Origin of the sequence: Actinoplanes sp. GCM10030250 (assembly GCF_042666575.1) — a bacterium.
Taxonomy (GTDB): domain Bacteria; phylum Actinomycetota; class Actinomycetes; order Mycobacteriales; family Micromonosporaceae; genus Actinoplanes.
In genome coordinates this window covers 56,515-110,877 of record NZ_JBHTDO010000029.1, presented here as the reverse complement: position 1 = coordinate 110,877, position 54,363 = coordinate 56,515, and the positions used below count along the sequence as shown (strand labels likewise).

Annotated in this window: 62 protein-coding genes and 1 riboswitch (2 of these 63 cut by a window edge); of the genes, 25 read left to right on the top strand and 37 right to left on the bottom strand. The window is 71.8% G+C overall.

The genetic code is table 11. From position 1 onward, the window contains the following. Positions 1-895: the 5' portion of an NAD-dependent epimerase/dehydratase family protein gene (locus ACFQV6_RS31200; protein WP_378031211.1), read on the bottom strand. 77 nt of this gene lie to the left of the window's left edge; 895 of the gene's 972 nt are visible here — the first part of the coding sequence; the start codon lies at positions 893-895; the stop codon falls past the left edge of the window. A gap of 97 nt (positions 896-992) precedes the next feature. On the opposite strand from ACFQV6_RS31200, the gene ACFQV6_RS31195 reads away from it, so the two are divergent. Continuing rightward, a complete protein-coding gene (locus ACFQV6_RS31195) occupies positions 993-1,862 on the top strand; it encodes a GNAT family N-acetyltransferase (RefSeq protein WP_378031210.1) in 870 nt (289 codons plus the stop codon). A gap of 6 nt (positions 1,863-1,868) precedes the next feature. Here the strand turns inward: ACFQV6_RS31195 and ACFQV6_RS31190 are convergent, their stop codons facing one another. Beyond that, positions 1,869-2,636, bottom strand: coding sequence for a lysophospholipid acyltransferase family protein (locus ACFQV6_RS31190; protein WP_378031209.1), 768 nt, complete (start codon positions 2,634-2,636; stop codon positions 1,869-1,871). A gap of 181 nt (positions 2,637-2,817) precedes the next feature. Continuing rightward, positions 2,818-3,231: a DUF6069 family protein gene (locus tag ACFQV6_RS31185; protein ID WP_378031208.1), complete on the bottom strand. Its 414-nt coding sequence runs from the start codon at positions 3,229-3,231 to the stop codon at positions 2,818-2,820. A 127-nt stretch (positions 3,232-3,358) separates the two neighbouring features. Here ACFQV6_RS31185 and ACFQV6_RS31180 point away from each other — a divergent pair, with 127 nt between their 5' ends. The 3 genes from ACFQV6_RS31180 (at position 3,359) to ACFQV6_RS31170 (ending at position 5,929) form a co-directional block, all read left to right on the top strand. Further along, complete coding sequence (locus tag ACFQV6_RS31180) at positions 3,359-4,600, top strand: histidine kinase (protein WP_378031207.1); 1,242 nt, start codon at positions 3,359-3,361, stop codon at positions 4,598-4,600. Beyond that, positions 4,588-5,271 (top strand): response regulator, encoded by a 684-nt coding sequence (locus ACFQV6_RS31175; RefSeq protein WP_378031206.1) that lies wholly within the window; start codon positions 4,588-4,590, stop codon positions 5,269-5,271. The genes ACFQV6_RS31180 and ACFQV6_RS31175 overlap by 13 nt, the downstream gene beginning before the upstream one ends. A gap of 260 nt (positions 5,272-5,531) precedes the next feature. Next, a riboswitch (guanidine-III (ykkC-III) riboswitch) is annotated at positions 5,532-5,601 on the top strand. Between the two features lie 13 nt (positions 5,602-5,614). Next, a complete protein-coding gene (locus ACFQV6_RS31170) occupies positions 5,615-5,929 on the top strand; it encodes a DMT family transporter (RefSeq protein WP_378031205.1) in 315 nt (104 codons plus the stop codon). A 153-nt stretch (positions 5,930-6,082) separates the two neighbouring features. Here the strand turns inward: ACFQV6_RS31170 and ACFQV6_RS31165 are convergent, their stop codons facing one another. From ACFQV6_RS31165 to ACFQV6_RS31150, 4 genes are all read right to left on the bottom strand, one after another. Next, positions 6,083-6,814 (bottom strand): hypothetical protein, encoded by a 732-nt coding sequence (locus tag ACFQV6_RS31165; protein WP_378031237.1) that lies wholly within the window; start codon positions 6,812-6,814, stop codon positions 6,083-6,085. Positions 6,815-7,006: 192 nt separating this feature from the next. Beyond that, a complete protein-coding gene (locus ACFQV6_RS31160; RefSeq protein ID WP_378031204.1) occupies positions 7,007-7,717 on the bottom strand; it encodes a VOC family protein in 711 nt (236 codons plus the stop codon). Positions 7,718-7,728: 11 nt separating this feature from the next. After that, a complete protein-coding gene (locus tag ACFQV6_RS31155) occupies positions 7,729-8,589 on the bottom strand; it encodes a hypothetical protein (protein WP_378031203.1) in 861 nt (286 codons plus the stop codon). Between the two features lie 25 nt (positions 8,590-8,614). Then, positions 8,615-9,055 (bottom strand): MarR family transcriptional regulator, encoded by a 441-nt coding sequence (locus ACFQV6_RS31150; RefSeq protein WP_378031202.1) that lies wholly within the window; start codon positions 9,053-9,055, stop codon positions 8,615-8,617. A gap of 67 nt (positions 9,056-9,122) precedes the next feature. Here ACFQV6_RS31150 and ACFQV6_RS31145 point away from each other — a divergent pair, with 67 nt between their 5' ends. The 3 genes from ACFQV6_RS31145 to ACFQV6_RS31135 all read left to right on the top strand — a co-directional run bounded on the left by ACFQV6_RS31145 (position 9,123) and on the right by ACFQV6_RS31135 (position 11,314). Next, entirely contained in the window at positions 9,123-9,494 is a 372-nt protein-coding gene (locus ACFQV6_RS31145; protein ID WP_378031201.1) for a 4-oxalocrotonate tautomerase family protein, read from the top strand. A 51-nt stretch (positions 9,495-9,545) separates the two neighbouring features. Continuing rightward, positions 9,546-9,947: a type II toxin-antitoxin system VapC family toxin gene (locus tag ACFQV6_RS31140; protein WP_378031200.1), complete on the top strand. Its 402-nt coding sequence runs from the start codon at positions 9,546-9,548 to the stop codon at positions 9,945-9,947. A gap of 419 nt (positions 9,948-10,366) precedes the next feature. Then, on the top strand, positions 10,367-11,314 hold the full coding sequence (locus tag ACFQV6_RS31135; protein ID WP_378031199.1) for a tyrosine-type recombinase/integrase: 948 nt from the start codon (positions 10,367-10,369) through the stop codon (positions 11,312-11,314). Between the two features lie 25 nt (positions 11,315-11,339). On the opposite strand, the gene ACFQV6_RS31130 is transcribed toward ACFQV6_RS31135, so the two are convergent. Both ACFQV6_RS31130 and ACFQV6_RS31125 read right to left on the bottom strand, forming a co-directional pair. Then, positions 11,340-11,759 (bottom strand): organic hydroperoxide resistance protein, encoded by a 420-nt coding sequence (locus ACFQV6_RS31130; protein WP_378031198.1) that lies wholly within the window; start codon positions 11,757-11,759, stop codon positions 11,340-11,342. Continuing rightward, the gene (locus ACFQV6_RS31125) at positions 11,756-12,205 is read right to left on the bottom strand and encodes a MarR family winged helix-turn-helix transcriptional regulator (RefSeq protein ID WP_378031197.1); all 450 of its coding nucleotides are present in this window, start codon (positions 12,203-12,205) and stop codon (positions 11,756-11,758) included. The genes ACFQV6_RS31130 and ACFQV6_RS31125 overlap by 4 nt, the downstream gene beginning before the upstream one ends. A 79-nt stretch (positions 12,206-12,284) precedes the next feature. On the opposite strand from ACFQV6_RS31125, the gene ACFQV6_RS31120 reads away from it, so the two are divergent. After that, positions 12,285-12,788 (top strand): GNAT family N-acetyltransferase, encoded by a 504-nt coding sequence (locus tag ACFQV6_RS31120; protein WP_378031196.1) that lies wholly within the window; start codon positions 12,285-12,287, stop codon positions 12,786-12,788. Here ACFQV6_RS31120 and ACFQV6_RS31115 read toward each other — a convergent pair. After that, on the bottom strand, positions 12,785-13,558 hold the full coding sequence (locus ACFQV6_RS31115; protein WP_378031195.1) for an endonuclease/exonuclease/phosphatase family protein: 774 nt from the start codon (positions 13,556-13,558) through the stop codon (positions 12,785-12,787). The two genes, ACFQV6_RS31120 and ACFQV6_RS31115, sit on opposite strands and share 4 nt — an antisense overlap. Before the next feature lie 119 nt (positions 13,559-13,677). Between ACFQV6_RS31115 and ACFQV6_RS31110 the strand changes: the two genes are divergently transcribed. Continuing rightward, positions 13,678-14,439, top strand: a complete 762-nt coding sequence (locus ACFQV6_RS31110; protein WP_378031194.1) for a sulfite exporter TauE/SafE family protein — start codon at positions 13,678-13,680, stop codon at positions 14,437-14,439. 126 nt (positions 14,440-14,565) lie between these two features. Next, positions 14,566-15,042 (top strand): heme-degrading domain-containing protein, encoded by a 477-nt coding sequence (locus tag ACFQV6_RS31105; protein WP_378031193.1) that lies wholly within the window; start codon positions 14,566-14,568, stop codon positions 15,040-15,042. 88 nt (positions 15,043-15,130) lie between these two features. On the opposite strand, the gene ACFQV6_RS31100 is transcribed toward ACFQV6_RS31105, so the two are convergent. The 3 genes from ACFQV6_RS31100 to ACFQV6_RS31090 form a co-directional block, all read right to left on the bottom strand. Continuing rightward, positions 15,131-15,847, bottom strand: a complete 717-nt coding sequence (locus tag ACFQV6_RS31100) for a VOC family protein (protein ID WP_378031192.1) — start codon at positions 15,845-15,847, stop codon at positions 15,131-15,133. 146 nt (positions 15,848-15,993) lie between these two features. Beyond that, positions 15,994-16,527, bottom strand: coding sequence for a LuxR family transcriptional regulator (locus ACFQV6_RS31095; protein ID WP_378031191.1), 534 nt, complete (start codon positions 16,525-16,527; stop codon positions 15,994-15,996). Continuing rightward, the gene (locus ACFQV6_RS31090; RefSeq protein ID WP_378031190.1) at positions 16,524-19,205 is read right to left on the bottom strand and encodes a LuxR C-terminal-related transcriptional regulator; all 2,682 of its coding nucleotides are present in this window, start codon (positions 19,203-19,205) and stop codon (positions 16,524-16,526) included. The genes ACFQV6_RS31095 and ACFQV6_RS31090 overlap by 4 nt, the downstream gene beginning before the upstream one ends. 177 nt (positions 19,206-19,382) lie before the next feature. Here ACFQV6_RS31090 and ACFQV6_RS31085 point away from each other — a divergent pair, with 177 nt between their 5' ends. The 5 genes from ACFQV6_RS31085 to ACFQV6_RS31065 all read left to right on the top strand — a co-directional run bounded on the left by ACFQV6_RS31085 (position 19,383) and on the right by ACFQV6_RS31065 (position 24,929). Further along, positions 19,383-20,861, top strand: a complete 1,479-nt coding sequence (locus ACFQV6_RS31085; RefSeq protein ID WP_378031189.1) for a dynamin family protein — start codon at positions 19,383-19,385, stop codon at positions 20,859-20,861. Between the two features lie 113 nt (positions 20,862-20,974). Further along, complete coding sequence (locus tag ACFQV6_RS31080; protein ID WP_378031188.1) at positions 20,975-22,663, top strand: dynamin family protein; 1,689 nt, start codon at positions 20,975-20,977, stop codon at positions 22,661-22,663. After that, a complete protein-coding gene (locus ACFQV6_RS31075) occupies positions 22,660-23,109 on the top strand; it encodes a hypothetical protein (protein WP_378031187.1) in 450 nt (149 codons plus the stop codon). The genes ACFQV6_RS31080 and ACFQV6_RS31075 overlap by 4 nt, the downstream gene beginning before the upstream one ends. A 72-nt stretch (positions 23,110-23,181) precedes the next feature. Then, on the top strand, positions 23,182-24,567 hold the full coding sequence (locus ACFQV6_RS31070; protein ID WP_378031186.1) for an MFS transporter: 1,386 nt from the start codon (positions 23,182-23,184) through the stop codon (positions 24,565-24,567). Then, a complete protein-coding gene (locus ACFQV6_RS31065) occupies positions 24,567-24,929 on the top strand; it encodes a GntR family transcriptional regulator (protein WP_378031185.1) in 363 nt (120 codons plus the stop codon). The genes ACFQV6_RS31070 and ACFQV6_RS31065 overlap by 1 nt, the downstream gene beginning before the upstream one ends. Here ACFQV6_RS31065 and ACFQV6_RS31060 read toward each other — a convergent pair. Then, a complete protein-coding gene (locus ACFQV6_RS31060; RefSeq protein WP_378031184.1) occupies positions 24,901-25,923 on the bottom strand; it encodes a methyltransferase in 1,023 nt (340 codons plus the stop codon). The two genes, ACFQV6_RS31065 and ACFQV6_RS31060, sit on opposite strands and share 29 nt — an antisense overlap. Beyond that, positions 25,916-26,179: a hypothetical protein gene (locus ACFQV6_RS31055; RefSeq protein ID WP_378031183.1), complete on the bottom strand. Its 264-nt coding sequence runs from the start codon at positions 26,177-26,179 to the stop codon at positions 25,916-25,918. Before ACFQV6_RS31055 ends, ACFQV6_RS31060 begins: the two co-directional genes overlap by 8 nt. 99 nt (positions 26,180-26,278) lie before the next feature. Between ACFQV6_RS31055 and ACFQV6_RS31050 the strand changes: the two genes are divergently transcribed. Further along, positions 26,279-26,857 carry an RBBP9/YdeN family alpha/beta hydrolase gene (locus tag ACFQV6_RS31050; protein ID WP_378031182.1) on the top strand — a complete coding sequence of 193 codons (579 nt, stop codon included), beginning with the start codon at positions 26,279-26,281 and terminating at the stop codon, positions 26,855-26,857. Between the two features lie 65 nt (positions 26,858-26,922). Here the strand turns inward: ACFQV6_RS31050 and ACFQV6_RS31045 are convergent, their stop codons facing one another. The 7 genes from ACFQV6_RS31045 to ACFQV6_RS31015 all read right to left on the bottom strand — a co-directional run bounded on the left by ACFQV6_RS31045 (position 26,923) and on the right by ACFQV6_RS31015 (position 33,515). Then, positions 26,923-27,309: a VOC family protein gene (locus tag ACFQV6_RS31045; RefSeq protein ID WP_378031181.1), complete on the bottom strand. Its 387-nt coding sequence runs from the start codon at positions 27,307-27,309 to the stop codon at positions 26,923-26,925. Between the two features lie 157 nt (positions 27,310-27,466). Then, positions 27,467-28,351, bottom strand: coding sequence for an RNA polymerase sigma-70 factor (locus tag ACFQV6_RS31040; protein ID WP_378031180.1), 885 nt, complete (start codon positions 28,349-28,351; stop codon positions 27,467-27,469). A gap of 113 nt (positions 28,352-28,464) precedes the next feature. After that, a complete protein-coding gene (locus tag ACFQV6_RS31035; protein ID WP_378031179.1) occupies positions 28,465-28,938 on the bottom strand; it encodes a carboxymuconolactone decarboxylase family protein in 474 nt (157 codons plus the stop codon). 13 nt (positions 28,939-28,951) lie between these two features. Then, complete coding sequence (locus tag ACFQV6_RS31030) at positions 28,952-29,995, bottom strand: DUF3626 domain-containing protein (RefSeq protein ID WP_378031178.1); 1,044 nt, start codon at positions 29,993-29,995, stop codon at positions 28,952-28,954. 24 nt (positions 29,996-30,019) lie between these two features. Continuing rightward, positions 30,020-30,856: an undecaprenyl-diphosphate phosphatase gene (locus ACFQV6_RS31025; RefSeq protein WP_378031177.1), complete on the bottom strand. Its 837-nt coding sequence runs from the start codon at positions 30,854-30,856 to the stop codon at positions 30,020-30,022. A 58-nt stretch (positions 30,857-30,914) separates the two neighbouring features. Next, positions 30,915-31,856 carry a tyrosine-type recombinase/integrase gene (locus tag ACFQV6_RS31020; protein WP_378031176.1) on the bottom strand — a complete coding sequence of 314 codons (942 nt, stop codon included), beginning with the start codon at positions 31,854-31,856 and terminating at the stop codon, positions 30,915-30,917. Positions 31,857-31,868: 12 nt separating this feature from the next. Further along, entirely contained in the window at positions 31,869-33,515 is a 1,647-nt protein-coding gene (locus tag ACFQV6_RS31015; protein WP_378031175.1) for an ABC-F family ATP-binding cassette domain-containing protein, read from the bottom strand. A gap of 209 nt (positions 33,516-33,724) precedes the next feature. Between ACFQV6_RS31015 and ACFQV6_RS31010 the strand changes: the two genes are divergently transcribed. From ACFQV6_RS31010 to ACFQV6_RS31000, 3 genes are read left to right on the top strand one after another with little or no spacing between them, the layout of a single operon-like run. Continuing rightward, the gene (locus ACFQV6_RS31010; RefSeq protein WP_378031174.1) at positions 33,725-34,879 is read left to right on the top strand and encodes a hypothetical protein; all 1,155 of its coding nucleotides are present in this window, start codon (positions 33,725-33,727) and stop codon (positions 34,877-34,879) included. Further along, positions 34,876-36,000 (top strand): hypothetical protein, encoded by a 1,125-nt coding sequence (locus ACFQV6_RS31005; protein ID WP_378031173.1) that lies wholly within the window; start codon positions 34,876-34,878, stop codon positions 35,998-36,000. The genes ACFQV6_RS31010 and ACFQV6_RS31005 overlap by 4 nt, the downstream gene beginning before the upstream one ends. 13 nt (positions 36,001-36,013) lie before the next feature. Then, positions 36,014-36,349 carry a PadR family transcriptional regulator gene (locus ACFQV6_RS31000; protein ID WP_378031172.1) on the top strand — a complete coding sequence of 112 codons (336 nt, stop codon included), beginning with the start codon at positions 36,014-36,016 and terminating at the stop codon, positions 36,347-36,349. A gap of 267 nt (positions 36,350-36,616) precedes the next feature. Here ACFQV6_RS31000 and ACFQV6_RS30995 read toward each other — a convergent pair whose 3' ends face one another. The 5 genes from ACFQV6_RS30995 to ACFQV6_RS30975 all read right to left on the bottom strand — a co-directional run bounded on the left by ACFQV6_RS30995 (position 36,617) and on the right by ACFQV6_RS30975 (position 41,024). Beyond that, complete coding sequence (locus tag ACFQV6_RS30995) at positions 36,617-37,480, bottom strand: sigma-70 family RNA polymerase sigma factor (protein ID WP_378031171.1); 864 nt, start codon at positions 37,478-37,480, stop codon at positions 36,617-36,619. Positions 37,481-37,605: 125 nt separating this feature from the next. Continuing rightward, on the bottom strand, positions 37,606-38,217 hold the full coding sequence (locus ACFQV6_RS30990; protein ID WP_378031170.1) for a response regulator: 612 nt from the start codon (positions 38,215-38,217) through the stop codon (positions 37,606-37,608). Continuing rightward, positions 38,214-39,329 (bottom strand): sensor histidine kinase, encoded by a 1,116-nt coding sequence (locus ACFQV6_RS30985; protein ID WP_378031169.1) that lies wholly within the window; start codon positions 39,327-39,329, stop codon positions 38,214-38,216. The genes ACFQV6_RS30990 and ACFQV6_RS30985 overlap by 4 nt, the downstream gene beginning before the upstream one ends. Before the next feature lie 22 nt (positions 39,330-39,351). Continuing rightward, positions 39,352-40,128 (bottom strand): ABC transporter permease, encoded by a 777-nt coding sequence (locus ACFQV6_RS30980; RefSeq protein ID WP_378031168.1) that lies wholly within the window; start codon positions 40,126-40,128, stop codon positions 39,352-39,354. After that, positions 40,125-41,024: an ABC transporter ATP-binding protein gene (locus tag ACFQV6_RS30975; RefSeq protein ID WP_378031236.1), complete on the bottom strand. Its 900-nt coding sequence runs from the start codon at positions 41,022-41,024 to the stop codon at positions 40,125-40,127. The genes ACFQV6_RS30980 and ACFQV6_RS30975 overlap by 4 nt, the downstream gene beginning before the upstream one ends. 163 nt (positions 41,025-41,187) lie before the next feature. Between ACFQV6_RS30975 and ACFQV6_RS30970 the strand changes: the two genes are divergently transcribed. Beyond that, a complete protein-coding gene (locus ACFQV6_RS30970; RefSeq protein WP_378031167.1) occupies positions 41,188-41,712 on the top strand; it encodes a 2'-5' RNA ligase family protein in 525 nt (174 codons plus the stop codon). 264 nt (positions 41,713-41,976) lie between these two features. Here ACFQV6_RS30970 and ACFQV6_RS30965 read toward each other — a convergent pair whose 3' ends face one another. From ACFQV6_RS30965 to ACFQV6_RS30935, 7 genes are all read right to left on the bottom strand, one after another. After that, entirely contained in the window at positions 41,977-42,579 is a 603-nt protein-coding gene (locus ACFQV6_RS30965) for a MerR family transcriptional regulator (protein WP_378031166.1), read from the bottom strand. Between the two features lie 276 nt (positions 42,580-42,855). Continuing rightward, entirely contained in the window at positions 42,856-43,209 is a 354-nt protein-coding gene (locus tag ACFQV6_RS30960; protein WP_378031165.1) for a DUF6204 family protein, read from the bottom strand. 125 nt (positions 43,210-43,334) lie between these two features. Beyond that, a complete protein-coding gene (locus tag ACFQV6_RS30955; protein ID WP_378031164.1) occupies positions 43,335-44,156 on the bottom strand; it encodes a sugar nucleotide-binding protein in 822 nt (273 codons plus the stop codon). A 10-nt stretch (positions 44,157-44,166) separates the two neighbouring features. Further along, positions 44,167-44,862 (bottom strand): hypothetical protein, encoded by a 696-nt coding sequence (locus ACFQV6_RS30950; protein ID WP_378031163.1) that lies wholly within the window; start codon positions 44,860-44,862, stop codon positions 44,167-44,169. Continuing rightward, a complete protein-coding gene (locus tag ACFQV6_RS30945) occupies positions 44,859-45,734 on the bottom strand; it encodes an ATP-binding cassette domain-containing protein (protein ID WP_378031162.1) in 876 nt (291 codons plus the stop codon). The genes ACFQV6_RS30950 and ACFQV6_RS30945 overlap by 4 nt, the downstream gene beginning before the upstream one ends. Further along, positions 45,731-46,102 (bottom strand): GntR family transcriptional regulator, encoded by a 372-nt coding sequence (locus ACFQV6_RS30940; protein WP_378031161.1) that lies wholly within the window; start codon positions 46,100-46,102, stop codon positions 45,731-45,733. Before ACFQV6_RS30940 ends, ACFQV6_RS30945 begins: the two co-directional genes overlap by 4 nt. A 60-nt stretch (positions 46,103-46,162) precedes the next feature. Further along, positions 46,163-47,017, bottom strand: a complete 855-nt coding sequence (locus tag ACFQV6_RS30935) for a dihydrodipicolinate synthase family protein (RefSeq protein WP_378031235.1) — start codon at positions 47,015-47,017, stop codon at positions 46,163-46,165. Between the two features lie 65 nt (positions 47,018-47,082). On the opposite strand from ACFQV6_RS30935, the gene ACFQV6_RS30930 reads away from it, so the two are divergent. Together ACFQV6_RS30930 and ACFQV6_RS30925 are read left to right on the top strand one after the other, a co-directional pair. Beyond that, complete coding sequence (locus ACFQV6_RS30930) at positions 47,083-48,021, top strand: LysR substrate-binding domain-containing protein (RefSeq protein ID WP_378031160.1); 939 nt, start codon at positions 47,083-47,085, stop codon at positions 48,019-48,021. Between the two features lie 15 nt (positions 48,022-48,036). Beyond that, positions 48,037-49,629: a methyl-accepting chemotaxis protein gene (locus ACFQV6_RS30925; protein ID WP_378031159.1), complete on the top strand. Its 1,593-nt coding sequence runs from the start codon at positions 48,037-48,039 to the stop codon at positions 49,627-49,629. Between the two features lie 89 nt (positions 49,630-49,718). Here the strand turns inward: ACFQV6_RS30925 and ACFQV6_RS30920 are convergent, their stop codons facing one another. Next, a complete protein-coding gene (locus tag ACFQV6_RS30920) occupies positions 49,719-50,450 on the bottom strand; it encodes an AAA family ATPase (protein ID WP_378031158.1) in 732 nt (243 codons plus the stop codon). Between the two features lie 14 nt (positions 50,451-50,464). Between ACFQV6_RS30920 and pip the strand changes: the two genes are divergently transcribed. Beyond that, positions 50,465-51,367, top strand: coding sequence for a prolyl aminopeptidase (pip, locus tag ACFQV6_RS30915; RefSeq protein ID WP_378031157.1), 903 nt, complete (start codon positions 50,465-50,467; stop codon positions 51,365-51,367). A gap of 18 nt (positions 51,368-51,385) precedes the next feature. Here the strand turns inward: pip and ACFQV6_RS30910 are convergent, their stop codons facing one another. Beyond that, positions 51,386-51,736 (bottom strand): DoxX family protein, encoded by a 351-nt coding sequence (locus ACFQV6_RS30910; protein WP_378031156.1) that lies wholly within the window; start codon positions 51,734-51,736, stop codon positions 51,386-51,388. Positions 51,737-51,885: 149 nt separating this feature from the next. On the opposite strand from ACFQV6_RS30910, the gene ACFQV6_RS30905 reads away from it, so the two are divergent. Both ACFQV6_RS30905 and ACFQV6_RS30900 read left to right on the top strand, forming a co-directional pair. Then, positions 51,886-53,058, top strand: coding sequence for an acyltransferase family protein (locus ACFQV6_RS30905; protein WP_378031155.1), 1,173 nt, complete (start codon positions 51,886-51,888; stop codon positions 53,056-53,058). Between the two features lie 219 nt (positions 53,059-53,277). Continuing rightward, on the top strand, positions 53,278-54,291 hold the full coding sequence (locus ACFQV6_RS30900) for an RNA polymerase subunit sigma-70 (RefSeq protein ID WP_378031154.1): 1,014 nt from the start codon (positions 53,278-53,280) through the stop codon (positions 54,289-54,291). 62 nt (positions 54,292-54,353) lie between these two features. On the opposite strand, the gene ACFQV6_RS30895 is transcribed toward ACFQV6_RS30900, so the two are convergent. Then, positions 54,354-54,363, bottom strand: the end of a protein-coding gene (locus ACFQV6_RS30895; RefSeq protein WP_378031153.1) for a dihydrofolate reductase family protein. Its footprint extends 554 nt past the window's final position; 10 of the gene's 564 nt are visible here — the last part of the coding sequence; its start codon lies beyond the right edge, outside the window; it ends in the stop codon at positions 54,354-54,356.

The window sequence follows — 54,363 nt, the reverse complement described above, 5'->3', positions numbered from 1 at the left end:
GCCCGTCCAGCGCCGACAGCCACGCCCAGGTGTCGGCGACGGTCTCGCGCACCGGCCGGCAGCGCAGCCCCGCCGCGAGCGCCTTCGACACGTCACCGCGGTGCATGAAGTCGTGCTCCGGGCCCGGCGGCAGCCACACCGGCAGCTGGGTCCACGCCTCGATCCCGGCGCCGAGGATCACCTCCGGTTCGGCCCAGCGCAGCTCGGCACGCCCGCCGGTCACCTCGGCGGCGGTCTCCAGCAGCTCACCCATCGTGGTGTGGCCGGGTTCGCTGACGACGTTGTACGCGCCGGTGTGCCCGGCCGCCGCCGCGTCCAGGACGAAGCCGGCCAGGTCGCGGGCGTCCACGTACTGCAGGGGCAGCTCACGCGGCCCGGGCGCCAGGGCCGGGCCGCCACGCCGCAGCCGGCGCAGCCACCACGGCAGCCGGCCGACGTCCTCGTGCGGCCCGAGGATCAGCCCGGCCCGGGCCAGCAGCAGCGGACCGCCGAACGCGGCGGCCGCCTGCTCCCCGCGCAGCTTGTCCCCGGCATAACCCGGATCGGCGGGGTCGGCGAGGAGCCCCTCCTCGGTCAGCGGCGCCTGCTGCCCGTACCGGTAGACCGACCGGCTCGACACGTACGTGAAATGCCCGGCCCGCCCGGCGAGCAGCCGCGCCGCCGCCTCGATCGGCTCAGCGCCCGCGGACCACGTGTCCACCACCGCGTCCCAGGTGCCGCCGCCGAGCGCGGCCAGCCCGCCGGGGGCGAGGCGGTCACCGAGCAGGGTGTGCGCGCCGGGCACCGGATCACGCCGGCCCCGGTTGAACACCGTCACCGTGTCACCGCGGGCCACCGCCTGCTCGGCGAGCGTACGGCCGACGAAACCACTGCCTCCGAGAACCAGAATCCGCATGCCCCGACACTGCCCGACACCCGTACCGCGGGCCTAGAACCTCTGCCGTCGGCAGATTCTCTGACACAGGTCAGAGAACATCGCCTAGCATCGGCACATGCAGGCCGACCACATCGAACGGGTGCGCGACTTCAACCGCTACTACACCCAGCGCCTGGGCATCCTCACCGACCACTACCTGGGCCAGCAGCGCCCCCTCGGCCAGGCCCGGCTGCTGTTCGAGATCGGCGCCGGCTGCGACGTGCGGGAGCTGCGCGAACGCCTCGGCCTGGACTCCGGCTACCTGAGCCGGCTGCTGCGCGCCCTCGCCGACCAGCAGCTGCTCACCGTGCGCGCCCACCCCGGCGACGGCCGGGTCCGCATCGCCGAACTCACCGAGACCGGCCACGCCGAGCGCGCCGAGCTGGACCGCCGCTCCCGCGACGGCATCGCCGACCTGCTCGCCGGGCTCACCGAAACCCAGCGCGACCAGCTGCTCACCGCCCAGGCGCAGATCCGCCGGCTGCTGCGGCTGGCCACCGTCACGATCACCCCGGTGCCGCCCGCCGACCCGGCCGCCCGCGCCTGCCTCACCCGGTATGCCGCCGAACTCGCCGCCCGCTTCCCGGAAGGCTACGACCCGGCCGCCCTCACCGAACCCGCCCGGGTCGACGGCACCCAGCTGCTGGCCACCGAGGACGGCCAGTCCGCCGGCTGCGGCCTGTGGGCCCACCTCGAACCCGGGATCGCGGAGATCCGGCACCTGTGGGTCGCCCCGCACGCCCGCGGCCTCGGCCTGGGCCGGCGCCTGCTGCTCGCCCTCGAAGACGACGCCGCCGCCCACGGCGTCACCACCGTGCGGCTGGGCACCCACCAGGCGCTGACCGAGGCGATCGCCCTCTACACCGCCGGCGGCTACCGGCCGATCGCCGACTACAGCGGCTCGATCTACAACCAGCTCGCCTTCGAGAAGACCCTGCAGCCGTGACCGGTATCAGTCGCCGGCCCGGGGCCGCACCCGCGACATGTCCCGCGGCCTGCTGCGATCCACGAAATGCGGCATACGCATCTCCCCGGCCCGCAGCGGCGCCAGAGCCTCGTCGATCCCCTCCATGATCAGCCGGGTGGCCTGCACCGCCCGCGCACCCGCCGAACCGTGCACCCCCGCCAGATCCACCGGCTTGCCGAACCCCACCCGCACCACCGGCCGGCGCACCAGCGCCCGCAGCAGCGGCAGCATCATCCGCCGTGGCGCCACGTAGGGCAGGATCGCGTGCGCACCCCACTGCGCCACCGGCAGCACCGGCGCACCCGTGATGTCGGCCATCCGGGCCACACCCGTCTTGCCCCGCTCCGGCCACATCCACGGATCCAGCCCGATCCGCCCCTCCGGGTAGACCAGCACCATCGCGTTCTCCCCGAGCGCCGCACCGGCGGCATCCAGCGCGTTCGCCGCATGCACGGTGTTGCGATCCACCCGGATGTGCCCACACGCCCGCATGATCGAACCGAGCACCGGCGCGTCGAACACCCCACCGGTCGCCATGATCCGCGGCGTCAGGCCGGCTTGGTGGCAGGCCGCCACCATCACCAGCGGATCGAACGGGCTGACATGATTCGCCGCCAGGATCACCGGGCCACCACGCAACTGGGCGGGCACGGTGCCGTACACCCGCAGCCGGCACAACGGGAACACGACGATCCGCGACAGGGCGAGCAGCACCCGCCACAGCAGCGGCGCCCGCCAGGAAGACATCTCCATGAGGCGGCCATGATGCCACGCGATCCGCAGCGGCCTCCATCGGCGGGCGCTCTCTTTCCAACAACCTTTCTTGTACGACCCACGCACAGTCACCGAGCTACACCGCGACCTCACTGCCGGGCCGTGCCCGGCGGGGCGACCGCCGGGCGGAGCTGCCGGGTCAAGCCGCCGGGCGGCCCGCTCAGCGGCGGAAGCAGGGGCGGGGGAGCGCACCGATCAGCACCACGGCGACCACCGCGTGCAGAATGTCCAGCCCCACCACCGCGCTCGTACTCACCGCGTCCACCGGCCCCAGCAGCGACAGCCCGTAAACCACCGCCGCCACCACGGTCCACACCGTCCGGGCCCGCTTGGTGAACCGCTCCAGCACCGCCAGCAGCGCCCAGCCGGCCAGCGCGGCGACCAGTGCCGCCACCGCCACCGACGCCGCACCCACGGTCGTACCGGAGTGAAGGGCCAGATCGACCCCCGCGCCGTAGTGGATCACCAGATAGGCGGCCTCGGCCGCGGCCACCGCCGCTCCCGTCACCGCGAGCCGGTACTGCCTGATCGTCATCGTCCGGGTCTGTGCCGGGGCGTTCCTCGTGTCGGTCATGCCATTGAGCTTCGATGCCGGCGGCAGCAGCGCACATCGATCCACCGGCGCCACCGGCTACGACTTTGGTCGGTGGCCCGCCCGGCAGCGCGGACACTAGCCTGATCCACATGCAGGCAGGATCCCCATGCCGGTAACGGCAACCCTTCCCCGCCCAGTCGTGGCGGTGTCCACGGCCGCGATCGGCACCCTGACCGCCGTGGCCCTCTGGAGCGGCGCCGGCACCAACACCCTGCTCAACCTCGACATCACCCTGGCCGTGGCCGCCGTCCTGCTCGTACCCGTCTCGATGTACTGGCCACTGCCCGGAGCCCTGGCCCTGAGCGCCCTGGCCGCCCTGTCACCCGTGGTCACCCCCGCCGCCACCTTCGCCGCCCTCACCGTCGCCCGGCAGCGCCCACTGCGCCAGGCCGTCCTGGCCGCCGTCACCGGGGTCGCCGGCCACGCCGTACTCGGCCTGTGGCGCCCCAACCCCGGCCTGTCCTACCGCTGGTGGCTGCTGCTGATGGCCCTCGCGTACGCGGCCCTGCTCGGCTGGGGCACCTGGGCCCAGGCCCGCCAGGCCCTGGTCGACTCCCTGCACGAACGCGCCCGCCGCGCCGAGGCCGAACAGCAGCGCCGCGTCGCCGAGGCCCGCCTCGCCGAACGCACCCGGATGGCCCGCGAGATGCACGACGTCCTGGCCCACCGGCTCTCCCTGCTCGCCGTCTACGCCGGCGCCCTGGAGTACCGCCCCGACGCCCCACCGGAGAAACTCACCGAGGCCGCCGGCGTCATCCGCGCCGGCGTACACCAGGCCCTCGCCGAACTCCGAGAGGTCATCACCGTGCTACGCCAGAACCCCGGCGACGGCGACCCCGGCGGACCCTCCGGTCCCGGCCCCGACGACCCCGACGGACCACCCGGTCCCTCTCTGGACGACCTGCCCCGCCTGATGCGCGAGTCCCGCGACGCCGGCCTCAGCGTCGGCTTCGACGACCGGGTCGGCCTGCCCGCCGAGGCAGCCCCGGTAACCGGCCGCACCGCCTACCGGGTGGTCCAGGAGGCACTCACCAACGCCCGCAAACACGCCCCCGGCCGTCCCGTCCACGTCATCCTCGACGGCCTCCCCGGCGCCACCCTCTCCATAGACGTCCGCAACCCCCTCCCACCCGCCGGCGGCTACGACCCCCTCCCGCCGAATCCCGCCGTCTCCAGCTCCACCCCGCCGAATCCCGCCCTGAATCCCGCTCTGCCGGACCCCCTGCCAGGCGCCGGCCTAGGCCTTCTCGGACTCACCGAACGCCTAACCCTCGCCGGCGGCACCCTCACCCACACCACCACCGACGGCGAGTTCCACCTGCGCGCGGAGCTCCCATGGCGGACCTGACCCCACCCCCCGCACCCGACCTGCCCGAGGTACGGGTCGTGATCGTCGACGACGACCCCCTGGTCCGCGCCGGCCTCACGATGATGCTCGACGGCGCCGCCGGCATCACCGTGGTCACCACCCTGGCCGACGGCGACGAGGTCCCCGCCACCCTCGACAAACACCACGTCGACGTCATCCTCATGGACATCCGCATGCCCCGCGTCAACGGCATAGCCGCCACCCAGCGCGTACGCCGCCGCCCTCACCCACCCGAAGTCATCATGCTGACCACCTTCGACACCGACGAACACGTGGCCCGAGCCCTGCGCGCCGGAGCCGGCGGCTTCCTCCTCAAGGACACCCCACCGGACCGCATAGCCGCCGCCATCCGCACCGTGGCCGCCGGCGAGCCGATCCTCTCCCCAGCGGTGACCCGCCGCCTGATGGAACGCATAGCCGCCGGCTCCAGCACCTACGACCAGGCCCGCTCAGCCCTGGCCACCCTCAGCCCCCGCGAACGCGAAGTCGCCCTGGCGGTAGCCCGCGGCCACACCAACGCCCAGATAGCCACCACCCTCACCATGAGCGTCGCCACCGTGAAGGCCCACATCACCCACATCTTCACCAAACTCGACCTCAACAACCGCACCCAGATAGCCATGCTCGCCCACGACGCCGGCCTCCTCTGACCCCCGCCGAGTCCCGCACTACGAACGCGCCCTCACGCGTCCCCTCCCGCCCGAGACGACCCCCGGCGCCCGCCAAGGCCACCAGGCGCACACGGTGAGCTCCCGCCCGCCCGCACAGGCGCACACATTGAGGTTGCGTGTGCCCGGATCACTCCCATGGCGTGGCTAAAAACGCACGGACGCCGAACGTGTGCGCCTACTCCTGGTGAGACCGGCCACCACCAGCTGCCACCGCCGCCGCATGCTGGCTACTCTGAGAACGGCCCCGCCATCACGCGGCAGCCCCGGACGAGTTGCGTGTCGTACCCGGCCTGACAAGACGACCGCCGCGAGGTGAATCGTCATGGCCTGGCTGGTACTGGTCGTCTCCGGAATTCTCGAAACCGTCTGGGCAATCGCCCTCGACCGCAGCTCCGGCTTCACCCGCCCGCTGCCCACCGCCGTCTTCGGCGTAGCTCTACTCCTCAGCATGGCCGGCCTCGGCTACGCCCTGCGCACCATCCCGGTAGGCACCGGTTACGCCGTATGGGTAGGCATCGGCGCCGTAGGCACCGCCCTAGTAGGCATGTTCGCCCTCGGCGAATCCGCCAGCCTGCCCCGGATCATCTGCCTACTACTAGTGATCGTCGGCATCGTAGGCCTCAAGTACTTCCACTGACCCGCCGCACTGACCCGACCCGCGAGCCCACCTGGCCCGCGAGCCCACCTGACCCGCGAGCCCACCTGACCCGCGGGTCACACCGTCTCCGCTGCTTGCTGCTCCGCGGGCCCCCGACCCGCGGAGCACCTGCCGCGGGTCACACCGGCTCGGCTACTTGGCCTCGCCCAGCTCAGCCAACCGCGCCTCGATCTCGGCCAGCTCAGCCCGCAACCGCTGCGCCTGCTGCTCAGCCTCAGACCGTTCAGCCGTCAGGATCTGCTCGACCGCCTCCTGCACCCCCGGCACATCCACCAGCTGCACCATCCGCAACGCCTCAGCCGGGCGAATCACATAGGGCCGGGCCAGCGCTTTCGCACCCTGATTCGCAGCCACCGTCCACTCGCCGTCCCCATAGGCCAGGGTGACCGTGAGCGTCGGGCCCGGTTTCGTCTTCGCGGGTCGCGCCGCCTTGCGCGGTGCCGTCACGTCGTTACCTTCTCTGCTCGGCGCGGTCTTGCTGTCATCCTCGCTCTTGCGCTGAACGGGCGCCGCGGCGGGTTTCGGCGGGAGCGGCTTGTCGATCAGGAACTCGGGCCCGGACAGCACCGGCTCGGGCTCGACCGGGGCCGGAGGCGGCACCACCTTGCGCGCGGCCGCACCCTTGGGAGCCACCCGCAGGTCAGCGGGGGAGAAGGGCAACTCGTCGCGCCCGAACTTGACCACCAGCCACTCGTCGGACTCCGCCGGGTCGGTGAGCGTCACCACCTGCCCGATCTGCCCGGAGATCTGCCCCGCCGAGTCGGTGAACTGCACCCGCGGCTTACGCCCAGCGGCGACCTGCTCCCGGATCTGCTCCAGCTCCTCCGTGCTCAGCCCGCGGGCCTCCACGCCTGCCGCCGTCATCCCCACCACACCACACCTTCGAACGTTTGTATGAGAGCCCCTTTTCTACCAGCCCCCACCGACAAAAACCCGCAACGCGCCGATCGATCTTCACAAGCCGATCAAGCGAACAACCCGAGCGGAAGAAGCCGAGCGGAGGAAGCCAAGTGGAAGAAGCCAAGCAGAGGGAGCCGACCAGAGGAAGCCGACCAGTCACCGCCCGAACGGCGACCGCCCCGTAACGCAATACTCCCGCCCCGCCGGATCCCGCAACGTCGTCCAATCCCCGGGCACCCGCCGCACCACCACCGCCCCCAGCCCCACATGCCGCTCGACCTCAGCGTCCACGTCGTCACAGGCAAAATCGAAATGCACTCCCGCCACCCCCGGCCCGATTCGCTGTAGCAGCAACCTCAGCGGCATCCGCGCCGGCGACTCCAGGAACGAGAACTCCGGCAGATCCGACTCCCGCCGCTCCCACCCGGTGACCGCTGACCAGAACACCGACTCGCGCGGGTAGGCCACCGCCGGAATGTCCAGGCACAACTGATCCACCAGGCTGGTCTGCGGCCCCTCCCACCGCACCGCCTTCGGCAACTCCCGCTCCCCGTGCCACGACACCAGGCAGAACGCGATCCCCGCCGGCGACCGCAGCACCACCAGCCCCTCCTCGGCATGGGTCACCACCGCCCCCAGCCCGCACACCACCGACGCCGCCTCCTCCACATCGTCGACGTGCAGATCCAGATGCGCCCGCGCCGGCGGCTCACCGACAACCTGCACCCGCAGGCACGCATCCCCTTCCGCCGGCAGCAGCGTCGCGAACGCCCCACCCGGCCCCCGCCGCGCCGACAGCGTCGTCCCCGTCACCGCCAGCCAGAACGGCTCCGCCACCCGTGACGGTGTGTCCAAGAACCCGGTCACCCACCGTACGATCACGCCGGCACCCGCAGCACGGTGACGGCCTGCACCGTGGCGTACCCGCGCCACTCCACAGCCGCCGCCGCACTGTAGGCCGGGAAGTTGACAGCCCACCCGCCGTCCGGCTGCTGCTGACCCGCCAGCCGCCGCAGATCAGCCTCGACGGCATCCCCGCTGAACACCGCCCGCGACGGCGCACCCCGCTCCGGCGTGAAATCCAGCGGATACAGCACCTCGCCATCAGTGCCCGCCACCTCCGTAGGCCCGTCCAACCGGACGAACCCCGCAAACCTGTCCAACAGCCCAGCCGCCCGCGGATCGTCCCCGGCCACCGCATCCAAAAACCGCATCGAGAACATCAACTCGTACGCCGACGGTGTCTCGGTCATCGCCTCCAGGGTGGTCAGGCAGTACTCCGTCGCCCCGGTGAGCCACGGATGCCCCGCCAGACCGGCCCGGTGCGCATGCCCCGCCAGCTGCGTCGTCATCTGCAACGACGACACCGTCGCGTCAGCGCCCGTCCAATGCGGCGCACTGCCCCCGGTGTCCGCGAACGGCAGACTGAACGGCACCCCACCATCAGCCAGCGAACACGCAGTGAGCCAGTCGGCCAGCCGCACCGCCCGCCCGCCGACATCCCCGACCTCGGCGAACACCTCCAGCGCGTGCATCGCCGCCACCGGCTGACTCGTCACCGACCGCAGATCCGGCTCGAGCGCCCACCCGTAACCGCCATCGGCGTTGCGATAGGCGTCCAGCGCCCCGGCCACCGCCTCCGGCGACTCCTCACCGAGCAGATAGTGCAACCGGCGCCGGTCCAGCACCCGCGCATGGGTAGCCACGAACGACACCGCACCCCCGAGATCAAAATCCATGCGCCCATCCTGCCCGGTCAAGGCATCACCCGTCCGCGGCGAAGTACTGCTCATAGCGCAGCAACGTGTCGATGAACGCCCGCTGCTGCTCGGCGGTGAGCGGATCCAGGGCGTGCCGCCAGGCATGGGCACCGGGGGAGAGCCACTGCGAGATCGCCGGCCTGCTGTCCGCACTGATGTCGATGATGCGCCGCCGCCGGTCCGCCTCGTCCTCGCGCCGCACCAGGACGCCCTTACGGGTCAGGTCGCCCACGATCAGGCTCACCGTGGTCGGGGCGACACCCAGCTTCGCGGCCAGCTCGGACACCGTCATCGGGCCGTCCAGCAGCAGCAGCGAGAACAGTGACAGGTGCCGGGGAGCCAGATCCAGACCGCGCAGCTGCTCCGGCGGGGGGATCCGCTTCACCCGGCCGACCAGGCGCGGCATCACCAGCAGCAGCTCCCGGACCGCGGCCTCCGTTGACACTGCACCCACCTCCGGATTAGCTTTGCTAGCAAAGACTTTGTAGTCAAAACCGTTCCGGGAGATTCTAGTGCCGCACCTGACCCTCCACGCCGCCGAAACCGACCTCACCGGCCGCGAGGAGAAACTGATCGCCAGCCTCACCGACGCGATCACCACCGTCTACGGCGACTGGGCACGCCCGATCGCCGTCGTCCACCTCGTCGGCGTGCCGGCCGGACGCTGGGGCATCGGGGGAGTAACAGCCGAAACACCCGCACCCACCATCACCTTCGGCATCAAGGAGGAAGCCTTCACCCGCCCCGGCGCCGTCGAACGCCTCGCCAAAGAGGTCACCGGCGCGGTCGCCACGGTCCTTGGCTCCCACCTGCACGACAAAATCACCATCAACTTCATCGGTACGCTCCCGGGGCGCACCGCCACCGGCGGCTCCCTCAGCTGATCAACTCAGTCCGCAGGGGAGCGGCGCACCAATGTGGATACGCTGATCGGCATGGCGCGCTACGTCATCGACGCACCGACACTGCTGCACCTGATCGACAACGAGCTTCCGATCGACCCCGCCCACCAGCTCGTGGCGCCGAACAGCATCCGCTCCGAGGCCCTTCAACTGCTCCTCGACGAGGTCAGGCGGGGGGAGCGGACCGAACGCGCGGCTTTGGCGGTGCACGAGCGCATCACCGAGACGAAGATGCGGCTGCTCGGTGATCGGGTGTCGCGCGGTACGGCGTGGCGGATCGCCCGCGAGCACGACTGGGAGACCCTGCGCGACGCGGAGTACTTGGCGGTGGCCCGGTTGCAGGCCGACGCCTTGATGACCGTCGACCCGGATCTGGCCGCGAAGGCCGAAAGCGTCGTCCCCGTCGTAGGCCTGGAACTGCTCCTCGCTCAGTAAATTTGCCAGGTCGATAATGAGCATTATGTCAACCAACCTCTGAGAGGGCCTCCCTGAGAGGGTTCCGCGACCCCCGCCAACCCGCAACATCGCACCCTGCGCACGGGCGGCTCCGTGGCGGTGGGCCTGTTGTCGCGGGTCCGGCTGGCTTCCAGTGCTGCCTCAGCCGGCTGGAGACAACACTGGGAAGCCAGGCGGCACGCCGCTCTGACTGCCTCACACGGCGATCTTGATGCGCTGGGAGGCTTCCCTCTCCCTCAGGCAACGAACGCAGAGCAACGGACTCAGAGCAACGGACTCAGAGCACCCCCAACGCAGAGCAACGATGTGGGCGGTTTCGGCGCCAAGATTCATCGCGGCAGCAGATCAACGAGCCGCCGACCAGCACGAATCACGATAAATGCTGCATAATAGTCCTTATGCAGCATGCTTCGGTAGCTGAGTTGATCGACGAATTCCTGGCGGCCCGTGCCACCAGGAAGCCCTCGGCGCACACGCTTTCTGCGTACCGTCGCGATCTGCATCTGGTGTTGCAATCGGTCGAACCCGCCCCGGTGACGGTGAGTGACCTATCCCCTCGCGTCTTGCGCGGTGCCTTTGCGCGGTTTGCCGCCGACCGCGCCCCCGCCTCGGTCTCCCGTGCCTGGTCGTCCTGGAACGCGTTCTTCACTTTCCTGGTCACCGAAGGTGTGGTGGCGGGTAACCCGATGCCGGCGGTGGCCAAGCCGCGGCAGACGGCCCTCTCCCCCAAGCCGTTGCGGGGTGAGGACACGCCGGAGATGTTGTTACGCACGGTGAGCACGGCGGATGAGCGGCAGCGGGATCCGTGGCCGGAGCGGGATCTGCTGGTGCTGGCGCTGGCGTTGTGTGCGGGTCTGCGGCTGTCGGAGATGCTGGCGTTGCGGGTGGGTTCGGTGTCGGGGCGTGACGGTGAGCGGCGGGTGGAGGTGGCCGGTAAGGGTGGGCGGCCGCGCACGGTGCCGATCGATGGTGGGCTGGATGCGGCGGTGGGGCGTTATCTGGATTCGCGGCGGGTGCGGTTCGGGCGGGTTCAGCCGGCCGCTCCCCTGCTGGTTGATCGGCGGGGTGAGCCGTTGCAGCGTGGTGGCCTGCAGTATCTAGTGCGGGCGTGTTACCGGCGGGCGGGTATCGGTGATCGGGTGCCGCGGGGTGCGCAGTTGCACGCGTTGCGGCACACGTTCGCGACGCGGCTGGCGGAGGACGGTGCGAACGCGTCGGAGATCATGCGGTTGCTGGGGCATGCGTCGCTGGCGACGTCGCAGAGTTATATCGATGTGACGGCGGAGCAGCAGCGGGCGGCGGTCCAGGCGAACCGGACGAATCGGGTTCTGCGCGAGCTTGCCTAGGAGGACCGCCGCCAGAACGGCTGTTTCAGGCCAGGTTGATCTGCACGTCGACGTTGCCGCGGGTGGCGTTGGAGTAGGGGCAGAGCTGGTGTGCCGCGTCCAGGAGTGCCTTGGCGGCTGCCTCGTCGAGGCCGGGCAGTTCCGCTTCGATGGTGACGGAGAGGCCGAAGCCGCCGGTGGCCAGCGGGCCGATGCCGACATCGACGGTCAGCGCGGTGTCGGTGAGGGTGAGCTTCTGGGCGCTGGCGACGCGCTTGAGGGCGCTGTGGAAGCAGGCGGCGTATCCGGCGGCGAACAGCTGCTCGGGGTTGGTGAGGGCGCCGCCGGGGCCGCCCATCTCCTGGGGGACGGCGAGGTCGAAGTCGAGGACGCCGTCGCTGGAGCGGACGTGGCCGTTGCGGCCGTCTCCGGTGGCGGTGGCGGAGGCGGTGTAGAGGGCGGTCATGTGTGGGTTTCTCCCTGGGGAACGGTGGTTTTGCCGCGGGCGCGGCTCAGCAGGTGGTGCAGTTGGGTGAGCTCGTCGAGGGTGAGCCCGGTGGCGCAGACGAGGCGCTGGGTGAGGTCGCCGATCTGCTCGCGCAGGGCGGTGCCGGCCTCGGTGAGGTGGATCCAGACGACGCGTTCGTCGTGGGCGCCGCGTTCGCGGCGGAGGTGGCCCTGTGTTTCGAGGCGTTTGAGCAGGGGCGAGAGGGTGCCGCTGTCGAGCTCGAGGGTGCGGCCGAGGTCACGGACGGTAGTGGGGCCGTCGTGCCAGAGGATGCGGAGCACCAGGTATTGCGGGTAGGTGAGGTGGTGCGGGTCGAGCAGCTGCCGGTAGAGGGCGGTCATGCCGCGGCTGGCCGCATAGAGCTGAAAACAGATCATGTCGTCCAGCGCGGTGCTGTCTCGCATGGATGAAAAGGTAGTACCCAATTAAGTTGTGCACAACTGTTTGGTGCTGTGGATCACCACGTTGTGTGATCATGCCGGGATGTCGTCGATCCGTTTCCTGAAGCTCTCCCCCGCCACCCTCGCGGCGCTGGTCGCCGGCGACCTGGAGGGCGCCAGTGCTCTCGCCGGGCACCCGCTCACCCCGTACCTGGTCGAGGAGAAATGGCTGTGGGACATCCGCCTGGAGGACATCGGCCGCAACCCGGCCGCCGCTGACTGGATCGCCCGCGCCGCGATCACCGAACCGGAGGGGATCGTCGTCGGGCACGGCGGGTTCCACGGGCCGCCGGACGACGACGGGATCGTCGAGGTGGCCTACTCGGTGGATCCGGCCCACCGGCGGCGCGGCCACGCCAGGGCGATGCTCGCCGAACTGCTGCGCCGGGCCGACGCGGATCCGGCGGTGACGGCGGTGCGGGCCAGCATCCGGCCGGACAACGTGGCGTCGCGGGCGACGATCGCCGGGTTCGGGTTCAAGAAGATCGGCGAGCAGTGGGACCAGGAGGACGGCCTGGAGGACGTGTACCTGCGCGCGGCTGGTTAGCGGTCCAGGCGTACGACGAGCGGGCGATGATCGGAGACGCCCACCCGCGGCGTGCGCACCTGCACCACCCGGCCCAGCCCGCCCGCACCGCGCGGATCCGCCACGACGTGGTCCAGCTGCGTCTTCGGCGCCGGGCTGGGGAACGTGGCGGCCCTCGCGAGAGGCCGCCACCCGGTGAAGGCGCGGACCGGCCCGGCCGGCATGTTGAGATCACCGAGCAGGACGCGGGGCGCGGGCAGGGCGCGCAACGCACGCACGGCGTGGCGCAACTGCCGGACATTCCATCCCGGTACGAAGGACAAATGTGTCGTGGCCACCGTCAACAGTCCGTGCGGAGTCTCCACCACCGCCGCCAGCAGCACCCGCGGCTCGTCACGCAGCAGCAGCAGGCCGCCGTCGGGCACGTACACCGGTGAGCGCATCGGCGAGGCCGGCAACTGGGTGATCTGCCAGCGCTGCACCGGGTAGCGGCTGACGAGCGCGATGCCGTACTGCGGATGGGCGATGTCGGCACCGGAGTGCCACGGCTGCCAGGTGTGACCCGGAGTACCCACCACCGCGGCGGCGAACCGATGAGACTTGGCGCCGAGAGCGTCCGCGGCGAGAACGGTCAGATCCAGCAGGTCGCTGCGCGGCTGGGCGCGATCCACCTCCTGCAGGCCCAGCACGTCGGCGTCGAGGTCGGCGATCGCGGCGGCGATCCGGCCGGCGTGTACGGTGCCGTCGGACAGGGATCTGCCGTGCAGCATATTGAAGGTGGCCAGGCGCACAGGGCCGACCATAGCCAACGGGGAGAGTGAATGTTCTTCAAGGCGTTGTGTTGCGTCCTGACACTCCTGATCATCGGGGCGTCGCTCGGTGCCTGGCTGCAGAAGGCCCGGGGCCGCCGGTGATCGTCACGCTGCTGGTGGCGGCGGCCGCGGCCGGCTGGGTGGACGCGGTGGTCGGCGGCGGCGGGTTGCTGCTGCTGCCCGCTCTGCTGCTGGCCGCGCCGCAGCTGCACCCGGCGACCGCGCTGGGCACCAACAAGCTCGCGGCGATCTGCGGTACGAGCACGGCGGCGGTGGCGTACGCCCGGCGCACGAAGATCGACTGGGGGGTGGCGGGGCCGGCGGCGGCGCTGGCACTCGTCTGCTCCGGCTGCGGTGCGGCGCTGGCGGGGGGCATTCCGGCGAACGCGTACCGGCCGGTGATCATCGGGGTGCTGGTGGCGGTGGCGGTGTTCGTGACCGTACGCCCGCAGATGGGCCTCGCCGAGCACATGGAGAAGCGCACACCGTGGCGGCGCGGCATCGCGGTGGCCGTGACGGGTGGCCTGATCGCCGCCTACGACGGACTCATCGGTCCCGGCACCGGCACGTTCCTGGTCCTGGCGTTCACCACGATCGTCGGCGCCGACTTCGTGCACGGCTCCGCCATGGCGAAGATCGTCAACACCGCCACCAACCTGGGCGCCCTGGTCGTCTTCGCCGCCACCGGCCACGTCGCCTGGCTGCTCGGCGCCGGCATGGCCGTCTGCAACGTGGCCGGCGCCCTGATCGGCGCCCGGATGGCGCTGAGCCGAGGGGCCGGGTTCGTCCGTATCGTTCTGCTGGTCGTGGTGCTGGCCCTGATCGCCCGCCTCGGCTACCTCCAGTGGCAGGAGTCCTGACCCCCATCCGGACCGCTGCTCCCCCACCCAGCCCGCCGGCACTGCGGGTCAGGGACGTTCCGGTCCGGTGATCTTCGGATGCCGGGTGGCCGCACCGGCGTCGGCGCGACCCGCCACAATGACGGCATGAGCGAGGAACTGCAGAAGCTGATCGCCACCATCGAGGAACAGGAAAACCGCCTGGTCTTCTCCCGCTTCGACGAGACCGACGCCTGGGCAGTCGGCAGCCTCCTCGTCGGCCTGGCCACCGGGCGGCAACTACCGGTCGCCATCGACATCCGCCGCGGCGAGCAGCAGCTGTTCCACGCCGCCCTGCCCGGCGCCACCGCCGACAACGACGCCTGGATCACCCGCAAGGTCCGCGTCGTGAACCGCTTCGCCGCGTCCTCCTACCTGGTGGGCCGCCGCCTGGCCGCGGGCGGCAAGACCCTCGGGCCGGATGTGGGCGTCGACCCGGCCCTCTACGCCGCCCACGGAGGAGCCTTTCCGGTACGGGTGACGGGCGCCGGCGTCGTCGCCGTCATCACGGTCTCCGGCCTCCCCCAGGCCGACGACCACGCCCTCGTCGTCGAAGCCCTCGAAACCTTCCTCGCCCAGCCCTGAGCTCCCCGCCCGTCGCCCCACCTCACCATGGCCTGGGCGTGGCCGCCGTGCCCCGGCTCAAGATCTTGGCCGGGGCACGGTGCCGCACCTAGGACAGCGCTGCCGAAAGGTCGGTAGCGGCCTCGAACGCGGCAGCAGCCCGGGTGGCTTCGTCCGCGCTCAGAACGACCCGGCCGACCCGGGCCAGCATCTCGGCCGCCGTGGCCGGATCGTTCAGGACCATCGCCACCTCAGCGCGGTAGACGAGCACCTCCACCACCGCGACCGGGTCGTCATCTGCCTCGGGACGGGCCAGCGCACTGTCAAGAATCCGAGCCGCCTGCCGGGCGTCCCCTCGGGAGTCGGCCTGCACGACGGCGTTCGCCATCGCCTTGCCCAGCCGTCCGGCCGGCGCCGGGGCAGCCGGGGCAGCCGGGGTGTTCTGGAAGAAGCGGATCCAGTTGCCGCCGGGATCGATGACGCTGAAGCCGCTCATCCCGTCGACATTCTTCCGCGCCCGGGGCCGGGTCATCCGCGGCGTTCCGGAGACCAGCACCTTGCCGTACGCGGCGCGCATTCCCGCCGCGAAAGCCCGGTACATCTGTCCCGTGTCGGAGGTCAGCACGATGCACGAACCGTAGGAATCCGCCGGATCGAACCCCGCGATCTCGAAGAATTGCAGATTCAGATCTTCACGCTGCAATCCCGCGCACGCATAGGGTTTGCGCTGCTGGTAGGTGGTGTGGAAACCGAGCACCTGGTAAAAGGCGACGATGTCGTCGATGGACGCGCAGGGCAGCAGGGGAACGGTTACCTCGTTGGTCACCCGTACTTCGTAGCCGCCGTGAACAGGCCCACGCACATGGAAATAGCCGATCATCGGCCACGGGCAACCGAACGGCCGATACAGCGCTGATCCACCGGCGGCCCTACCGGCAGTTGCAGGATCTCGCCCAGGCGACGCGGGGTTGGCTATTCGGGCTGGCGCTGGCGCTGGCGCAGGTAGGCGAGTACGGCTTCGCGGGTGGTGCGGACGCCGAACATGGCCCGGGCCTCGGCGATACGGCGGTTGGCGGTGCGCAGGGAGAGGAATTCGGCGGCGGCCGCCGCGGCGATGGTGTCGCCGGCGGCGAGGCGGTCGAGCAGGGCACGCTGTTCGGGGATGAGGTTGGCGACGGCTTCGGTGCCGTCGAGGCCGCTGTTGACCGGGCCGAGGCGGCTGAGGTCGTCGACGAGGGCGCGCCCGGCCGGTGATTCGGTGTCGCAGATCGCCACCACACCGGCGCCGCGGGCCGCGGCCAGGACCGCGAGCTGCACGGTTTCGGTGTCGTCGTCGGCGATCCGGCCGTGCAGCAGGAGGCGGGCGACGCCCACGTCCCAGGACGGGTCGGGCAGGGCGAACCCGGCACGCGGCGTCCAGCCTTCCCGGGCCAGGCGGCGCAGGACCGTCTCGGCATCGGCTGAGGTGGCGACCACATGGCGTGGAGCGTCGGGCTGTTTGATCACCGGCCATCCTCGCTGTTGTCGAAGGGTTCGGGGGCGAAGGCCAGGGCGGCGGCCTCGGTACGCGTACGGGCGCCGAGCTTGCGCATGCTCGCCCGGATGTGCGTGTCGACGGTCTCGGCCGAGATACCCAGCTGCCCGGCGATCCGGCGGGTCGGCTCGCCGGCCGCGACCAGCCGCAGCACGTCGGTCTCCCGCTGGGTGAGCCGGCCACCGGAGCGCGGGCTACGAGTATCGCGGTGGATCTGGTGCCGGCGCAGCCCCCTGCGGGCCCGGCCGGCCAGCACGGCGAGCCCGGCCCGGTCGGCGAGTTGTTCGGCGTGCAGCAGAGCGGCGATGGCGCGGTCCCGGTCGGGTTCGGTCAGCCCGGCCGCGATCAGGCACCTGACCTGCTCGCGCAGCGCCACGGTCTGCCAGCCGTCGGCCGCCGCGGTGAAACCGGAGCCGACCGCCCAGGCGGTCAGGGTCCGCCGGGCGGCGCCGGGCAGGCCGACCGGCACGGCGGAGGTTCCCGGTGTGCCGAGGTCGTGGCCCGCCCACTGTGCGGTGATCGCGTGCAGGCCGGCGAGCAGGCCGGTCCCGGTGGCGTGCGGGTCGTGGACCGCCCGGTCCGGCTGGCCGTCGAGCCAGGCGGCCTCACGGGCCACCCAGGCCGGGGCCGGGTGTGCGGGTGAAGTGCCGAGCCGGGCGCGGGCCGCGGCGAGCAGCCCGGTGTCGGCCTCGATCAGGGCGGTGGCGGCTGTCGCGTAGGCACGGGCCTCGGCAGGAAGCGCCCGGTCGGTGAGGTTGGCCGCCCGGCGCAGGACGCCTTCCGCGCCGTCCCACGGAAGGTCGGCGGGTGCCGCGGCCGGAGCAGCAGACGGAGCAGCGGACGGGATGAGCGCACCGAAGTCAGGCCCGGCGAGAGGGTCAGACAGCTCGAAGGCAGGGACGTCGGAAGCAGAGACGCCGGCAGCGGGGGCATCGGCAGGGACAGCGCCGGGCGGGGCGGTCGCGGGCAGCCCCAGGTGGTGCCCGTGCAGGGCCAGGGCCCAGTCGGCAGCCGCCAGGAACCGGGTCTGCCACCCGTACGCGAGGGCCTCCCCGCTGCTCTGCGCCGCCCGCGTGGCCGCCCGCGCCGAATCGACGAGCCGCCCGTCCGCGGCGAGGTGCTCCACCAGCAGCCACGCACTCCACCGGGTCACCAGCGGATCGCCGCCCGGCTCGGACGCCTGCGCCAGCCCGGTGTCCCAGCCCGGCAGGCGATGAGCCGCCCGCACCGCCGCGAGCGCCGCCGCGATTCCGGCCGACGGCTCCGGATGCCGTACCGCGATCTTGTCGGCCAGGTCCCGCGCCGACATCGGCTCGATCGCCAGCGCGGCCAGCAGCAGCACCCGGTCTCGTGCCGCGACCACAGCGGCAGCCGCGGCGTCCGGGACGAGCCGCACCGATTCCCGGGCCGCCGCCGCGTCACCGGCCTGCAGCAACGCCTCACCGCGCAGCACCGCCGCCTCCAGCGCGAGCGGCGCGGCGGAAACGAGCAGCGGCGCGGCGGAATCGAGTGGCGCGTCGGCGGGAGGCGAGGCCGCGGACGTGACGGTCACCGCGAGGGGGCGCAACACCTCGGCCGCGTCATCGGGCCGGCCCGCCGCCAGGGCCGCGTCGGCGGCGGCGAGCCGCACGCGAGGGTCGGCAGGCACGTCCAGGGCGCAGGCGAACAGCAGCAGGGCGGCACGTTCGGCGCCGGCCAGGCGGTCGGCCGCGGTGAGAGCTTTGCGGTACGCCCCGGCGGTGTCCCCGGCCGCCGCCAGGTGCCGGGCTGCCTCCGCGGCGGGGGTCAGCTCGGCGAGCCGCAGGTGCAGGTCGGTCCGGGCGGCCGGGTCGAGCAGGCCGGCCGCCGTCTCGGCGACGTAGGCCGACACCGGCAGCAGCGCACCGGTCGCCTCCGCCGTGACCAGGCCGCTGGCGAGCAGGTCGGCGGCGCCGGTGCCGAGCAGGGCGGGCGGTGCCGGGCGGCCGAGCAGTCCGAGCGCCGCCAGGGCGGTCCGGGCGGGCCGGGGCAGGTCGGCGAGGGCGGCGGCTATCGCGTACGCCACCTGGTCGATGTCCTCACCGACGGGAGCGCGGCCGGCCGCGGCCTGCCGGGCCAGCGCGATGATCGCCAGGGGGTTGCCGCCGGCGCGGGCGACGACCGCCGCGGCCGAGGCGTCGTCGAGGCGGGCCGCGGTCTGCCGGGCCAGTACGGCGGCCGACACCGGGTCCAGGGGCGGCACCGGCAGCCAGGCGGTGGCGGCGGCGCGCAGGCCGGCGAAGGCGTCGCCGGGCAGGCGGTGCGGGGTACGCACGGCGACCAGCACCCGGCACGTGCGGGCGATGTGCGGCAGCGCCGCGACGGTGGCGGCGTCCACGTGCTGGAGGTCGTCGATGACCAGCAGGCCACCGCGGACCCGGGACCGGACCGCCTCGGCGAGAAGGTGCACGTCGTCGGCGGGCAGCCGGGCCCGCACCGCCCGGGACAGGGCGAGGGCCGGCACGGCCGACAGCATCGCCAGGCCACCACCGATGTACGCGGGGCCGGGCACCGATCCGGCGATCCTGCGCAGCAGCGTGCTGCGCCCGCATCCGGGCGGGCCGGTCAGCACGACGAGCGCGGGCCCCTGGCGCAGCGCATCGCGGGCGGCCACCTCCGGCTCGTCCGCCACCTGCGCTCCCCCCTCACTGGCACGAACTCGGGATCCCCGTCACGACCCCGGCATCCGTAGGCTGTGCTGCGGCAGGTGATGGTCCTGCCACTGCTGCGACGGAAAGGCCCCCCTCGTGACGACGACAGCCGCGGTACGCACATTGTCGCCGACATTGTGCTGCACTGACGAGTCGTGGTGACCGGGCCACTCACCACCGGCGTCGCGACTCTCTGTCACGAGATCGTCACGAAGATCTCCCCCGATGCTGGTGGCCAGGTACAACAGATCGGTGACCGTCTCTCAGACCCACTACGCGTAGCGATCGCGGGCCGCCTGAAAGCCGGAAAGTCGACACTAGTCAACGCCCTGATCGGCCGCCGCGTCGCCCCCACCGCCGCCGGCGAGTGCACCCGGGTGGTGACCCGCTTCCGGTACGGGGCCGCCGACTGCATCCACGTGGTGACCCGCGACGGTGAGCGGCGCAGCCTCCCGCTCGACGACGACGGCATGGTCCCGGGCCGGCTCGGTGTGCCCGCCGCCCGGATCGCGTATGTGGATGTCACCCTGACCAGCGACCGGCTGCGTGACCTGACCGTGGTGGACACCCCCGGGCTGGCCTCGACCGACGTGGCCGGCAGCGCCCGCGCCGAGGAGGCGGTCGGTATCGACCCCGACTCGGCCGGCGAGGTCGCCGCCGCCGAGGCCGTGATCTACGTGTTCACCCAGGCGGTGCGCGCCGACGACCTGCGGGCCCTGGAGGCGTTCCACGCGGCGTCGGCCCGGATGGCGACCAGCCCGATCAACGCGATCGGAGTCCTCGGCAAGGTGGACACCCTGACCGGCGGCGCGGACGACCCGTGGCCCGTCGCCGGGCCCCTGGCTGTCCAGCAGGCGGCGCTGCTCGCCCGTACCGTCGGTGATGTCGTGCCGGTGGCAGGCCTGCTGGCCGAGACCGCCGAAGCGGGACGTCTCACCGGCGCCGACCGCGACGCGCTCGCCCGGCTGGCCACCCTGGAGGCCGCGGAATTGACCCTGCTGCTGGTCTCCGCCGACCTGTTCCGGACCCGCGCCGCGCCGGTCGGTGCCGACCAGCGCGACCGGCTGCTCACCCGCCTCGACCTGTACGGCATCGGCTTCGCCTGCGCGCAGCTGGCCGCCGACCCGAAACTGGGCACCGGTGAGCTGGTGCGGCGGCTGCACGCCGCGTCCGGTTTCGCCCGGCTGCGCGACACGGTGGACCAGACGTTCCGCTGGCGTTCCGACGCGATCAAGGCCGGCTGGGCGCTGACCCGGCTCGAGCGCCTGGCCGGCTACACGGCCGACCCGAAGGCCCGCGCCACCATCCGCGACGCCCTGGAAGCGGCCCTGCGCGACCCGGCCTACCACCGGCTGCGGCTGCTCGACGCCGCGCAGCGTGCCGCCGGCGGCTCGGTGCCGCTGCCCGCCGACTGGGAACAGGAGCTGATCCGGCTGGCCACCTCCGACGACGCCCGCTGGATCCTGCGGCTGCCCGAGGCCGGCCCGGGTGAGCTGGCCGCGGCCGCGATCAGCGCGGCGGGACGCTGGCGGGCGTACGCGGTCGACGGCGCGGGCCCGGCGCAGGCGCGTATCGCCCAGGTCGCTCATCGCGGCTTCCACCTGCTCTCCAGGGAGGTGGCGTCATCAGCGACCTGACTGTTCAACTGGACTCCGCGGTCCGCGACACGCTGTCCTACCTGCGTACCGCCGACCCGGACGCGGCCGCCGACCTGGCCGAGCTGCGCCGCGCCCACCTGACCCGGCCCGGCGTGGTCGTCGTCGGCGAGACCAAACGTGGCAAGAGCTCGCTGGTCAACGCCCTGCTCGGGGTGCCCGGCCTGTCACCGGTGGACGCGGCCGTCGCCACCGCGGCCTACCTGAGTTTCGTGCCCGGCGACCAGTTCACCGCCCGGGCCTGGCTGCCCGGCGGCGGCGAACCGGTCGACGTCGACGACCTGGCCGGCTGGGCCACCGGCCGGCAGCGGGCCCGCCGCATCGAGGTCACCCACCCGGCGCCGCTGCTGCGCTACCTCAGCCTGCTCGACACCCCCGGCGTCGGCGGGCTCGACCCGGCGCACGCGACGATCGCGCTGGACGCGGTCCGCCGGGCCACCGCCCTGCTGTTCGTCGCCGACGCGTCCGCCCCGCTGTCCCAGCCCGAACTCGACTTCCTGTCGGCCGCCGCCGAGCGGGTCGACGCCGTCGTCTTCGCCCTCACCAAGATCGACGCCTATCCGCAGTGGCGGGGCATCGCCGAGGACAACCGGGCCCTGCTGCAGGCGCACGCCCCGCGGTTCGCCGCGGCACCCTGGTTCCCGGTCTCCGCCCGGCTGGCCGAACTCGCGCTCGCCGCGCCGGACGACACCCGCGACGCGCTCACCGGCGAATCCCGCATCGCCGGGCTGCAGCACGCCCTGGTCGAGCTCGCGGGGCGCGGCCACCAGCTGCAACTGGCCAACGTGCTGCGCGCCGCCCGGACCGACCTGGACCGGCTGCGCCTGGCCGCCGAGACCCGGGTCCAGGCGGCCGCCGCCGACCCGCGCAAACAGGCCGAGGCCCGCGCCGAGCGCGCCGCCCTGGCCGGCCGCAAGCGCACCGAGTCGCGGCAGTGGACCCTGCGGCTGGGCACCGAGATCCAGCGGTCCCGGGTCGAGACCGTCGGCTACCTGCGTACCCGTGTCGGCGAGGTGCAGCACGAGCTGGCCGACCGCATCGACAAGGCCCGCGGCGAGGACCTGGCCGCCCTGCCCGACCTGGTCGACACCCACCTGCAGGCCGTCGCCGCCGACCTGTCCCAGCGGCTGGAGACCACCTACCACGAGATCGCCGCCCGGGTGCTCGCCGAGGCGTTCGACGCCGAACGGCTCGCCGCCACCCTCAGCCGGCTCAGCGCCACCCTGCGGCACGCCCTGGCCGCCGGGTCACCGCGCAACGGCTCCGGCGACAACATGCTGATCGCCCTGTCCGCCGGTGGCATCGCCCTGGTCGCCGGCCGCGGCGCGGTCCTGGGCATGTCCGCCATGGGTGTGGCCGGCTCGCTGCTCATCCCGTTCGCCGGCATCGGGCTGGGCCTGGCCGCCGGCGGGTACGTGCTGTACCGCCGGCGGGTGCACAGCGACCGCCGGCAGGCGCAGACCTGGCTGCGTGACGTGCTCGCCGAAGCGCGCGCCGCCCTGACCGACGAGATCAGCACCCGGTTCACCGACCTGCAGTACGCGCTGTCGGTCGCCCTCGACGACGCCATCGAACGCCGGCTGCGCGAACTCGACGCCCACATCGCCGAGATCGACGCCGCCATCGCCGAGGACGCCGCCGGCCGGGCCCGGCGCCGGGCCGCCGCACAGACCGAGCACGACACCGCCGCCACCCGGCTGCGGCAGGCCGACGAGGCCCTGCTGCGAGCCCGTGCCCTGACCCCCACACCGATCGACGACGACCGGGAAAGGCTCTCGCGATGACCGACCACCACTGGGACGACGACTTCGACCTGCCGGACGACGTCCCGGACATCGACCATCACGACCTCCCGGAGCCGGAGCACGACGTCCTCGGCAGCGAGCACTGGGAGGCACCGGAGGAACCCGAACTGCCCGACTGGGCCGACCCGGAGGTCGCCGACGTCCCGGACTCCACCTTCGAGGACGACGTGGTGTTCCCGCCCACCCTCGACGTCGGTGACCTGCCCGAACCCGTCGACGGTTTCCCCTGGATCGACACCGGCACCCTGGGTGTGGCCGACGCCGACGGATTCACGCCGGTCGAGGAGCAGGTGAACCCGGGGGAGCTCGCCGCGTACGCCGGTGTGGACCTGCCGGCCGGCGCCGACCCGTGGGCCGCACTCGCCGCCGACGAGGACCCGGCCACCAGCGCCCTGGCGCGGTGGTGGACGCCCGGTGAACAGTGATCAGCGTCTCCACATTTATGGCTCCGGGTGGCATCATGTGCGCGCACCTCACACAACCATGGAGCGCGACAGATGGCCGTGACCGGCACCCCCACCTCCGTTCCCGCCGGACGGCGTGAACGCACCGGCTGGTATTTCTACGACTGGGCCAACTCGGCGTTCTCCACCACGGTCATCACGGTCTTCCTCGGGCCGTTCCTCACCACGGTCACCGAACTCGCGGCCGGCTGCGCGATCGACGCCGACGACTGCGACGGCGTGGTCCGCCCGTTCGGCATCACCGTCGCCGCCGGCTCCTACTTCGCCTACCTGGTGTCGCTGTCGGTGTTCCTGACCGTGTTCGTGCTGCCGGTGATGGGCGCCATCGCCGACCGGGCACCCCGCAAGAAGCCGCTGCTCGCCGGAGCCGCGTTCACCGGCGCCACCGCCACCATCTGCATGGCGTTCGTCACCGGCGACCGCTACCTGCTCGGCGGCCTGCTCTTCCTGATCGCCAACATCGCCTTCGGCGCCGCGATCGTCGTCTACAACTCGTTCCTGCCGTCGCTGGCCGGCCCCGACGAACGCGACAAGATCTCCAGCCGCGGCTGGGCCATCGGCTACCTCGGCGGCGGTGTCCTGCTGCTGCTCAACCTGGTCGCCGTCATGTCGCTCAGCGAGGAGGGCAACCCGCAGCGCACCCTCGACATCGCCCGCTGGTCGATCGTGTCGGCCGGCGTGTGGTGGGCGGCGTTCACCCTGCTGCCGCTGCTCTGGCTGCGCGACCGCCCCGGTGCGCTCGCCCTCGCCGAGAAGACCAAGCGGGGCAACGTGCTCACCGACGGGTTCAAGGAGCTCGCCCACACGATCAAGGCGATGCGGGCGTACCCCCTGACCTTGGCCTTTCTCGGCGCCTACCTGATCTACAACGACGGCATCCAGACCGTCATCGCCCTGGCCAGCCAGTTCGGCACCGAGGAACTCAAACTCGAGCAGGGCACCCTGATCATCACCATTCTGATCGTGCAGTTCCTCGCGTTCGGCGGTGCGCTGCTGCTCGGCGCCCTCGCCAACCGGATCGGCGCCCGCAAGACCATCCTGCTGGCCCTGACCCTGTGGCTCGGCGTGGTCACCGCCGCCTACTGGCTGCCCGAGGGCGAACCGCTGCCGTTCATGCTGCTCGGCGCCGGCATCGGCCTGGTCATGGGCGGCAGCCAGGCCCTGAGCCGCAGCCTGTTCTCCCAGCTCATCCCCGAGGGCAAGGAGGGCGAGTACTACGGCTTCTACGAGATCAGCGACAAGGGCACCAGCTGGCTCGGCCCACTCTTCTTCGGCCTGATCTTCCAGCTCACCAACAGCTACCGGCTCGGCATCATCTCGCTGATGGTGTTCTTCCTCATCGGTGGCGTCCTGCTCGCTCTGGTGCCGCTGCGGCGGGCCATCATCGCCGCGGGCAACCAGCCGCCCAGACTGATCTGATGGACATCACCATCGACCCGGCCTCGGCCGTCCCACCCTACGAGCAGGTCCGCACCCGCATCGCGGAACTCGCCGCGGGCGGGCGGCTGGCGGCCGGCACGAAACTGCCGCCGGTCCGTCAGCTCGCCGGCGACCTGGGCCTGGCCGTGAACACCGTCGCCCGCGCCTACCGGGAACTCGAGCAGGCCGGTCTGGTGGAGACCCGGGGCCGGGCCGGGACGGTGGTCACGGCCCGTGCCGCCGGCACTTCTGTGCGGGCGCAGCAGGCTGCGATGGCGTACGCGGAAACGACCCGATCCCTCGGGATAGCCACGGATCAGGCTCTGGCCCTGGTCAGAGCGGCCCTGGAGGATCGGCGGTGAACTCGACGATCAGCCGCGACCCGGCCGGCCGGGTCGAGCAGCACCGCAGGCCCGCTGTTGCGGCCAGCTCGGTCAGCTCGTCGAGGGTTCGCTCCCGGCCACCGACGTAGCAGAGCATCCGCAGGTCGCCGGCGGTGTGCTCGATCCCGAACGTGTCCACCACCAGCACCTTCCCGCCGTCCGGGCTCTCACCGCCCGCCGTCGCCGTGCCGGAGGCCTCGGCGCAGCGTCGCAGAATGGTGGTGGCCCGCTCGTCGTCCCAGTCATGGACGACTCCGGAGAGGATGTAGCCGCCGGCGCCGGCGGGCAGCGGGTCGAAGAAGCTGCCCGCCCGCACACCGGCCCGCTCGCCCAGCCCCGCCGCGGCGAAGGCCTGTTCGGCGCGGGCCACCGGGCCGGGCAGGTCCACGACGGTGCCGCGCAGCCCCGCGTGGGCGCTCAGGATCGCGATCAGCAGGTCGCCGCTGCCACCGCCCACGTCGACGACATGGCCCAGCGCGCCCCACGGGTAGCCTCCGGCGATCGCCGGTGCGTCAGCGGTCAGGCGTGAGCCCATCAACGCGTCGAACGACGCCGAACGGCCGGGGTGGGCGGCCAGGTCGTCCCAGTAGGGCACGCCGTAGCGGCGCGGGAACGCGGGCTCACCGGTGCGCACCGAGTGCAGCAGCTCGACGAAGCTCAGCTCGGCGTGCCCGACGGCGCCGTCCATGTCCAGCCAGGCGCGGGCCCGGCCGGGGTGGTCGTCGCGCAGCTGCTCACCGAGGGCGGTCAGCTCCCACCCGGGCGTCAGCACCCCCGCGGTGACGAGGTGGTCCATCAGCCGGCGCAGCGCGTCCGGATCGGTGCCCGTCGCTGTGGCCAGATCGTCGACGCTCGCTGTTCCGGTGTCGCTCTTTCTTCCGGCGTCGATGTGATCGGCCAGCCGCAGCGTCGCCGCGACCCGGATCGCCATCGGGGTCACCAGGTCGGCGACCGCCCACAGATCTTCAGCCATGCGTCCATAGTGGCGGAGTTTCACTCGGCTCGGGGGTACCCCTGTCCGGCTCGAAATCGAAGTAGGCCTCGATCGCGGCGAACAGAGCCGCCGGGTCGGTCGCCTCCACGCTGGAAGAGCCCGTCGGCCGGCCGCGCACCGCCCGGAAATGGCCGTTGTTACCGGCGTAGGACACGCACCAGGCCGGGCCCAGCTCGGCGCGCAGGCTCTCGCTCGCCCGCTCCGGGTCGGCGGGCCACGACCGGAGCCGCTTCACGGTGGTTCTCGTCTGTTCACCCGGCGCGCGTTCCCAGATCCACCGCCGTCAAACGTCTCAGCCCGGGTTTTGTCACACGGCCGGTTTATGTTGACGACCATGGTTGAGGCGAGTGCGGTGACCCGGGTTCTGCTCGTCCCCGGGCGTGGCAAGGCGTTCGACGGGCACTGGTCGTGGCAGTGGTTCCGGCAGTCGCAGCGGGACCCGCGAGGGCCCCGCTATGCGTGGGCGCCGGAGCCACCCGGTCCGCCCTATGTGCCGGAGGAGCGGGTGGCGGCACTCGACGAGGCGCTGCGGGCAAGCGACGAACCAGCCGTGCTCGTCGCGCACAGCGCCGGCTGCCTGACCGTCGCCTTCTGGGCCGAGAAACACGGGCACGAGCCGCACGCCGCCCTGGTGCGGGCCGCGCTTCAGGTCACCCCGCCGGACGTGAGCGGCCGGCTGGAGACGCCGTGGGCGCCGCTGCCGTTCCGCACGGTCGTCGTGGGCAGCCGCAACGACCCGCACTCGACGTTCGAGGCGGCCGAGGCCAACGCCCGCGACTGGGGCGCCGAGATCGTCGACGCCGGCCCGGTCGGGCACCTCGACTCCAAGACCGGGTTCGGGCCGTGGCCGCAGGGCGAGCGCCTGGTGGCGGCGCTGGTGGCGGGCGTGCCGCTGCATCCCTACGGCTCGTGACGGTGGGCCGGTCTGACACGGCGCCCGGCCACTCGAGATCGACGTGGTTCCAGCGTCAGAAACGACTACCGATGACGTTCGAGCGGTGATTTGTCGCCCACGAGCCAGAGATGACCGTATGGATCGAAAAAGCCGCCTTGGCGATGGGTGCCCCACGGAGCCGAGTGGTCGCGCACCGGATCGAGGTAATTCGCTCCCGCCTCGGCGGCGCGACCGACCACGGCGTCGGGCTCATCAACGAACACCTCAATCCGTGCGGTGGTGCTACCGAGCACCGCCGGGCTTTCCCAGCCGTTCATCGCGGGCTCCGCGACGAAGAACGGCGCCCCTTGTATTTCCAGGCCGATGACCGAGCCGAGGTTCCACAGCTCAGTGGCACCCAGGGCCCGCTGGTACCAAGCGGAGGCTGCTGCGGCGTCCGGCACCGCGAGCATGACGGAGATAGCGGTCATGAGGTGGAGGGTAGCTAGATACTTCCCGTTCCGCGGTCCCGCTCGCGACGACGTCCGGACCGTTCTGGGCCGTCCCGCCATCCCTTTGCGGGAAGGGGCACGACAGACCCTGACCCTCGCGAGCTGAAGCTAGCGGGCCCGACTGACGTCGCTGAAGCTACCGGGCCGGGCTGACGTGGCCGAGCTTGTCCGGGTTGACGACGCCGTGGATCGCGCGGATCAGGCCGTCGGCGATGTCGAGCTCGAGCACGCTCACCACCTGCCCGCCGGCGTCGTGGAGCACGGCACCCGGCGCGCCGTTGACCCGGGCCGGCCGCAGGAAGTAACCCTGTTCGCCGACCCGGTGGAACAGGCCGATCAGGAACTCGCCGACCGCCCGGGGCCCGGCCAGCGGCGTCGCGAGCGCGGGTGCCTTGCCGCCCCCGTCGCCGTAGGACACCACGTCGGGGGCGAGGACGCCGAGCAGCGCGTCCAGATCCCCGCCGGTGACCGCGTCGAAGAACCGGCCGGCCAGCTCCACAGCCTCGGAACGCCGCGCCGACGACGCCGCCCGCTGCCGGGCCGCGATGCGCTGCCGGGCGCGCGCGAAGATCTGCCGGCAGTTTACCTCGGTCTTGCCGACGACCGCGGCGACCTCGGCGTGGCTGTAACCGAACACCTCGTGCAGCATGAACACCGCCCGCTCCACCGGCGACAGGTTCTCCAGCAGCACGAGGAACGCCATCGACAGCGAGTCGGCCAGCTCGGCGTGCTCCGCGGGCCCGGGCGTACCGGCGGGGACGACCACCGGTTCGGGCAGCCAGTTCCCCACGTAGGTCTCCCGGCGCACCCGGGCCGAGCGCAGATGGTTGATGCCCAGCCGGGTGACAGACGTCGTCAGGTAGGCCTTCGGATCGGTGATCGCGGTGCCCGCCCGCTGCGCCCGCGCCGCACCGAGGAACGCGTCCTGCACGATGTCCTCGGCGTCGCCCACGGAACCGGTCATCCCGTAGGCGATGGAGAACAGCAACGGCCGGTACGCCGTCGTGGTCATCTCGTCCATCACTGTTCTCCCTCACCGAACCGAACCGAACCGAACCGACCGCACCCGTGCCCGAACGGAACCGACCGCACCCGTGCCCGAACGGAACCCGTCCCGGCCTCGCCGCGAACCGATCAGCCGAACATGCCCACGTGGTAGTCGCCGGCGGGCTGCTGCACGATCACGTTCAGCCGGTTGAACGCGTTGATCAGGGCGATCCCGGCCACCAGCGCGGCCAGCTGCCCGTCGTCGTAGTGCTTGCGGGCGTTCGCCCACACCTCGTCGCTGACGCCACCGGCCGCGTCGGCGATCCGGGTGCCCTGTTCGGCCAGCTCCAGGGCGGCCCGCTCGGCGTCGGTGAAGACCGTCGCCTCCCGCCAGGTCGCCACCAGGTTGAGCCGAACCGGGGTCTCGCCGGCGGCGGTGGCCTCCTTGGTGTGCATGTCGGTGCAGAACCCGCACCCGTTGATCTGGCTGGCGCGCAACCGGACCAGCTCCTGCGTCGCCATCGGGATCGACGACTCGGCGAGCACCCGGCCCGCCGCGGAGACGTGCTTGACGGCCTTGCTGACGACCGGGTCGGCGAAGAGGTTCAGCCGTGCGTCCATGGTGATCTCCCTGTCATGGTCGATGGATACGCCCCTCTAAGACACCCGCGCCCACCGGAACGTGACAGCCTGCGATGTGAGCTGGGTCGCACCCGGCGGTCAGCCGAGCAGGACCAGGATGTGCCACAGGTACTTGACCAGCTGGAGGACCTCGGCGGGCGGACCGAACGCGGCCCCACTCGCGCGGGGAGCGGACCACCGACCGGGCGGCCCGGCCGATCACCTCGGCGTCCAGGACGCGGCGGTCGTAGCGGGCGGCGACGAACAGGGCCAGCGCCGGGACCTCCGGACCGCGAAGGATCACCGGGAAGCGTGCGGCCGGCAGGGCGAACCCGGGGTGCCAGCGGACCGGGACGCCGATGGCGGAAAGGGCGGCTTCGGTAGGCGTACCCCGGAATGAAGGATCGGCGACGACGGCCGCGACGTCCTCGCTCAGGGTGACTCCGCCGTGGATCTGGGCTTCGACGTACCAGTCGATGGCGCGGCCGCAGGCCGGAGACAGCCCGGCGGAGGAGCGTGCGGCGAGGGCTTCGATCCATTCCTGCGGCGAGTCGGCGGCAAGGGCAAGGGCTGATCCGGTACGGGCTACCTCGTCGAGAAGTGCGTCCCAGAGCGCACCGAACGTGCCCGCCGTACCCATGATCGACGGTTCGGTGACGCTGTCGCCGTGACTGAAAGTGGTCCGCGCCGACACCGCCGGCTCGAGAACCAGGTGACAGGAACCGAACCGCGGGGCGGCGCCGTCGGGATGGCCGGCCAGATTCAGCGCGCCGTAGAGCGGCCGGCCGGACGGGCCCGCGTAGGCGCCGCCGAACATCCGCTGCTCCCAGCGCTCGCGGGCACCGCCGAGGTGATCGTTGAGGCCGCCGTTGGAGATGCCGGTCTCGAACTGGCTGCGGTAGACGCCCTCGGCGGCCAGGCACTCGGCGACGGTGCGGCCGTCCGGCACCAGCCGGTCCGGGTGAAAGTTGATCGTGACGGGGGCGGGCAGGGCCGGACCACCCGGGGACGGAAAGAGCGCCCGCACGTGGGCGAGCGCTCTTTCCTGCGGTGTCATTCCGGCCGTCTCATTCCGGCTGGGTCATTTCGGTTCGATGGTGTTCGTGACGAGCAGGACCAGCAGCAGCGAGCCGAGCGCCAGCCGGTAGAAGATGAAGATGCTGTAGGAGTGCTTCGAGACGTACTTCAGCAGCCAGGTGACCGACGCGTAGGCGACCACGAAACTGACCACGGTCGCCACGATCGTGTTGGTCCAGCCGACACCGTTCGCGATGCGGTCGGCCTCGCTGATGCCCTGCAGCACCGAGGCGCCGGTCAGCGCGGGGATGGACAGGAAGAACGACAGCTTCGTGACCGTCACCCGATCGAGGTCACGCAGCAGGCCGGCCGACATGGTCGCGCCCGAGCGGGAGATGCCCGGTATCAGCGCCATGCATTGGACCGTACCGATGATCAGGGTGTCCTTCCAGGTCACGTCCTTCTCGTTGCGGACCTGGGTGGCGGCGTGGTCGGCGAAAGCCATCACACCGCTCCACAGGATCAGCGCACCGGCGACGAACCAGAGGCTGCGCAGCGTCGTCTCGATCTGATCCTTGAACAGCAGCGCCGCGATCACGATCGGGATGGAGCCCAGCAGCACCGCCCAGCCGAACCGGAAATCGGCGTGCTCGCGGGCCTGCTTGTCGAACAGCCCGCGGAAGAACGCCGGCACCACCCGCGCGATGTCCTTGCGCAGGAACAGGATGGTGGCGAGCACCGCACCCGACTGGATGATCACCGTGAAGGCGGTGATGTCCGGGTCGTCGATCGTGTGCCCGAACAGCTTCTCCAGGATGGTCAGGTGACCGGTGCTGGACACCGGCAGGAACTCGGTGATGCCCTCGACCGCACCGAGGATCACCGCTTCGACGATATTCATTTCCGCAGCCACTGTGCCCGCTTTCCCCTAGTGCAGCTTGGAAGCATAGGGGTGCGAATCACGCCGGGTTACGCCGGGCACGGGCCGCCGCGATCGTGTACGCCGGGTCACGATCCAGGTTGTGCCGGTCACGGTCGTAGCGGCGGGTGGTGCGCGGGTCGGCGTGGCCCATCGCGTCCTGCACGTCTTCGAGGGGCACCCCCTCGGCGCGGGCCGTGGTCGCGAACGCGTGCCGCAGCGAGTGCGGCGACAGCTGATCGGCGGCGTTGATGCCGGCGTCCTTCGCCAGCCTGCGGACCAGCCGGAACACCGCGTGCCGGTCGACGCGGGAACCACTCGCGGTGACGAACAGCGGGCCGTCGGCGGCACCGCGGATCCGCAGGTACTCGTCGAGGGCGTCGCCGGCACCGGGGGTCAGCGCGCGGCGGCGCGGTTTGCCGCCCTTGCCGACGAACCGCACGGTCCGGTGGCCCCGCTCCCAGCCCAGGTCGGCGAGATCCAGGCTGACCACCTCACCGACACGCAGGCCCAGGTCGGCGAGGAAGGCCAGGACGGCGCGGTGGCGTACCGCGGCGGGGCCGGTGGCCTGCTGGGCGGCGGCGAGCAGGGCGTCGACCTCGGCGGGGGTCAGGCCGATGGTCGAGGAGTGGTCGCGGGAGACGTACGGGCGGTCGGCGCCGCCCACCGGATTGGCGGCGACCGCCTGGAGTTTGACCAGGAAGTCGTACCAGCTGGAGACGCCGGACAGTTTGCGGGCGACGGTCGCGGCCGCGAGGGGCCGGGCCTCCAGACCTCTCGCGTACGCGTTGACGTCCAGGAAGTTCGCCGTCAGCGGATCGACCTGCCGTTCGGCGCACCACGCCAGCCACGAGTTCACGTCACGCCGGTACGCCTCGCGGGTGTGCGCGGAGAGCCGCCGGTTCGCCAGCCAGGCCTCGGTGAACTGCTGCGCCGGCCCACCGGCGGCCAGCTCACGCGCGAGATGCGGCACCAGGGACATGCCGCCAGTTTGTCAGCTCTCGATCACTTGTCCGTCCGCGACATGCCATTGCCGGGTACAACCCACCGCGTCGGCGAAATACCGGTCGTGGCTGACGATCAGCAGCGTGCCCCGGTAGCGGCGCAGCGCCTCCTCGATCACGTCGAGGGCCTCGAAGTCGAGGAAGTTGGTCGGCTCGTCCAGCAGCAGGATGCGCTGCTCGGTGTTGACCACCACGGCCAGCAGCAGCCGCCGCAGCTCACCGGCGGACAGGTCACGCACCGGGGCACTCCACTGCTCGGGCTCGAACTGGTGCCCGGCGAGCAGCCGCTCCGCATCCTCGGCGTAGACCGGCACCCGGGCCCGGAAGAAGTCGAGCACCGTGGTGCGCGTCCGCAGCCCGTCGTCGGTCTGCGGCAGCACCGCCACCTCGGCACGGTCGCTGGCGAGCGCCCGCAGCAGGGTGGTCTTGCCGGCGCCGTTACGGCCGGTGACCAGGATCCGGTCACCGCGGGCCACGTCCAGGTCGACGTGGTCGAGCAGGGTCCGCTCGCCGAACGCGACGGTCAGGTCGCGGACCTTCAGCACGATCTCACCGGCGTCACCGTCGTCGCCGGGGAAAGCCAGGGTCAGCGGCGGCCGGGTCCGCGGCTCGGCGATCCACTTCACCGACGCCATCTGCCGGCGCAGCCGCCGCTCCCGCACCTTGGCCTTGCGCGCGACGAGCCGGGCGACCCGGCGCAGGTGCGGGGCCTCCGCCCCGGAGCGGACGGTGTTCTCGACGCCCGCGGCGTACCCCTTGGTCCGCTCGATGTCGGCTTCCCAGCGCAGCCGGTCCTTCTCCTGCGCCTCGTAGTGGAGCAGCAGCCGCTCCCAGCGGCGCTGCTTCTCCGCCCGGTAGGCCGTGTATCCGCCGCCCGGATAGTCCTGCGGCTGCTCGTCGATGCCGTCCAACTCGATGATCCGGGTGGCGAACTCGTCCAGGAACGCCCGATCGTGGCTGACCGCGAGCACCCCGCCGGGGAAGTCGCGCAGCCACTGCCGCAGCCAGGCCGCGCCCTCGGCGTCGAGATGGTTGGTCGGCTCGTCCAGCAGCAGCAGGTGGGGGCCGTCGTCCGGCCGGTGGGCGCTCTGCCCGGCGAGCAGCGCCCGTGCCAGCAGCAGCCGGGCCTGTTCGCCGCCGCTGACCGCGGCCACCGGCAGATCGTCGGCGAGGTGCTCGATGTCGAGGCGCTGCCGGATCTCGGTGAGCCGGTTCTCCGCGTTCCACCCCTCCAGGGCGGTCCAGCGGTCCTGGACCACGCCGTAGCTGGTCAGCACGTCCTCACCACCGGCCAGCCGCGCCTCCAGCCGGCGCAGGTCGGCGGTCACTTCCGCGAGCTCACCGAGGCCTTCGCCGAGGAAGGCACCGACGGTGTCGTCCCGGCCGGGCATTTCCTGGGGTACGAGTTCCACGCGCGTCGCGGCCGCAACGGTCACGCTGCCGGTGGTCGGCGTCAACTCGCCGGCCAGAACCCGGAGCAGGGTGGTCTTGCCGGCGCCGTTCGGGCCGACGACGCCGATCCGGTCGCCGGCGCCCAGCACCAGGTCGAAGCCGGAGAAAAGCAGGTCACCGTCGTGGGCGCGGCCGAGGTCGACGGCTTTGAGGTGGATGTTCGCGGCTTGCTTCGAGGGTTGCACGCAGGCCTCCGGGAGGGTGACACCGACAGGGACACGCCGGGCGAGTCACGGCGCGGAACGAAGTCGGGTGTCTCTCACACGGTGGCATGCACTCCTCGGGCCGGCTGCAGTTCCTCGGCAACCCTCTCTCGCCGCCGCCCCGCCCGCAACTGATTTCTCGATCCAATAGCTCGGTTGACGATATATAGCGCCTGACGTACTGTCTCGGCATGGATCGACGGGGGACCCTCTATGTGAAGTCGGCCTGGCCTCGGCGGCAGCCGGGCCTGGAGCGGGCCTATCGGCTGCTGCTGACGGCCTATCCGCGCGATTACCGGGGCCGGCACGGCACCGAGATCGTCACCACGATGCTGGAGATGGCCGAGCCGGGTCAGCGGCGGCCGGGTCTCGGCGAGGCGTGGCATCTGGTGGCCAGCGGGGTCCGGCAGCGGTTCCGGCTGCCGGCGGGGCGGCCCCTGGCCTGGGTGTTCGCGGTGCTCGCCCTGCTGATCGGCGGCGGGTTCGGCGCGGCGGCGGGCTCCTGGACGGCCGAGCGGACCTTCACCGCCGTGCCGGACCCGGCGGCCACTCGGTCCGTGCTGACGAGCCTGGTCCCCAGGACGACCGGCGACACGGTCTCGGTGAACCGGGTGGACACCCCCTGGTTCGACGGCGCCCAGGAGGCCAGCACCGCGGTGACCGGCCTCGACGGCTGGAACGCCGAGCAGGCCCGGCGCCTGTTGACCGCCGACGGCTGGCTGGCCGGCCCGGTCTCGCACCGGCGCGGGACGGCGGAGACCGCCGACGAGGCCGGCCGGATGACCGAGCAGCGTCTCGACCGCGTCAGCCTGCGCGCCGAGCGCGACGGGGTGTCCCTGACGGTCGGAGGCCTGCTGGCCGAGGGCCAGGGCCGGATCTACGTGCAGATCTGGTCGACCGGCAACGCCGCCCTGCTGCCCCTGATCGTGGCCGGCGGGCTGGCCGGGATGGCCGGCGGGTGGCTGCTCGCGGCGGCGGTGACCCGGCGGCTGCGTGGCGCCGGGCGGGTGTGGCACGGTGGCGGGCGCGTGCGGCCCGGCGCCGGGCGGGTGTGGGCGGCACGCGGTCTGGCGGCGGCCGCGGTGTTCACCCTCGCGCTGCCCGCGGTCGCCTTCTACCAGAACTCGATCCGTGCTTTCCGGTTCGCCGGCAACGGCGAGCAGGTGAACACCGTGCACAACGCGCTGACCCCGGGGCCGTACTGGCCGTTCGGTCCCGGCTGGCTGAACCTCGCCCTGGTCGCCGGCGGACTGCTGCTCACCGCCGGCGTGCTGGTGGCGGCTCTGCTGCGGCCCGGCACGAGTGCCGAGTCCCGACTCGTCCAACCCGAAGGGCTACCGAGATGACCACCAGCGAATGGCCGGAGGCCGACCCCACGCTGGAACGGGCGTACAAGCGGCTGTTGCGCGTCTATCCGAGCAACTACCGGGACCGGCATGAGCAGGAGATCGTCACCACCCTGCTGGAGATGGCCCAGCCAGGGCAGAGCCGGCCCGGCCGGACCGAGGTGTGGCACCTGATCGGCAGCGGGCTCCGGCAGCGGTTCCGGCTGCCGGCCGGGCGGCCGCTGCTGTGGGTGGTCGCGGTGCTGGTCTTGCTGATCGGCGGCGGGTTCGGCGCGGCCGTGGGCTCGTGGGCCTCCGAGCGGACCTTCGCCTCGGTGCCCGACGACGCCGGCATCCGGGCCCTGCAGACGTCCCTGCTGGCCGGGACAAAATCCTGGACCGACGCCGGAACAGAAGCCGGGACAGGCAGCGGGGCAGGCAGCGACGGGGTGGCGACGAACGACGGCGGCACACCGTGGTTCGGCGAGACGGGGTGGGCGACCAGCACGGTCAGCGGCTTCGACGGCTGGGACGCCGACCGGGCCCGGCAGGAGCTCGCCGCGGCCGGATGGCGGGTCGGTGCGATCGACCATCCCAGCGGCAAGTCGACGACGATGGCCGAGGACGGGACGCTGGTCGACCTCCCGATGCGGAATTCCCGGTTCCGCGCCGAACGGGACGGGGTGTCGATCGAGGTCTCCGGCTGGCTGACCGAGCTCCAGGGCTCCGTCAACACCGAGCTGTGGGCCACCGGGAACGCGAGCCTGCTGCCGCTCATCGTGATCGGCGGACTGGCCGGGATGCTCGCCGGATGGCTGTTCGTGGTGGCGGTCGCCCGGCGGCTCCAGCGGCCCGGGGCGGCGCGGGCTGCCGGCGCGCTGGCCGTGATTGCCGTGCTCACGCTGGCGCTGCCGGCGGTCGCCTTCTACGGCAACGTGATCCGCGCCTTCCGCTACGCGGGGAACAACGAGCCGGTGTTCACCGTGCACAGCGCGCTGACCCCGGGACCGTACTGGCCGTTCGGGCCGCAGTGGCTCAACCTCGCACTGCTCGCTGCCGGGCTGGTGCTCGGCGCGGGTGTGCTGGTGGCGGCCCGGCTACGACCGGCGGCCACCGCCGGTACCCAGATCGTGACGAACTGAGAGGCTGGGCGACATGCAGGAGCCGACGTTTCTCATCCTCACCGCGCTCGCGACGCAACCCCTCCATGGGTACGGCATCGTGCAATCGGTGCTCGACCTGTCCTCCGGTGACGTCAAACTGCGGCCCGGCACCCTCTACGGCGCGCTGGACCGGCTCGCCGAGCAGGGGCTGATCGAGGTGGACCGGGAGGAGGCAGTCGAGGGACGGCTGCGCCGCTACTACCGGCTCAGCGACAGCGGGGCGTCCGCCCTGACCGTCGAGGTGGACCGGCTGCGCAAACGCGCCGCGGCCGCCGAGGAGCAGCTGCGGCGCCGGCCGGGCATCATCCCCGGCCTGTCCGGAGCCTGACCGGGCTGGCGGCGGGCGCCGGAGCGGCCGGAGCCTGACCGGGCTAGCGGGTGCCGGGGCCTGACCGAGGCGCGGCGGCACCCGGGGGAAGCGGCGGGGACGGTCGTTGATGTCGGGGGACGGCCGTTTCCTCGTACCCCTGCGGTGGGGGTGGTCAGCCTGCGGGTCCGCGGCGCATGAGGCGCCGTTGACCCGCAGGACCACTGATTTCGTCGCGCATCGGGCGCAAGCCCGGGCCGATGACCGGAACGCGCAACCGGTCGCGCATCAGGCTGCGGCTGCGAGGCGCTGGCCGCTGCTGTCGGTGACACCCAGGCGGGTGGCCATCGTGCTGCGGGCGGCGATCTGCGCGGCGTAGGCGGCGCGGCGGCGGGCGACACAGCCGTCCTTCGGAGCCGGCGTGCCCCTCTGCTCCATGTGCGTGGTCAGGCCGTCGCGCAGCAGGGCGAGCGCCTCGGTGCGCAGCTGCGACACCCGCGACTCGGTGACGCCCAGTTCGGCGGCCACCTCGGAGAGGGGGCGCTCCTGCAGGAACGAGGCCTCGACCACGAAGCGCAACCGTTCCGGCAGCACGTTGACGGCGTCGTGCAGGTAGCCGAGGCGCTCACGGTGCAGCAGCATCTCCTCGGGGTTCATCGAGGCGTCGGTGACCAGGTCCTCGGCCGTGCCGGCGGCGAAACCCTGCAGCGAGAGGACCGCGGCGCGCTGGACGTCGTCGTCGACGCTGCTCAGCTCGCTGACCGCGACACCCAGCAGTTCGGCGAGCTCGTCGGCGGTCGGGGTACGCCCCAGCCGGCGGGTCAGCTCCTCCCGGGCGACATCGGCACGCCGGGCGCGGGCCCGCACCGAACGGCTCGCCCAGTCCATGCTGCGCAGCTCGTCGAGCAGGGCCCCGCGGACACGCACCGCGGCGAACCGGCCGAACGGGATACCCCGCTCCGGGTCGAACGACTGGGCGGCGGTGACCAGGGCGGCGTAACCGGCGGAGGCGAGATCGTCGCGGTGCACGTGCGGCGGGACCTTGAACAGCATCTCGCGAACCATGTGGCCGACCAGCGCCATGTTCTCGCGGATGAGGTCTTCCTGCTCGCGAGTGGTGGCGGCGGTGTTCGGCTGGACGGTCGTCGTCATCTTCGGTTCCCCCCTGTGTCGGCTGACAGGGGGAACTTTTCGCCGCGACGGGTGCAGCCGAAGGCCACTCTCGGTTGCTGCTCGGTTGCACTGAGAATTTTTCCTCAAGTGCTCCGAGACGCCGATTACATGAGGAGCCACCCGTTGTCGACGGCCAGCCGGACGGCCTCCGCGCGGGTGCGGGCACCGGTCTTGCCGATCGCGGCGGACAGATGGTTGCGAATGGTTCCCTCGGAAAGGCGCAGCTCGCGGGCGATGTCGGCGACCGTTCCACCGTCCTGTGCGGCGCGCAGCACGTCGCTCTCCCGCTCGGTCAGCGGCGAGTCGCCGTGGGCCAGGCTCTGCGCGGCGAGGGCCGGGTCGACCACCCGCAACCCCTGGTGCACCCGGCGGACCGCGTCGGCGAGTTGCCGGGCCGGGGTGTCCTTGACGACGAACCCGCCGGCGCCCGCGGCCATCGCCTGGCGCAGGTAGCCGGCCCGGCCGAAAGTGGTCACCATCAACACCCGGCACTGTGGCACCTCGTCGCGCAGCTGCCGGGCCGCGGTGATCCCGTCCAGGCCGGGCATCTGCACGTCCAGCAGGGCCACGTCCGGCTGGTGAGCGCGGGCCGCCGCGAGCACCTCGTCGCCGCGGCCCACCTCGGCGACCACACTCAGGTCCGGTTCCAGGTCGAGCAGGGCGGCCATCGCACCGCGGACCAGGGCCTGGTCGTCGGCGAGCAGCAACCTGATCACAACGGCACCTCCATGCGTACGCGGAAACCCGGCGCCCCGTCGCGCCGGCCCGCGGTCATCCGGGCGCCGGCCTCGTCGGCCCGTTTCCTGAGCCCGGTCAGGCCCTGACCGTGTTCGCCCACCGGCACGGCATCACCGTCGTCCAGGATCTCCACACTGCCCGGCTCGAGCCGCACCCACGCGTGCCGGGCGCCGGCGTGCCGGATGATGTTGGTGACCGCCTCCCGGATCGTCCACGCGAACAGCTCCCGGTTACGGGTGGGCACGTCGTCGGTGGCGCCGGGCAGGTCCGCCTCCACGTTCGCGGCGGCGAGGGCCTCCTTCGCGGCGGCGATCTCCCCGGGCAGCGAGACACCGCGCATGCCGAGGGCGGTGGCGCGCACGTCGGCGAGCGCGTCCCGGGCGAGCGACTCCAGATCACGCAGCTCGGCGCGGGCCCGATCCAGATCGACGTCGAGCATCCGCTGGGCGAGCTCCGCCTTGACCGTCACCACGGTCAGCGAATGGCCGAGGATGTCGTGCAGGTCGGCGGCGATCCGGGCCCGCTCGTCAGCGACCGCGAGGGTGGCCAGGTCCTGCTGGGCCTGCAACAGCTTGCGCTGCCGGTCGAGCGCCAGCCGGATCCCGCCGGTGGCCAGCGCACCGAGGACCACGGCCAGGCTGTAACCGTGCCCGGCGGCCCGCCAGCCCGGCATGAACCGCAGCAGCACCTCCGCGGTGATCACCAGCGTGACCGCCACCGCGATGCCCTGCCGCCGGGGCAGGCCCATCATCGCGGTGGCGGCCACATAGACCAGGCAGGTCAGCGCGTGCGCGCCGACAACCGGCATCTGTACGGCACCGAGCACCAGCATCCCGATCAGCGCCGCCCACACCAGCGGCGACGACGCCCCCGCGGGCTCGGCGAACCGCGAACGGCGCAGGTGGCCGAGGACCGCTATGTAGATGACGACGAAACCGGCCAGCGCGATCAGGCCCACCGTGCGCTGCCAGCCGGGCTCGTGACGCAGCAGCGCGGTCAGGTTCTCACTGAGGTACGACAGCCAGACCGCCCCGAACACCCACCCCCAGCGGGGATGAACGACCGGATGCCCGGGTGTGGTCGGTGCCATGGCTGTCATTAGACCCGGCTCGTCAAACCCGGGCCGTGTCCCGGCGGAAGCGCCACATGGCCCCGGCGCCGAACAGCGCGGTCCACGCCACCACGTTGACCACCGCGATCCACAGGGTGCCGTCCTGGACCAGCGGATAGCGGGCGATCTCACCGACCCCGTAGACCGGGGTGAACTTGGCGATCGTGGCGAAGGTGCTGCCCAGCTGATCGACCGGGACGAACAGGCCGCCGGCGAAGGAGAGCAGGGCCAGCACCGGGCCGAGGATCTGCATGACGTTCTCGCTGGGCAGCAGATAGCCCATGAACAGGCCGAACGCGGCGAACACCAGCGAGCAGAGCCAGGCCAGCAGCCCGCAGCCGATCCACGCCCCGACCGGCAGTTCGGCGCCGCCGAGCGATCCGACAGCGAACGCCACGGCAACCGACACCGCACCGATGACCATCGCGAGGGTGATCTTCACGGCGACGTACGCGATCGGCTTCAGCGGCGTCAGCCGCAGCTGGCGGCTCCAGCCCGCGGCACGCTCGATCGAGACCATCGCACCGCCCGAGGTGGTGGCCAGCATCGCGCCGTAGACAGCCATGCTGATCAGCACGTACCCGGTGACGTTCCCGCCGCCGACCTGTTCGGTGCGATAGCTGGAGCTGGTGCCGAACAGCAGGAAGAACGCGGCCGGCATCACCAGGGTGAAGATGACGGTGCGCTTGTTGCGCATCATCCGCCGCAGTTCCAGTCCGAGCATGCCCACCGGGAAGGCGGGAATCCTGGTGGTCGAGGTTGCTGTCGCGGTCGTCATCGCTCGTCTCCCGGCTTGTCGTCGGCCGTCAGGGTCAGGAACGCGTCCTCCAGGTTCCGGGAGGTGATCTCCAGGTCGCGGGCGGGCGTCGCGGTGAGCAGGTGCCGGGCGATCGTGTCGGAGTCACGCCCGTGCAGATAGACGGTGTCACCGCGGACCTCGGCCGACTCCACGCCGGCGATCGCGGCCAGGTCGGCCTCGGCGGCGCCGGGCAGGGTGGCGCGCACGGTTCGGCCGGACGCGAGGGCTTTGACCTGCGAGGCCGTGCCGTCGGCGACGATCCGGCCACGCCGGACGAAAACCACGCGGTCGGCGTACGCGTCGGCTTCCTCCAGGTAGTGGGTGGCAAATACGACGGTACGGCCACCCTGCGCGTCCTTGCGGATCGCCGACCAGAAATCGTGCCGCCCGCCGACGTCCATGCCGGTCGTCGGCTCGTCGAGGATCAGCAGCTCCGGGTCGGGCAGCAGCGCCATCGCGAACCGCAGCCGCTGCTGCTGGCCGCCCGAGCACTTGCCGACCAGCCGGTTGCCGATGTCGGCGATACCCGCGCGTTCCAGCGCCTCGCCGGCCTCGCTGCGCGGCCGGCCGAACAGCACCGCGGTCAGGCGGACCGTCTCGGCGACCGTGTAGTCCTTGAGCAGCCCGCCCGACTGCATGACGGCCGACACCAGGCCACGGGCGACCGCCTCGTGCGGTGGCCGGCCGTAGACCTGGGCCGTACCGGAATCCGGCCGGGACAGGCCCAGCAGCATGTCGATGGTGGTCGTCTTGCCGGCACCGTTCGGGCCGAGCAGAGCGACCACCTCCCCGGGGCGGATACGCAGGTCCAGCCCGTCCACGGCGGTCACCGTGCCGAACCGTTTGACCACGCTGTCCAGAACCACGGCGTCCAGCCCCGTGTCGGGCGCCACGGTGTCGGATGAAGCCGCGGTGTCGGATGAAACAGTGTGGGGTGAAGCGGCAAGCGTCATGCTCCGATCCTGCGCCCGCGCCCAGCCATCGATCTGCGTCGTGCGTCATCGAGCCGGCATGACATTCGTCAGGGATACTGCGGGCGTGGAGCCGACATCGAGCGCCCTCGTCGTCCTGATACCGGAAGCCGAGCCGGCCGTCGCCGCACTGCGCAGCCGGCTGGACCGGGCCGCCGCCTGGGGAATGCCCGCACATGTCACCGTCCTCTACCCCTTCCTGCCGCCGCAGGAGCTGACCCCACCGGTCCTGGCCGCCGTCCGGAACGTCACGGCGGGTCTGCCACCCTTCTTCCTCACCCTGGACCGGGTCGGCTGGTTCGGTGAGCGGGTGCTGTGGCTCTCCCCCGAACCCGCCGAACCCTTCCGTGAACTCACCCACCGGCTCGCCGCCCGCTTCCCGCGCGCCCGGCCCTACAACGGGGAGTTTGCCGACGTGGTCCCGCACCTGACCGTTGGCCGCGACCATCCACCGGCCGACCTGCGCGCAGCCGCAACCGAGGCCGAACAGCACCTGCCCATCCACGCTTGGGTCAGCACCGTCCAGCTACTCGTAGGCCGCGCCGAACCCGGCGGCTCCTGGACAACCGTCGCCGACTTCCCCCTCACCTGACGACCCCCTCAGGCGCCGCAGATCGTCGTGGCGTCGCCGATCTTGGACATTTGGACCGGCTATGACCGGCTTGAATGTCCAAGATTGAGGAGGGCCGGGGCGGCTCGCTCGATCGAAAGCGGACCAGACCGAGCGCGGACCGGTTCGCGGGGCCGGTTCGCGGATCTCGCCGAGCGTGGGCCGGTTTGCGGGCCGGGCCAGCCGAGCGCGGCGTCGGCCGAGCGCGGCGTCGGCCGAGCGCGGCGTCGGCCGAGGGCGGAATGGTCAGGTGGGTGCGGGTGTCCAGCGGGCGCGTTCTCGCTGCATGTGGTCGATCTCTTCGGGGCTGAGGGCCGCCATCGCCTCCTGCCGGCGGCGGTTCATCTCGGCGCGTTCCTCGTCGGTGAGGGCGGCAGCCGCTTGCTGGCGCCTGCGGCCGAGCTCGGCGAACTGTTCCGGGGTGAGTGGTGCCTCCACTGCGATCATCTCCTCGATCAGCGTGATGAACTCGGACGCCGACGGCTCGGCCATCCGGTCGAGAGCACTCAGGACCGCGAGCAGGCGTGCCCGCAGCTGCATCGCCCGGCGGATCCGCTCGTCGGTGACGTCGAGCTGGCCGCGCAGAACCGCACGCGGGTCGGCATCAGCGCCGTCGAGCGTGCGGCTGATCTCGGCGAGGCTCAGACCGAACCCGCGCAACGCCAGGATCGCGTGCAACCGCCGCACGTCCCCGCCGGTGTAGCAGCGATGCCCGCCCGCCGTGCGCGTCGACGGCGCGAGCAGGCCGACCCGGTCATAGTGGTGCAGCGTGCGAACCGTCACGCCCGTCACCCGGGCCAGCTCGCCAATGCGCCACTGCTGCCCGCCGGCCACGTCCTCGGTACTCATGCCAATCACGCTAAGGCCTGCCCTTGGGGCAGGTTCAACCCCGATTTCCGGCGGGCTCAGCCGTGAGCGCCGGGCCGGGCGCAAGTGGGGCCGGGCGCAAGTGGGGCCGGGCGGAGGGGCGGGCGGAGACAGGGCTTGGCTCAGCCGCTCACACGTTCCTGGGGGCCGTCCGTCACCTTCTGCTCGACGGCGGCTCTCTGGATGCCGAGGCCCTGGGTGGTCAGTGACGCCATGACGTCGTCAACCGCGGGATGACGACGAAACGGCGGCAGGAGCTCAGCCCTGGAGGCGGCGGCCGCGGGGGCCCAGCGGCACCTCGGACATGTCGACGGTCTGTGAGGTGATGCGCTTGAAGCCGTATCCGCGCTCGGTCATCCACGCCGCGGCCTTGGCCTCGGCACGGGCGGTGACCTGCGGGATGTCCTTCTCCTCGGCGACCTGCTCGGCGAAGCGGAAGGTGAAGAACGGCCGCGCCGCCAGGTCGTAGGTGAGGTGGCCCTGCGGCGTGTACTCCACGGCGAGGATGTCGGCGTGCTGGTCGCCGGCCGCGATCAACTCGGCCTTCTGGGCGTCGCTGAGGTTGTCGAAGGATCCGCGGACGGTCACCCGGATCGTGCGTTCACTGTTCACGGCGCCCAGTATCAGCAGTGGCCGCCGTGAGCGACACCGGTTTACGGCGCGAGGAGGCAACGGGCGGCGGGAGCAGCACCGGTTTACGGCGCGAGGAAGCAACGGGCGGCGGGAGCAGCACCGGTTTACGCGGCGAGGAACTCGTGGGCACCGCGCAGCCGGGTGCCGAGCAGCCCGGCGGCACGATCAGTGATCAGGCGCAGATCCGGCGGCCGGTTCAGGCCGAGGGCAGCCAGGCTGGTCGCCGGAATCGCCGAGGGGTCGAGGCCGTCGCGGCGGGCCACCAGGACACCGAGGTCGTAACGGCTGATCGGGTCGGTGCCGGCGACGTTGAGTACGCCGGCGTACGAGCCGGCGGCCAGTTCGAGCAGTGCGTCGGCCAGGTCGTCGACGTGCACCGGCTTGCGGATCTCGTCGGTGAACAGGGCGCCGGAGACCCGGCCGGCGATCAGGTCGTGGGTGAGGATCTCGTGGGCGCCGTTGCCGTCGCCGAGGATCAATGAGGTACGCACGACGGCCGCCGACGGCAGGACAGCCCGGACCGCGGTCTCGGCCGCTGCCTTGGCGGCGCCGTACGGGTACACCGGGTCGGGAAGAGCGTCCTCGTCGTACTCCCCCGCACGTCCGGAAAAGATCGCGTCACTGGAGACGTGCACCAGGCGTACCCCCGCATTTGCGGCCGCGACCGCGACGTTGGCCGCACCGTCCGCAGTGGCCGGCCAGTCGTTGCGGTCGCGGCCCGCGGCCGTGTGGATCAGCGCGACCGGCCGCACCTCCCCCAGCACCCGCCGCACGTCGCCGGGGTCCCTGATGTCCAGGCGCACACCACCGGAAGTGGCGGTGGACAGGTAGGTGCCGACCGGCTCCCAGCCGGCGGCCGCCGCGCGGGCCACCACGCGACGGCCGAGGGAACCGCTTCCACCAGTGATCAATACGCGTCCGGTCACCCGGCCGACTCTAGGCCGCCCTGACGCGCAGCGGCAGGTCACGCGCGGTGTACCAGAGCATGGCCCAGGCCGCGGCCGCCAGACCGAGACTGACCAGCAGGATCGCCGCGAGGTCCGGGGTGTCGGTACGCAGGCCCGGCACCAGGCTGAAGAAGCCGTTGAAGCCACCGCCGGTCAGCACCAGCACGGCCGCGAACGGCACGGCGAGGACGCCGCCGGCCTGCCACCGGTAGAACGCGGCGCCGAGGAAGGCACCGGTCGTCAGCCAGATCAGCAGCATGCTCAGGTAGGCGACGTAGACCGTGGGGAAGTCGCTCGCCGACTCGAAGATCCGGTTGTCCTGCATCTTCTGTCCCCAGTCGAAGGCGCTGTAGACAGCGGCCTCCGCCGCGTAGGCGCCGGCGGTCAGCGCGGCCAGCGTCACCGAGGTGATCAGGAGGAAGACCGGGTACTCCCGGAGGAACTCGCGGCGGGTCCGCCCGTGCACCAGCATCGTGCTGAGCAGCGTGGTCGAGCTGGCGCCGTAGCCGAGTGCCAGCCAGCACACCACCTGCCCGGCGACGTCGACCGTGCTGATCCGGATCTCGGTGAACAGCGCCACCACCGTGAGCAGGACGGCGCACGCCGCGTAGAACCCCACCATGATGATGATCAGGAAGATGTAGTGGGTGGTGAGCAGGTAGCGGGCGATCGGCCAGCGGTTCACGAGACACCCCCGGTCAGGTGGATGAACAGGTCCTGCAGCGCGACCGGGCCCAGCTCCAGGCCGGCCGTCTTCGCGGCGCGCACGCTGTCCTCGCCGAGCGCGCCGTAGACCATGGCGCGCTTGGTCGGGCCGAGCCGCTCCTCGCCGAGGACGGTCAGGCCGAACACGAAGTCGTCGACGAGCCCGGCCGGGCCGGTCACCGACACGCCGCGGCTGCGCAGCTCGTCGACCTCCTCGTGCACGAGCAGCTTTCCCTGGTGCACGATCAGCACCTGCTCGAAGATCGGGCTCTGCTCCTCGATCAGGTGGGTCGAGATCACGAAGGTGCGCGGCCGGTCCACGTAGTCGCGCAGCAGTTCGTCGGCGAACAGCTGCCGGGTCGGCGCGTCCATCCCCAGGTGCGCCTCGTCGAACATGGTCACCGGTGCCCGCGACGCCAGGCCGATCACCACGCCGAACGCCGAGCGCTGCCCGCGGGACAGGGCGCTGAGGCTCTTCCTGGCCGGCAGGGCGAAGCGTTTCATCAGCTCGGCGGCGTACTCGTGGTCCCAGCTCGGCCGCAGCTTGCGGACCATGTCGAGCACGTCGGCGAGCTTGTCGGTGCCGTCGCCGACACCGCTGCCCTCGCCGATCAGGCAGATCTGGGTGGTCCTGCCGCTGTTCTCGAAGACCGGCTCACCACCGACGCGCACGGTGCCGGCGGACGGTTTGCGAAAGCCGGCCAGCACGGACAGCAGGCTGGTCTTACCCGCGCCGTTGCGGCCCAGCAGCCCGTAGATCTTGCCGCCGGGCAGGTCGAGATCGAGATTGTCCACGGCGACGGTGTCGCCGTAGCGGATCTGCAGGCCGGTTGTCGTTATCGAGAGGGTCATCGGCCTGCTCCCGGGTCGGTCAGCTGGTGGATGCGGGCCACGATCTCGGCGGCCGGGATCTCCAGCGCCCGGGCCTCGGCGATCATGGGCTCCAGCACGTCGGCGAAGAACCGCTCGCGCCGCTGGGCCCGTAACCGCGACTGGGCGCCGGGGCTGACGAACATGCCGACACCGCGCCGCTTGTAGATCACCCCGTCGTCGACGAGCTGCTGGAACGCCTTGGCCGCGGTGGCCGGGTTGATCCGGTAGTAGGCCGCGTACTGCGTCGTGGACATCACCTGCTCGTCGTCCTTGAGCACTCCGCGGAGCACGTCGGCCTTGATCTGCTCGGCGATCTGCCGGTAGATCGGGCTGCGGTCGTCGAACATGACGAGAACACCCTGCCTCCTTGGTTCGGAGTCTCTTTGGTGCGGAGCCTCCTTGGTTCGTTACTCTAGTAATGAACCGTAGAGGTACGGCGCAACCTCGTCAACCGTCGATGTCCGAGCGGCGAGCAGCGGCAGGCGTACATCAGGGGTGGGAATGCGACCCGCCGCGTGCAGCGCACCCTTGATCACCGAGGGGTTGGGCTCGGCGAACAGCGCCGCCGACAGGCGCGCGAGCCGGTGCCCGAGCGGCCTGGCCCGGGTCGCGTCGCCGGCCTGCCAGAGCGAGGCCAGTTCGGCGAACGAGGCGGTCGCCAGGTGCGCGGAGGCCGCGATCGCGCCGGCCGCGCCCAGCGCCAGCATCGGCGAGAGCAGCACGTCGTCTCCGCACAGCACGGCACATCCCGGCGGCGGATCGGCCAGCAGATCCATCGCCTGCGCGTCGAGGGCGCCGGGCGCGTACTTCACCCCGATCACACCGTCGATCGCCGCCAGCCGGCGCAGCGCGCCCGCCGTCAGCGCCTGCCCGCTCCGATACGGAACGTGATAAACCACCAGCGGCACCGGGCTCGCCGCGGCCAGCGCCTCGAAGTGCGCCACCACACCGTCCTCGCCGGGCCGCAGAAACGGCGGTACCAGCGTCAACGCCGCCGCAACCCCACCCGGAAGCTCCCTCAACTGCGCCACGGTGTTCGCGCCGGCGATCAGCGGAGCACCGATCTGCGACGTCAGATCAAGGACTTTGCGTCGCTCAGCGTCGCTGAGCGACGCGGGCTCGCCCGTCGTTCCCAGGGCCACCAGACCGGCGGCGCCGGCTTCGAGCAGATCAACAGCCAACCTTTCCAGTACGGGCAGAGCAACCTCTCCGCCGTCGTCGAAGGGAGTGATCATCGGCACCCAGACACCATTCATGCGCACCACGCTGCCTGCTCAAGACCATAAGGACCAGTTCCGATTTCTGCCGCCGACCGTAAGCTCGGCTGATGCTCGACGTGCGCCGGCTGCGGCTGCTGTGTGATCTCGACCGGTTCGGCACCATCGCCGCGGTCGCCGCCGCGCACACCTACACGCCGTCCGCGGTCTCCCAGCAACTCGCCGCCCTGGAACGCGAGGCCGGTGTCGCGCTGCTCGAACGGACCGGCCGCCGGGTCGCGTTCACCCCCGCCGGGCGGGTGCTGGTCCGGCACGCCGAGAAGGTCCTCGCCGCGCTGGAGGAGACCGGTGCCGCGCTCGCCGCGGTGCGCGGCGGACCGGCCGGTCCGTTACGGATCGGCGCCTATCCGAGCGCGGTCCGCACGGTGCTGCCGGCCGCGCTGGTGGCGCTGGGACGGGAGCACCCGGCGCTCGAGCTGATGGTGGCCGAACTGGATCCGGCGGCGGTGCCGGCCGCGCTGCGGGAACGGCGGCTGGACGCGGGGCTGCTGCACGACTACGACATCGCGCCGGCCGCCGCCGACACCGATCTGGACTCGGTGCCGCTGCTGGACGAGACGGTCCATGTGGCGGTGCCGGCGGGCGTACCGGCCGGGTCGGTCGCTGACCTGCGGGAACAGCCGTGGATCATGGCGAGTCCGGGGACGCTGTGCCATGAGGTGACGCTGCGGGTCTGCCGGGGGGCGGGCTTCACTCCCCGGGTACGCCATCACGCCGACGACTTCACCGCGGTGCTGGCGCTGGTGTCCGCGGGGCAGGGCGCGTCCCTCGTACCCCAGCTCGCTGCCGACCGGCCACCCACCGGCCTGCGCCTGATTCCCGCGCCGACCCGCCGCCGCACCCGGCTCGCCTTCCGCCGCGGCGCGGCGCACCACCCGGCGATCGCCGCCCTGACCGCGGCCCTGATCGCCGCGACGTCCGAATTCATGATCCTCACATCCGGGCCGAACCGGCCGAACAGTAGGGATACAAAGCTTCAAGAACCATGAAGAGGTGCCGCACACATGAGAAACCTGACCATCGGACGCCGCCTGGGAGCGGGGTTCCTCGTGGTCGTGCTGACCATGGTCGCGCTGGTGGTCGTCGGCGTCGCCCAGGTCAACAAGATCAATGACGAGCTGACGGTCATCAACGACGTCAACGCCGTCAAGCAACGCTTCGCGATCAACTTCCGGGGCAGCGTCCACGACCGCGCGATCGCCATCCGCGACCTCGTGCACGCGGGCACGGCCACCGAGGTCACCGCCGAGAAGGACCTGATCGCCCAGCTGGCCGCCAAGTACGCCGACTCGGAGACGAAGATGAACAGCATCTTCGCCGACCCGTCGAAGGTCAACGACGCGGAGAAGGCCGCCCTGGCCGCCATCCTGAAGGTGCAGGAGACCACCAACCCGCTGGTGGAGCAGATCACCGGGCTGCGCGAGTCCGGGCAGCGCGCCCAGGCCCTCGCGCTGCTCAACAACGAGGCCAAACCGGCCTTCATCGAATGGCTGCGCGTCATCAACGTCTTCATCGACATGGAGGAGGCGCAGAACAAGACGGAGACGGCCACCGCACGCGACATCGCCGGCAACTTCCTGATGGTGATGGGCCTGCTGCTGCTCGCCGCGATCGCCGTCGCCGCCGCCATCGCCTGGCGTGTCACCCGCGGCATCACCCGCCCGCTCGGTGAGGCCGCCGCGGTGATGGCCGCCGTCGCCGCCGGCGACCTGACCCGCCGCGTCGAGGTCCGCACGGCCGACGAGGTCGGGCAGCTGGGCACGTCGGTCAACACCGCGCTGGAGTCCATCGGCACGGCCATGAGCCGGCTGTCCACCGGCGCCGAGACGCTCAGCGCGGCCAGCGACCGGATGGGCCGCCTGTCGGCGCAGCTCGCCGACGGCGCCCAGCAGTCGTCCCAGCAGGCCGACCTGGTCGCCGCCTCCGCCGACGAGGTGTCACGCAACGTGCACACCGTCGCGGCCGGCTCCGAGGAGATGGGCACGTCGATCCGGGAGATCTCACACAGCGCCAACGAGGCGGCGACCGTCGCCGCCAAGGCCGTCACCGCGGTACAGACCACCACGGCGTCGGTGTCGCGGCTCGGCGCCTCCAGCCGCGAGATCGGCGACGTCGTCAAGACGATCACCAGCATCGCCGAGCAGACCAACCTGCTGGCCCTGAACGCGACCATCGAGGCGGCCCGCGCGGGCGAGTCGGGCAAGGGCTTCGCGGTGGTGGCGGGCGAGGTCAAGGACCTGGCGCAGGAGACGGCCCGGGCCACTGAGGACATCGCCCGCCGGGTGCAGGCCATCCAGGCCGACACCGCCGGTGCGGTCTCCGCGATCCAGGAGGTGTCCGAGGTGATCGCGCAGATCAACGACTACCAGACGACGATCGCCTCGGCGGTGGAGGAGCAGACGGCCACCACCAACGAGATCAACCGCAGTGTCGGAGAGGCGGCGAGCGGCTCCGGCCGGATCGCCGCGAACATCGGCAGCGTGGCGGCGGTCGCCCGGACCACCACCGACCTGGTCAACCAGTCGGAGCTGGCGGTGGGTGAGCTGTCGCAGGTGACCGGGGAGTTGCGGGCACTGGTGTCCCGCTTCCGGTTCTAGAAGTCCTCCCTCAGCAGGGTGGGTGCGGCGAACCTCGCCGGCCCACCCTGCTGTCACATCCGGCGCTCCTCGCCGCACCCACCCTGCTGTCACCTCCGGCGCTCCTCGTCGAACAGCCGGTCCAGGAAGCGCGCCGGGTGCGCCAGGAAGGCCCTGGTCAGCACGACCGCGTCGGCCTGGTCGTAGTCGATCTCGGAAATGTCGCCGGCCGCGCCGATCTCGAAGATCGCCGCGTCCCGGCAGGCCAGCAGCACCGGCGAGTGGGTCGCGATGATGAACTGGCTGCCCAGCGCGACCAGCTCGGCGATCCGCACCAGCAGCGCCAGGCAGCCCTGCACCGACAGCGCCGCCTCCGGCTCGTCCAGCAGGTACAGCCCGGATGGCCCGAACCGGTGCAGCACCAGGTCCAGGAAAGACTCGCCGTGCGACCGCTCGTGCAGCGACGTCCCGCCGTAGCTGCCGGTGGCACCCAGCCGATCGATCTCGGTCGCCACGTTGTAGAACGACTCCGCCCGCAGGAAGTACCCGGTCCGCGGCCGCCGTCCCGGCACCCGCGACAGCACCAGATGCTCACCCAGCGCCGACTCGGTGGCCCTGGTCGCGAAGTTGAACGACGTGCTGCCACCCTCCGGGTTGAACCCGGCCGCCACCGCGACGGCCTCCACGAGCGTCGACTTGCCGGTACCGTTGTCGCCCGCGAGCAGCGTCACGGGTTTGCGCAGGCGCAACTCGCGCAGCTCGGCCAGCGCCCGCACCACCGGCAGGTCGAACGGATAACCACCGGACGGCCCGCGCTCCAGCATGATCGCCTTGAGAAACACCAGGGGAGCCTCGCATGCCCGAGCTCGACGTGGGTGACGGCAACGTCATCCACTGGGAGGAACACGGAAACCCGGACGGCAAACCGGCCCTGGTCGTGCACGGCGGCCCCGGCTCCGGCTCGAACCACAGCTGGCTCAAGCCCTTCGACCTCGACCGGTACCGGGTCGTCCTGTTCGACCAGCGCGGCTGCGGCCGCAGCCGCCCGCACGCCGCCGATCCGGCGACCGACATGCGCCACAACACCACCTGGCACCTGGTCGCGGACATGGAACGGCTGCGCGAGCACCTGCGCGTCCCCGGCTGGCTGCTGTACGGCGGGTCGTGGGGGTCCACGCTGCTGCTCGCCTACGCCCAGCAGCATCCGCACCGGGTCACCGAGATCGTGATCGCCGCCGTGACGATGACCCGGCGCTCGGACATCGACTGGCTCTACCGCGGGGTCGGCCGCTACTTCCCCGCCCAGTGGGAACGCTTCCGCGCCCTGGTGCCCGGTGACGACGTGGTCGGCGGATACGCGCGCCTGATGGAGTCGCCGTCCGCCGAAGTGCGGGAGAAGGCGGCGGCCGAATGGTGCCGGTGGGAGGACGCCGTCCTGTCGGGCGAGACGGACTCCCCCGTCTACGGCGCCCGGCTGCCCCGCGCCCGGCTCGGCCTGGTCCGGATCTGCACGCACTACTTCGCCCACGCGGCGTGGCTGGAGGAGGGTGTCCTGCTGCACCACGCCCCCCGGCTGGCGGGCATCCCGGCCGTGCTGATCCACGGCCGGCTCGACCTGGGCGGCCCGCTGGCGGTGGCGTGGGAGCTGCACCAGGCCTGGCCAGGGTCGGAACTGATCGTCGTCGAGGGTGCCGGGCACCTCGCGACGGCGGCGACCCGCGAGCACGTCGCGCAGGCCCTCACCCGGTTCGCGCCCTGACCTCGCCGTGACCGGCGGTCACCAGTGGTAGGCGACGTTCAGAGCCAGCGCCGCCACCACGGTGACGAAGAAGATCGCCCAGCCGAGCAGGTTGCGGGACCCGACACGCAGGTGCGCCACCAGCGCCCCGATGAAGTACAGGACCAGGCCGGCGGCCGCCAGCGTCCCGGCGACCGGCACGGCGAAACCGGCCAGCAGGCCCGCCGAACCGGCCGCCAGCAGCAGGCCCAGCCGCGGCACCCAGGAGCGGGGAATCCGCTTCATGTCGGCCTGCGCCTTCGGGTAGTCGTGGCCGATCAGATAGATGACGGCGGCGAAACCGGTGAAGACCGACGCGACGGCGGTGACAGTGATGTAGGCAGCGAACACGAACTCCTCCTAGTGATCGTTGCCACAGGGACGCCGCACCCCCCAGGTTTGTGACACCACCCGCTGGGCAGCCTGATCCGGCTCTGTCCGAGCGGTGAACGGCAGGTATATTGGCCAGCCGTCTGCCGAGTTCAACCCCTTGAGGTTCCATGTCGTCGTCGACGCTGACGCCCGTACCGTCCCAGCCCTCCTCCGACCCTTCGTCGTCCTCACCGGCCGCACCGGACAAGTCCGGGCAGGTCGGGCGCCGCGGGGACCGGATCGTCGCGCTGGACGGGCTGCGGTTCATCGCCGCCTTCATGGTGCTGCTCTACCACCTGGCGGGACGCCCGACCGGCGGCCCGTCCCAGGCGTGGGGCGAGTCGGTCACCGAGGTCTTCCCGCAGCTGCAGAAGGTGGCGCAGTTCGGCTGGCTGGGTGTGGAGATGTTCTTCATCATCAGCGGGTTCGCCATCTGCATGAGCGCGTGGGGCCGCAGCCTCGGCGACTTCTTCCGCTCCCGGGTGGTCCGCGTCTACCCCGCCTACTGGGCGGCCGTGCTGATCACGTTCACCGTGGTGAGCATCTGGCCGATGATGCGCGGCCCGGTCCGCTTCAACGACATGCTGCTCAACCTGACGATGCTGCACGAGCCGCTCGGCGTGACCGCGATGGACGGCGTCTACTGGACCCTCTGGGCCGAGCTGAAGTTCTACCTGCTGTTCGCCCTGGTCGTCGCGAAGGGCCTGACCTACCGGCGGGTCGTCACGTTCTGCTGCGCCTGGACCGTGGCCGCGGTCGTCGCCGTCTCCGTCGACAACCCGCTGCTCACCGAGATCGTCCAGCCGTCGGCGGCACCGTTCTTCATCGCCGGCATCGCCCTGTACATGGTCCGCCGGTTCGGCTCCGACTTCACCCTGTGGGGCATCGTCGGTGTGTCCTGGCTGATCGCCCAGCACCACGCCGTCTACTTCCCGCACGGCAACGTCAAGAAGAACGTCGACACCGAGCAGGCCATCGCGATCACCGTGTTCGTCACGCTGGTCTTCGTGGTGATCGGCGCGATCGCCGTCGGCCGGCTGTCCTGGATCCGCTGGCGGGCGCTGACCACCGCGGGCCTGCTCACCTACCCGCTGTACCTGCTGCACCAGCAGATCGGCTGGGTCCTGGTCTACGGCCTGCGCCGGGTCCTGCCGACCTACGTCACCCTGGCGCTGGTGATCGCCATCCTGCTGCTCGCCGCCTACCTGGTGCACCGTCTCGTCGAGCGGCCACTGTCCGGCAGGCTGCGCACCGCCCTGCAGCACCGCCCCGACCCGGAACTGGACAAGACCCGGCGCTGACGAAACCCGGCGCTGACGAGGCTGCCGCCGCCGTCCCGCACGGCGGCGGCAGCTGCGCCTCCCCCGCGCCGTTGCGCAGAGTAGCCAGGACGCTACTGCCGGCGGCGGGCCCGGCCACCGCCTCAGTCCTCGATCTGCCGGTGTCAGTGGCTTCACCGATCAGAAACCCTTCGCCCCGCCGTCAGTTCTGTCAGCTCTCCCGCACCGGTGGAAGGATCAATGACCGTGACAGACGCCAGAGGGCTGGGCGCCGACGAGGCCACGTTCATCGCGGCGGCCCGCGCGGACGACACCGGGCGGTTCGCGCTGCTGACCGAGCGCCACCGGCGTGAGCTGCAGGTGCACTGCTACCGGATGCTCGCGAACTACGAGGACGCGCAGGACATGACGCAGGAGACGTTCCTGCGGGCGTGGCACAAGCGGGAGTCGTTCAAGGGCCACGCGGCCCTGCGGACCTGGCTGTACCGGATCGCGACGAACGCCTGCCTCGACTTCCTGGAGAAGCGCAACGACCGCACACCCGTACCGTCCGAGCTGCCGGACCCCGGCTCCGAGATGCGCTACCTGCAGCCGTACCCCGACCATATGCTCCCCGAGGACCCGCAGGAATCGGTGGTGGCGCGGGAGACGATCGAGCTGGCGTTCATCGTCGCCGTCCAGCACCTGCCGCCACGACAGCGGGCGGTGCTCATCCTGCGCGACGTCCTCGGCTGGCCGGCGCCGAAAACCGCCGGCGCCCTCGCGCTGACCGTCGCATCGGTGACCAGCGCACTGCAACGGGCCCGGGTGACGATGCGCGAGCAGCTGCCCGACCGCCGCCTCGACTGGCGCAGCCCCGCCACCCACGAGCTGTCGAACGACGAGCGCGGCGCGGTGAAGGCGTACATCAGCGCCCATGAGCGCAACGACCTCGACGGGCTGGCGTCGCTGTTGCGCGACCAGCTGCGCTTCGCGATGCTGCCCGAGCGGGGCGCCGTGACCATGACGGCCGGGGACGCGGTGGACGGCTGGGTCTCCGGTGGGCTCTTCCAGCACGGCAAGGACGACTGGCGCGGCATCACCACGACGGTCAACCGCATGCCTGCCGCCGCGCTGTACCTGCGCGCCCCCGGCGACCCGGAGTACCGGCTGTTCGCCGTCGCGGTCCTGCACATCGTCGACGGGAAGATCGCCGAGCTCACCGGATTCGGCGCCGCCGGCAAACCGTGGCTGGGCCTGCCCGCGACACTGTGAGCACCACCGCCCCGCCGGCAACGCCGGCGGGGCGGCTCACGAGCCCGGGATCCGGCCCGTGCTCAGCGCCTC

Coding starts and splice junctions, on each gene's coding strand:
- ACFQV6_RS31195 (WP_378031210.1), top strand. CDS start 993: ATGCAGGCCGACCACATCGAACGGGTGCGCGACTTCAACCGCTACTAC.
- ACFQV6_RS31190 (WP_378031209.1), bottom strand. CDS start 2,636: ATGGAGATGTCTTCCTGGCGGGCGCCGCTGCTGTGGCGGGTGCTGCTC.
- ACFQV6_RS31185 (WP_378031208.1), bottom strand. CDS start 3,231: ATGACCGACACGAGGAACGCCCCGGCACAGACCCGGACGATGACGATC.
- ACFQV6_RS31180 (WP_378031207.1), top strand. CDS start 3,359: ATGCCGGTAACGGCAACCCTTCCCCGCCCAGTCGTGGCGGTGTCCACG.
- ACFQV6_RS31175 (WP_378031206.1), top strand. CDS start 4,588: ATGGCGGACCTGACCCCACCCCCCGCACCCGACCTGCCCGAGGTACGG.
- ACFQV6_RS31170 (WP_378031205.1), top strand. CDS start 5,615: ATGGCCTGGCTGGTACTGGTCGTCTCCGGAATTCTCGAAACCGTCTGG.
- ACFQV6_RS31165 (WP_378031237.1), bottom strand. CDS start 6,814: ATGACGGCGGCAGGCGTGGAGGCCCGCGGGCTGAGCACGGAGGAGCTG.
- ACFQV6_RS31155 (WP_378031203.1), bottom strand. CDS start 8,589: ATGGATTTTGATCTCGGGGGTGCGGTGTCGTTCGTGGCTACCCATGCG.
- ACFQV6_RS31140 (WP_378031200.1), top strand. CDS start 9,546: ATGGCGCGCTACGTCATCGACGCACCGACACTGCTGCACCTGATCGAC.
- ACFQV6_RS31135 (WP_378031199.1), top strand. CDS start 10,367: ATGCAGCATGCTTCGGTAGCTGAGTTGATCGACGAATTCCTGGCGGCC.
- ACFQV6_RS31130 (WP_378031198.1), bottom strand. CDS start 11,759: ATGACCGCCCTCTACACCGCCTCCGCCACCGCCACCGGAGACGGCCGC.
- ACFQV6_RS31125 (WP_378031197.1), bottom strand. CDS start 12,205: ATGCGAGACAGCACCGCGCTGGACGACATGATCTGTTTTCAGCTCTAT.
- ACFQV6_RS31120 (WP_378031196.1), top strand. CDS start 12,285: ATGTCGTCGATCCGTTTCCTGAAGCTCTCCCCCGCCACCCTCGCGGCG.
- ACFQV6_RS31105 (WP_378031193.1), top strand. CDS start 14,566: ATGAGCGAGGAACTGCAGAAGCTGATCGCCACCATCGAGGAACAGGAA.
- ACFQV6_RS31075 (WP_378031187.1), top strand. CDS start 22,660: ATGACCGACCACCACTGGGACGACGACTTCGACCTGCCGGACGACGTC.
- ACFQV6_RS31070 (WP_378031186.1), top strand. CDS start 23,182: ATGGCCGTGACCGGCACCCCCACCTCCGTTCCCGCCGGACGGCGTGAA.
- ACFQV6_RS31065 (WP_378031185.1), top strand. CDS start 24,567: ATGGACATCACCATCGACCCGGCCTCGGCCGTCCCACCCTACGAGCAG.
- ACFQV6_RS31060 (WP_378031184.1), bottom strand. CDS start 25,923: ATGGCTGAAGATCTGTGGGCGGTCGCCGACCTGGTGACCCCGATGGCG.
- ACFQV6_RS31050 (WP_378031182.1), top strand. CDS start 26,279: ATGGTTGAGGCGAGTGCGGTGACCCGGGTTCTGCTCGTCCCCGGGCGT.
- ACFQV6_RS31045 (WP_378031181.1), bottom strand. CDS start 27,309: ATGACCGCTATCTCCGTCATGCTCGCGGTGCCGGACGCCGCAGCAGCC.
- ACFQV6_RS31040 (WP_378031180.1), bottom strand. CDS start 28,351: ATGGACGAGATGACCACGACGGCGTACCGGCCGTTGCTGTTCTCCATC.
- ACFQV6_RS31035 (WP_378031179.1), bottom strand. CDS start 28,938: ATGGACGCACGGCTGAACCTCTTCGCCGACCCGGTCGTCAGCAAGGCC.
- ACFQV6_RS31030 (WP_378031178.1), bottom strand. CDS start 29,995: ATGACACCGCAGGAAAGAGCGCTCGCCCACGTGCGGGCGCTCTTTCCG.
- ACFQV6_RS31025 (WP_378031177.1), bottom strand. CDS start 30,856: ATGAATATCGTCGAAGCGGTGATCCTCGGTGCGGTCGAGGGCATCACC.
- ACFQV6_RS31020 (WP_378031176.1), bottom strand. CDS start 31,856: ATGTCCCTGGTGCCGCATCTCGCGCGTGAGCTGGCCGCCGGTGGGCCG.
- ACFQV6_RS31010 (WP_378031174.1), top strand. CDS start 33,725: ATGGATCGACGGGGGACCCTCTATGTGAAGTCGGCCTGGCCTCGGCGG.
- ACFQV6_RS31005 (WP_378031173.1), top strand. CDS start 34,876: ATGACCACCAGCGAATGGCCGGAGGCCGACCCCACGCTGGAACGGGCG.
- ACFQV6_RS31000 (WP_378031172.1), top strand. CDS start 36,014: ATGCAGGAGCCGACGTTTCTCATCCTCACCGCGCTCGCGACGCAACCC.
- ACFQV6_RS30995 (WP_378031171.1), bottom strand. CDS start 37,480: ATGACGACGACCGTCCAGCCGAACACCGCCGCCACCACTCGCGAGCAG.
- ACFQV6_RS30985 (WP_378031169.1), bottom strand. CDS start 39,329: ATGGCACCGACCACACCCGGGCATCCGGTCGTTCATCCCCGCTGGGGG.
- ACFQV6_RS30980 (WP_378031168.1), bottom strand. CDS start 40,128: ATGACGACCGCGACAGCAACCTCGACCACCAGGATTCCCGCCTTCCCG.
- ACFQV6_RS30965 (WP_378031166.1), bottom strand. CDS start 42,579: ATGAGTACCGAGGACGTGGCCGGCGGGCAGCAGTGGCGCATTGGCGAG.
- ACFQV6_RS30945 (WP_378031162.1), bottom strand. CDS start 45,734: ATGACCCTCTCGATAACGACAACCGGCCTGCAGATCCGCTACGGCGAC.
- ACFQV6_RS30940 (WP_378031161.1), bottom strand. CDS start 46,102: ATGTTCGACGACCGCAGCCCGATCTACCGGCAGATCGCCGAGCAGATC.
- ACFQV6_RS30930 (WP_378031160.1), top strand. CDS start 47,083: ATGCTCGACGTGCGCCGGCTGCGGCTGCTGTGTGATCTCGACCGGTTC.
- ACFQV6_RS30925 (WP_378031159.1), top strand. CDS start 48,037: ATGAGAAACCTGACCATCGGACGCCGCCTGGGAGCGGGGTTCCTCGTG.
- pip (WP_378031157.1), top strand. CDS start 50,465: ATGCCCGAGCTCGACGTGGGTGACGGCAACGTCATCCACTGGGAGGAA.
- ACFQV6_RS30905 (WP_378031155.1), top strand. CDS start 51,886: ATGTCGTCGTCGACGCTGACGCCCGTACCGTCCCAGCCCTCCTCCGAC.
- ACFQV6_RS30900 (WP_378031154.1), top strand. CDS start 53,278: ATGACCGTGACAGACGCCAGAGGGCTGGGCGCCGACGAGGCCACGTTC.